The organism is Streptomyces sp. Act143 (assembly GCF_003143935.1).
GTDB lineage: Bacteria > Actinomycetota > Actinomycetes > Streptomycetales > Streptomycetaceae > Streptomyces.
Window position 1 is genome coordinate 4565278 of the sequence record NZ_QFRX01000001.1, and the last position, 55036, is coordinate 4620313.

55 protein-coding genes (2 of these 55 running past the window's edge) are annotated in these 55036 nt (G+C 71.7%); 27 read left to right on the plus strand and 28 right to left on the minus strand.

What is annotated here, in order from left to right:
* Positions 1-299, plus strand: partial view of an ABC transporter ATP-binding protein gene (locus tag DI272_RS20540; RefSeq protein ID WP_109496777.1) — the 3' end only. The gene continues 475 nt to the left of window position 1, outside the view; the window shows 299 of its 774 coding nt (coding positions 476-774); the start codon falls outside the window, past its left edge; the stop codon is at positions 297-299.
* Positions 296-1888, plus strand: coding sequence for a transporter (locus DI272_RS20545; protein ID WP_109496778.1), 1593 nt, complete (start codon positions 296-298; stop codon positions 1886-1888). Before DI272_RS20540 ends, DI272_RS20545 begins: the two co-directional genes overlap by 4 nt.
* A gap of 7 nt (positions 1889-1895) precedes the next feature.
* Here DI272_RS20545 and DI272_RS20550 read toward each other — a convergent pair whose 3' ends face one another.
* Together DI272_RS20550 and DI272_RS20555 are read right to left on the minus strand one after the other, a co-directional pair.
* Complete coding sequence (locus DI272_RS20550; RefSeq protein WP_109496779.1) at positions 1896-2849, minus strand: alpha/beta fold hydrolase; 954 nt, start codon at positions 2847-2849, stop codon at positions 1896-1898.
* A 578-nt stretch (positions 2850-3427) separates the two neighbouring features.
* On the minus strand, positions 3428-4120 hold the full coding sequence (locus DI272_RS20555) for a metal-dependent transcriptional regulator (RefSeq protein WP_109496780.1): 693 nt from the start codon (positions 4118-4120) through the stop codon (positions 3428-3430).
* 239 nt (positions 4121-4359) lie between these two features.
* Here DI272_RS20555 and DI272_RS20560 point away from each other — a divergent pair, with 239 nt between their 5' ends.
* Positions 4360-5115, plus strand: a complete 756-nt coding sequence (locus DI272_RS20560) for an SIS domain-containing protein (RefSeq protein ID WP_109496781.1) — start codon at positions 4360-4362, stop codon at positions 5113-5115.
* Positions 5116-5137: 22 nt separating this feature from the next.
* Here DI272_RS20560 and DI272_RS20565 read toward each other — a convergent pair whose 3' ends face one another.
* From DI272_RS20565 to DI272_RS20575, 3 genes are all read right to left on the minus strand, one after another.
* Positions 5138-6544, minus strand: coding sequence for a PAS domain-containing protein (locus DI272_RS20565; RefSeq protein WP_109500943.1), 1407 nt, complete (start codon positions 6542-6544; stop codon positions 5138-5140).
* Between the two features lie 153 nt (positions 6545-6697).
* Complete coding sequence (locus DI272_RS20570) at positions 6698-7138, minus strand: GNAT family N-acetyltransferase (protein ID WP_109496782.1); 441 nt, start codon at positions 7136-7138, stop codon at positions 6698-6700.
* Between the two features lie 7 nt (positions 7139-7145).
* Positions 7146-7544, minus strand: a complete 399-nt coding sequence (locus DI272_RS20575; protein ID WP_109496783.1) for a RidA family protein — start codon at positions 7542-7544, stop codon at positions 7146-7148.
* A 78-nt stretch (positions 7545-7622) separates the two neighbouring features.
* Here DI272_RS20575 and DI272_RS20580 point away from each other — a divergent pair, with 78 nt between their 5' ends.
* The gene (locus tag DI272_RS20580) at positions 7623-8507 is read left to right on the plus strand and encodes a LysR family transcriptional regulator (protein WP_109496784.1); all 885 of its coding nucleotides are present in this window, start codon (positions 7623-7625) and stop codon (positions 8505-8507) included.
* On the opposite strand, the gene DI272_RS20585 is transcribed toward DI272_RS20580, so the two are convergent.
* Positions 8491-9564, minus strand: coding sequence for a LysR family transcriptional regulator (locus DI272_RS20585; RefSeq protein WP_109496785.1), 1074 nt, complete (start codon positions 9562-9564; stop codon positions 8491-8493). The genes DI272_RS20580 and DI272_RS20585 overlap by 17 nt on opposite strands.
* A 126-nt stretch (positions 9565-9690) precedes the next feature.
* On the opposite strand from DI272_RS20585, the gene DI272_RS20590 reads away from it, so the two are divergent.
* Together DI272_RS20590 and DI272_RS20595 are read left to right on the plus strand one after the other, a co-directional pair.
* Positions 9691-10602 carry an SDR family oxidoreductase gene (locus DI272_RS20590; RefSeq protein ID WP_109496786.1) on the plus strand — a complete coding sequence of 304 codons (912 nt, stop codon included), beginning with the start codon at positions 9691-9693 and terminating at the stop codon, positions 10600-10602.
* Positions 10603-11157: 555 nt separating this feature from the next.
* Positions 11158-12186: an isopenicillin N synthase family oxygenase gene (locus DI272_RS20595; protein ID WP_109496787.1), complete on the plus strand. Its 1029-nt coding sequence runs from the start codon at positions 11158-11160 to the stop codon at positions 12184-12186.
* Between the two features lie 80 nt (positions 12187-12266).
* On the opposite strand, the gene DI272_RS20600 is transcribed toward DI272_RS20595, so the two are convergent.
* On the minus strand, positions 12267-13394 hold the full coding sequence (locus DI272_RS20600; RefSeq protein WP_109496788.1) for a citrate synthase 2: 1128 nt from the start codon (positions 13392-13394) through the stop codon (positions 12267-12269).
* A 279-nt stretch (positions 13395-13673) separates the two neighbouring features.
* Between DI272_RS20600 and pdxH the strand changes: the two genes are divergently transcribed.
* Positions 13674-14303, plus strand: coding sequence for a pyridoxamine 5'-phosphate oxidase (pdxH, locus tag DI272_RS20605; RefSeq protein WP_109500944.1), 630 nt, complete (start codon positions 13674-13676; stop codon positions 14301-14303).
* On the opposite strand, the gene DI272_RS20610 is transcribed toward pdxH, so the two are convergent.
* Genes DI272_RS20610 through DI272_RS20645 form a run of 8 tightly spaced genes read right to left on the minus strand, consistent with a single transcriptional unit; the run spans position 14293 to position 24328 of the window.
* Positions 14293-14937: a TetR/AcrR family transcriptional regulator gene (locus tag DI272_RS20610; RefSeq protein WP_181387259.1), complete on the minus strand. Its 645-nt coding sequence runs from the start codon at positions 14935-14937 to the stop codon at positions 14293-14295. The two genes, pdxH and DI272_RS20610, sit on opposite strands and share 11 nt — an antisense overlap.
* Positions 14925-15659, minus strand: a complete 735-nt coding sequence (locus tag DI272_RS20615) for an enoyl-CoA hydratase family protein (protein WP_109496789.1) — start codon at positions 15657-15659, stop codon at positions 14925-14927. Before DI272_RS20615 ends, DI272_RS20610 begins: the two co-directional genes overlap by 13 nt.
* Positions 15656-17224 carry a 4-coumarate--CoA ligase family protein gene (locus tag DI272_RS20620; protein ID WP_109496790.1) on the minus strand — a complete coding sequence of 523 codons (1569 nt, stop codon included), beginning with the start codon at positions 17222-17224 and terminating at the stop codon, positions 15656-15658. The genes DI272_RS20615 and DI272_RS20620 overlap by 4 nt, the downstream gene beginning before the upstream one ends.
* Positions 17225-17253: 29 nt before the next feature.
* On the minus strand, positions 17254-18393 hold the full coding sequence (locus DI272_RS20625; RefSeq protein WP_109496791.1) for an acyl-CoA dehydrogenase family protein: 1140 nt from the start codon (positions 18391-18393) through the stop codon (positions 17254-17256).
* The gene (locus tag DI272_RS20630) at positions 18390-20234 is read right to left on the minus strand and encodes a biotin carboxylase N-terminal domain-containing protein (protein ID WP_109496792.1); all 1845 of its coding nucleotides are present in this window, start codon (positions 20232-20234) and stop codon (positions 18390-18392) included. Before DI272_RS20630 ends, DI272_RS20625 begins: the two co-directional genes overlap by 4 nt.
* Before the next feature lie 19 nt (positions 20235-20253).
* A complete protein-coding gene (locus DI272_RS20635) occupies positions 20254-21852 on the minus strand; it encodes an acyl-CoA carboxylase subunit beta (RefSeq protein WP_109496793.1) in 1599 nt (532 codons plus the stop codon).
* On the minus strand, positions 21849-23537 hold the full coding sequence (locus DI272_RS20640) for an acyclic terpene utilization AtuA family protein (protein WP_109496794.1): 1689 nt from the start codon (positions 23535-23537) through the stop codon (positions 21849-21851). Before DI272_RS20640 ends, DI272_RS20635 begins: the two co-directional genes overlap by 4 nt.
* On the minus strand, positions 23534-24328 hold the full coding sequence (locus tag DI272_RS20645; protein ID WP_109496795.1) for a TIGR03084 family metal-binding protein: 795 nt from the start codon (positions 24326-24328) through the stop codon (positions 23534-23536). Before DI272_RS20645 ends, DI272_RS20640 begins: the two co-directional genes overlap by 4 nt.
* Before the next feature lie 136 nt (positions 24329-24464).
* On the opposite strand from DI272_RS20645, the gene DI272_RS20650 reads away from it, so the two are divergent.
* Entirely contained in the window at positions 24465-25241 is a 777-nt protein-coding gene (locus DI272_RS20650; RefSeq protein WP_109496796.1) for a hypothetical protein, read from the plus strand.
* Between the two features lie 8 nt (positions 25242-25249).
* Here the strand turns inward: DI272_RS20650 and DI272_RS20655 are convergent, their stop codons facing one another.
* Together DI272_RS20655 and DI272_RS20660 are read right to left on the minus strand one after the other, a co-directional pair.
* Positions 25250-26209 (minus strand): DMT family transporter, encoded by a 960-nt coding sequence (locus tag DI272_RS20655; RefSeq protein ID WP_109500946.1) that lies wholly within the window; start codon positions 26207-26209, stop codon positions 25250-25252.
* Positions 26210-26327: 118 nt separating this feature from the next.
* Complete coding sequence (locus DI272_RS20660; protein ID WP_109500947.1) at positions 26328-27473, minus strand: peptidoglycan bridge formation glycyltransferase FemA/FemB family protein; 1146 nt, start codon at positions 27471-27473, stop codon at positions 26328-26330.
* Between the two features lie 291 nt (positions 27474-27764).
* On the opposite strand from DI272_RS20660, the gene DI272_RS20665 reads away from it, so the two are divergent.
* Positions 27765-28328, plus strand: coding sequence for a GNAT family N-acetyltransferase (locus DI272_RS20665; protein ID WP_109496797.1), 564 nt, complete (start codon positions 27765-27767; stop codon positions 28326-28328).
* On the opposite strand, the gene DI272_RS20670 is transcribed toward DI272_RS20665, so the two are convergent.
* Positions 28312-31170: an FAD-binding and (Fe-S)-binding domain-containing protein gene (locus DI272_RS20670; RefSeq protein ID WP_109496798.1), complete on the minus strand. Its 2859-nt coding sequence runs from the start codon at positions 31168-31170 to the stop codon at positions 28312-28314. The genes DI272_RS20665 and DI272_RS20670 overlap by 17 nt on opposite strands.
* Positions 31171-31385: 215 nt before the next feature.
* On the opposite strand from DI272_RS20670, the gene DI272_RS20675 reads away from it, so the two are divergent.
* From DI272_RS20675 to serC, 7 genes are all read left to right on the plus strand, one after another.
* Positions 31386-33296 (plus strand): sensor histidine kinase KdpD, encoded by a 1911-nt coding sequence (locus tag DI272_RS20675; protein ID WP_109496799.1) that lies wholly within the window; start codon positions 31386-31388, stop codon positions 33294-33296.
* Positions 33293-33700 (plus strand): roadblock/LC7 domain-containing protein, encoded by a 408-nt coding sequence (locus DI272_RS20680; RefSeq protein WP_079306837.1) that lies wholly within the window; start codon positions 33293-33295, stop codon positions 33698-33700. The genes DI272_RS20675 and DI272_RS20680 overlap by 4 nt, the downstream gene beginning before the upstream one ends.
* A complete protein-coding gene (locus tag DI272_RS20685; protein ID WP_109496800.1) occupies positions 33697-34044 on the plus strand; it encodes a DUF742 domain-containing protein in 348 nt (115 codons plus the stop codon). The genes DI272_RS20680 and DI272_RS20685 overlap by 4 nt, the downstream gene beginning before the upstream one ends.
* On the plus strand, positions 34025-34681 hold the full coding sequence (locus DI272_RS20690; RefSeq protein WP_109496801.1) for an ATP/GTP-binding protein: 657 nt from the start codon (positions 34025-34027) through the stop codon (positions 34679-34681). The genes DI272_RS20685 and DI272_RS20690 overlap by 20 nt, the downstream gene beginning before the upstream one ends.
* Entirely contained in the window at positions 34678-35883 is a 1206-nt protein-coding gene (locus DI272_RS20695) for a cytochrome P450 (RefSeq protein WP_109496802.1), read from the plus strand. The genes DI272_RS20690 and DI272_RS20695 overlap by 4 nt, the downstream gene beginning before the upstream one ends.
* A gap of 61 nt (positions 35884-35944) precedes the next feature.
* The gene (locus tag DI272_RS20700) at positions 35945-37189 is read left to right on the plus strand and encodes a cytochrome P450 (protein WP_109500948.1); all 1245 of its coding nucleotides are present in this window, start codon (positions 35945-35947) and stop codon (positions 37187-37189) included.
* Positions 37190-37276: 87 nt separating this feature from the next.
* Positions 37277-38395, plus strand: coding sequence for a phosphoserine transaminase (gene serC / locus DI272_RS20705; RefSeq protein WP_109496803.1), 1119 nt, complete (start codon positions 37277-37279; stop codon positions 38393-38395).
* Positions 38396-38540: 145 nt separating this feature from the next.
* On the opposite strand, the gene DI272_RS20710 is transcribed toward serC, so the two are convergent.
* Positions 38541-39476: an NADP-dependent oxidoreductase gene (locus DI272_RS20710; protein ID WP_109496804.1), complete on the minus strand. Its 936-nt coding sequence runs from the start codon at positions 39474-39476 to the stop codon at positions 38541-38543.
* Between the two features lie 66 nt (positions 39477-39542).
* Between DI272_RS20710 and DI272_RS20715 the strand changes: the two genes are divergently transcribed.
* Positions 39543-39965 (plus strand): helix-turn-helix domain-containing protein, encoded by a 423-nt coding sequence (locus DI272_RS20715; RefSeq protein ID WP_109496805.1) that lies wholly within the window; start codon positions 39543-39545, stop codon positions 39963-39965.
* A 36-nt stretch (positions 39966-40001) separates the two neighbouring features.
* Here DI272_RS20715 and DI272_RS20720 read toward each other — a convergent pair whose 3' ends face one another.
* The 3 genes from DI272_RS20720 to DI272_RS20730 form a co-directional block, all read right to left on the minus strand.
* Positions 40002-41519, minus strand: coding sequence for a cellulase family glycosylhydrolase (locus DI272_RS20720; RefSeq protein ID WP_109496806.1), 1518 nt, complete (start codon positions 41517-41519; stop codon positions 40002-40004).
* 109 nt (positions 41520-41628) lie between these two features.
* The gene (locus DI272_RS20725) at positions 41629-42438 is read right to left on the minus strand and encodes an ABC transporter permease (RefSeq protein ID WP_109496807.1); all 810 of its coding nucleotides are present in this window, start codon (positions 42436-42438) and stop codon (positions 41629-41631) included.
* Positions 42435-43409, minus strand: a complete 975-nt coding sequence (locus DI272_RS20730; protein ID WP_109496808.1) for an ATP-binding cassette domain-containing protein — start codon at positions 43407-43409, stop codon at positions 42435-42437. The genes DI272_RS20725 and DI272_RS20730 overlap by 4 nt, the downstream gene beginning before the upstream one ends.
* 100 nt (positions 43410-43509) lie before the next feature.
* Between DI272_RS20730 and DI272_RS20735 the strand changes: the two genes are divergently transcribed.
* The gene (locus tag DI272_RS20735; protein ID WP_109496809.1) at positions 43510-44280 is read left to right on the plus strand and encodes a TetR/AcrR family transcriptional regulator; all 771 of its coding nucleotides are present in this window, start codon (positions 43510-43512) and stop codon (positions 44278-44280) included.
* 1 nt (position 44281) lies between these two features.
* On the opposite strand, the gene DI272_RS20740 is transcribed toward DI272_RS20735, so the two are convergent.
* Positions 44282-45274 (minus strand): WD40 repeat domain-containing protein, encoded by a 993-nt coding sequence (locus DI272_RS20740; RefSeq protein WP_109496810.1) that lies wholly within the window; start codon positions 45272-45274, stop codon positions 44282-44284.
* A 94-nt stretch (positions 45275-45368) separates the two neighbouring features.
* Between DI272_RS20740 and DI272_RS20745 the strand changes: the two genes are divergently transcribed.
* On the plus strand, positions 45369-46052 hold the full coding sequence (locus DI272_RS20745; RefSeq protein ID WP_109496811.1) for an SGNH/GDSL hydrolase family protein: 684 nt from the start codon (positions 45369-45371) through the stop codon (positions 46050-46052).
* An 88-nt stretch (positions 46053-46140) separates the two neighbouring features.
* On the plus strand, positions 46141-46725 hold the full coding sequence (locus tag DI272_RS20750) for a Uma2 family endonuclease (protein WP_109496812.1): 585 nt from the start codon (positions 46141-46143) through the stop codon (positions 46723-46725).
* Here DI272_RS20750 and DI272_RS20755 read toward each other — a convergent pair.
* Positions 46697-47125 (minus strand): hypothetical protein, encoded by a 429-nt coding sequence (locus DI272_RS20755; protein WP_109496813.1) that lies wholly within the window; start codon positions 47123-47125, stop codon positions 46697-46699. The two genes, DI272_RS20750 and DI272_RS20755, sit on opposite strands and share 29 nt — an antisense overlap.
* 83 nt (positions 47126-47208) lie before the next feature.
* Here DI272_RS20755 and DI272_RS20760 point away from each other — a divergent pair, with 83 nt between their 5' ends.
* The 3 genes from DI272_RS20760 to DI272_RS20770 are packed head-to-tail and all read left to right on the plus strand — an operon-like array spanning position 47209 to position 49214.
* Complete coding sequence (locus DI272_RS20760; protein ID WP_109496814.1) at positions 47209-48018, plus strand: helix-turn-helix transcriptional regulator; 810 nt, start codon at positions 47209-47211, stop codon at positions 48016-48018.
* Positions 48015-48194, plus strand: coding sequence for a DUF397 domain-containing protein (locus DI272_RS20765; RefSeq protein WP_109496815.1), 180 nt, complete (start codon positions 48015-48017; stop codon positions 48192-48194). Before DI272_RS20760 ends, DI272_RS20765 begins: the two co-directional genes overlap by 4 nt.
* 30 nt (positions 48195-48224) lie before the next feature.
* Positions 48225-49214 (plus strand): aldo/keto reductase, encoded by a 990-nt coding sequence (locus DI272_RS20770; RefSeq protein WP_109496816.1) that lies wholly within the window; start codon positions 48225-48227, stop codon positions 49212-49214.
* A gap of 195 nt (positions 49215-49409) precedes the next feature.
* On the opposite strand, the gene thpR is transcribed toward DI272_RS20770, so the two are convergent.
* Entirely contained in the window at positions 49410-49982 is a 573-nt protein-coding gene (gene thpR, locus DI272_RS20775; RefSeq protein WP_109500949.1) for an RNA 2',3'-cyclic phosphodiesterase, read from the minus strand.
* 34 nt (positions 49983-50016) lie between these two features.
* Here thpR and DI272_RS20780 point away from each other — a divergent pair, with 34 nt between their 5' ends.
* Positions 50017-50538, plus strand: coding sequence for a GNAT family N-acetyltransferase (locus DI272_RS20780; protein ID WP_109500950.1), 522 nt, complete (start codon positions 50017-50019; stop codon positions 50536-50538).
* Between the two features lie 24 nt (positions 50539-50562).
* Here the strand turns inward: DI272_RS20780 and DI272_RS20785 are convergent, their stop codons facing one another.
* Together DI272_RS20785 and DI272_RS20790 are read right to left on the minus strand one after the other, a co-directional pair.
* Positions 50563-51837 (minus strand): MFS transporter, encoded by a 1275-nt coding sequence (locus DI272_RS20785; protein ID WP_181387261.1) that lies wholly within the window; start codon positions 51835-51837, stop codon positions 50563-50565.
* Positions 51838-51947: 110 nt separating this feature from the next.
* Positions 51948-52385 (minus strand): MarR family winged helix-turn-helix transcriptional regulator, encoded by a 438-nt coding sequence (locus tag DI272_RS20790; RefSeq protein ID WP_109496818.1) that lies wholly within the window; start codon positions 52383-52385, stop codon positions 51948-51950.
* Positions 52386-52535: 150 nt separating this feature from the next.
* Between DI272_RS20790 and DI272_RS20795 the strand changes: the two genes are divergently transcribed.
* Positions 52536-52718, plus strand: a complete 183-nt coding sequence (locus tag DI272_RS20795; protein WP_037624226.1) for a hypothetical protein — start codon at positions 52536-52538, stop codon at positions 52716-52718.
* Here DI272_RS20795 and DI272_RS20800 read toward each other — a convergent pair.
* Positions 52711-54162: an NCS2 family permease gene (locus DI272_RS20800; RefSeq protein WP_109496819.1), complete on the minus strand. Its 1452-nt coding sequence runs from the start codon at positions 54160-54162 to the stop codon at positions 52711-52713. The two genes, DI272_RS20795 and DI272_RS20800, sit on opposite strands and share 8 nt — an antisense overlap.
* Positions 54163-54295: 133 nt before the next feature.
* Between DI272_RS20800 and DI272_RS20805 the strand changes: the two genes are divergently transcribed.
* Positions 54296-54556 (plus strand): DUF2530 domain-containing protein, encoded by a 261-nt coding sequence (locus DI272_RS20805; protein ID WP_109496820.1) that lies wholly within the window; start codon positions 54296-54298, stop codon positions 54554-54556.
* Positions 54557-54663: 107 nt separating this feature from the next.
* Positions 54664-55036, plus strand: the 5' end (the start) of a protein-coding gene (locus DI272_RS20810) for a cation-translocating P-type ATPase (protein WP_109496821.1). It continues 2027 nt past the right edge of the window; 373 of the gene's 2400 nt are visible here — the first part of the coding sequence; its start codon is at positions 54664-54666; the stop codon falls past the right edge of the window.

Sequence of the window (55036 nt, forward strand, 5' to 3'; positions counted from 1 at the left end):
TGGACGAGCCGTTCGAGGGCGTCGACCCGGTGTCCGCGCAGACCATCCGCGGGGTGCTGGAGCGCTACACCGCCTCCGGCGCCACCGTCGTCTTCTCCTCCCACGTCATGGAGCTCGTCGAGTCGCTGTGCGACTGGGTGGCGGTGATGGCCGCCGGGCGCATCCGGGCCCAGGGCACGCTCGCCGAGGTGCGCGGGGCGGCGCCCTCGCTGCAACAGGCGTTCCTGGAGCTGGTCGGGGCGAGCGCCCGGGACGCCGGGTCCGATCTGGACTGGCTGGGCGGCGGGGCGGCGCGATGAGCGCCGACGTCACCGCCGTCGTCGTACGGCTGAAGCTGTCGCTGCTGCGCAACGGGCTGCGGCAGTCCGGTGGCCGGCGGGCCGCGTACGTCGCGTCGGCCGTCATCACGCTGCTGTTCGCGGCGCTGCAACTGCTCGGTCTGATCGCGTTGCGGGGCAACGCGCACGCGATGTCCGTCGTCGTCCTGCTGGTGGCGGTGCTGGCGCTCGGCTGGGCGGTGATGCCGCTGTTCTTCCCCGGCGGCGACGAGACGCTCGATCCGACGCGGCTGGTGATGCTGCCGCTGCGGCCCCGGCCGCTGGTGCGGGCGCTGCTCGCGGCCTCGCTGGTGGGGATCGGGCCGGTGTTCACGCTGTGCCTGCTGATCGGTTCCGCGGTGTCGGTGGCGCACGGCGCGGTGGCGTACGTCGTCGCCGTCGTCGGGGTGGTGCTCGCGCTGCTGGTGTGCGTGGCGCTCGCGCGGGCCGTCGCCGTCGCCAACATCCGGTTGCTGACCAGCCGCAAAGGGCGGGACCTGGCCGTGCTCAGCGGTCTGGTGATCGCGGTCGGCGCGCAGCTCGCCAACTTCGGCGTGCAACGCCTGGGTTCGAGCGGCCTGGAGCAGCTCGACCCGGTCGGCGAGGTGCTGCGGTGGGTGCCGCCTGCGTCCGCGCTCGGGGCGGTGGACGCGGCGAGTTCGGGGGCGTACGGCGTCGCCCTCGCCCAACTCGCGATCAGCGCGGGTGCGTTGGTGGCGCTGATCGGTCTCTGGTCGCGGCATCTGACGCGGCTGATGATCTCGCCGGACGGTTCCACGCTCCAGGCCGCCACCGAGCCGGCCGCCCGCGAGCGGACCTCGACGGGGCCGGCACGGCTGCTGCCGGCCGGGCGCACGGGGACCGTGATCGAGCGCAGTCTGCGCTACATCTGGCGCGACCCGAAGACGAAGGCCGCGTGGGTGACCTCGCTCGCGATCGGCCTGATCATCCCGGTCTTCAACGCCCTTCAGGGCACCGGCTCGATCTACTTCGCGTGCTTCGCCGCGGGGATGCTCGGCATCCAGATGTACAACCAGTTCGGTCAGGACACCTCGGCGTTCTGGATGGTGGCGATGACCATCTCCTCGACCCGGGACGCGTACGTCGAACTGCGTGGCCGGGCCCTGGCGCTGCTGCTGATCACGCTGCCGTACGCGACGCTCGTGACCGTCGTGACGACCGCGATGCTGGGCGACTGGGCCAGGCTGCCCGAGGCGCTCGGTCTGTCCTTCGCCCTGCTCGGCGCGATGCTGGCGACGGGTGCCTGGACCTCGGCCCGCTTTCCGTACTCCATCCCGCAGGAGGGCTACAAGAACGTGGCCCCCGGGCAGACCGGGCTTGCCTGGATCTCCATCTTCGGCGGCATGATCGCCGCCGCCCTGCTGTGCGCCCCCGTCATCACGCTGACGATCTGGCTGAACGTGGCGCGGGACGGCGACCGGTGGAGCTGGGTGCTGCTGCCGGTGGGGGCGCTGTACGGGGCGGCGATCACGCTGGCGGGGCTGCGGCTGGCGGCTCCGCGCACGGCCGCGCGGCTGCCGGAGATCCTGGCGGCGGTCAGCAAGGGGTGAGGCATCCCTACGTCGCGTCCGGCCCCGTGAGCCGGTCGAGGAACGGCTTGATGGCCGCCCGCCACGCCTCCGGCTGGTCGTAGTGCACCAGGTGTCCGGCGTCGGCCACCTCCGCGTACTCCCCCCGTGGCAGCACCCGGACCATCTCCTGGGCCTCCGCCCGCCCGAGCTCGCCGTCGAGGCCGCGGACGACCAGGGCGGGGCACTGGACCTGGGCGAGCTCCTCCCAGTGCGCGTCGAAGACCCAGGTCTCCCGGGACTTCAGCATCTGCTCGGGTTCGAAGACGGGCCGCCAGCCGTCCGGTGACTCGGCCATCACCTCGGCGTAGAACTCGCCGCGGGCGGGGTTCGGGCGCTCGACCCAGGGATCGTCCTCGCCGAACCACTTCCGTACGTCGGCCAGGGTGGCGAAGGGGAGGGGCCAGGACTTGAACCAGTCGGCCCACTCCCGCTGCGAGGCCGCTCCGAGGGCGGAGGCCCGCATGTCGCAGATGATCACGCCCGAGACCAGGTCGGGCCGTTTCGCGGCGAGCTGCCACGCGGTCAGGGCGCCCATGGCGTGGCCGATGAGGACGGCCGGGCCGAGGCCGAGCTGTTCAAGGGCCGCTTCGGCGTCCTCGACGTAGGCCTCGCGTGTGAAGGCGGCCTGCGGGGGCTTGTCGCTGCGGCCGTGGCCGCGCTGGTCGAGGGCGACGGCCCGGTGGCGCTCGGACAGCCAGCGGGCGGTGGCTGCCCAGTGGGAGGCGCGGCCCATGAGGCCGTGCAATAACAGCACGCCGGGTGAGCGGTCGAGGGCTCCCTGGACGGTCCGCTGCCCGGCCCGTCGGCCGGCCGTGCCGCCTTGCTCCCGTACGCCGTGCTCGGTCGGCCCCGCCGCCGGGTCGGGCTTGGGAGGGTCGCCGAACTCCCAGGCGGCAAGGCGTACGCCGCCCGCCCCGGTCACGTCGATGCGCCGCGCCATTGGTCCTGGCACCCCCCTAGCTCCGCTCGGACCGGTTGCTCCCGCTCAGCCGGCCGGTCCTGTGAACCATGTCTGCCTTGCCCTGCCTGACGTGCTCGCTGTCGCGCCGCCGCCTCTCCCTGAAGCGCACGTTCCGCCCGGCGTGTCACCCGAAGGGTATCGAATGCCTATTCGAAAACGCGTCCTCCGCCGCCAACACCCCTCATTCGAGTGACCTCACTCAAGGATTGATCGTCGCTGCCGAGGGGAGATCTTCAGCGGGAGGCGGACCGCTCGGGGAAATCGGTCCGAGGGGAATGACCCTGAGAGCTCGGGGCTCCGGGTCAGCACAGGGGAGGACAGGCCCCGGCGCCACAGGGCGCCGGGGCCCTCCACCCGTCTGCGGCACATCATCCCGGCCCCCTCAGGTCATATGCCTCACGCGACAGCCTTGCACGCGGGGCGCCGGAGCGCTGCGATTCGACGCACTGAATCTTCGAATCGGCTCACCCTCGACCCCGCGGCGGCAAGATCCCCAGGTCGCCACAACTGACCCTTCAGACACGGCAGTTGGCCGCCGAAGGGGAAGGTTCCGCCGGTCAGCGCTTGGCGACGAACACGTGCGAGGCGACGTCCGCCTCCAGCTCGGCGGCCTCGCCGCCGCTGCCCACCAGCACCCCGCCGGCCGACTCCGTCACGCTCACCACCGAGCCGGGCTGCACCCCCGCGCGGCGCAGCGTGTACATCAGCTGCGCGTCGGTCTGGATGGGCTCGCCGATGCGGCGCACCACGACCGTCTTGCCGTCGACGCCCGGGTCCAGGTCGGCCAGCGACACCATGCCCTCGTCGAGGAAGGGGTCGGCGCCGTCCTTCTCGCCGAGCTCCTCCAGGCCGGGGATGGGGTTGCCGTACGGCGACTCGGTGGGGTGGCGCAGCAGCTCCAGGACGCGGCGCTCGACGGCCTCGCTCATCACGTGCTCCCAGCGGCAGGCCTCGGCGTGGACCTGCTCCCACTCCAGGCCGATCACGTCCACGAGCAGGCACTCGGCGAGGCGGTGCTTGCGCATCACGCGCGTCGCCAGCCGGCGGCCCTCGTCGGTGAGCTCCAGATGCCGGTCGCTCGCCACGGAGACCAGGCCGTCCCGCTCCATCCGCGCCACCGTCTGGGAGACGGTCGGCCCGCTCTGGTCGAGCCGCTCGGCGATCCGGGCGCGCATGGGGACCACACCTTCCTCCTCCAGCTCGAGGATGGTGCGGAGATACATCTCCGTGGTGTCGATCAGTCCGGACATTCGTGCCCCTCGATTAGCTCTGCCGGAAGCGCGACCACTCCGCGGCGCGTGCGCTGGCCCTGAGCCCAATTCTGACGCATAGCACTGACAACCGTGCCGCGCCGGTGAAACGAGCTGGTTTCGCGGACCGCCGCACCGCCGCGGGACGCCCCTCCGGGGGCGTGCGTACGGCCGTATTGACACCGCAGTGGTCCAGACCGCACGGTGATCCGCGACACAGCCATCCCGAAGGGGTTCGTATGAGCGACGGCACGCCCGCCGACCGGTTCCTCGACGCCGCCATCGGCCTGCTGCAACGGGTACGCGACGAGGAGGCCGAGGCCGTCGCCGCGGCCGGCACGCTCCTCGCCGACACCGTCGCCGCCGGCGGCCGGCTGTTCGCCTTCGGCGCCGGGCACTCCTCGCTCGCCGCGCAGGACGTCGTCTACCGGGCCGGCGGCCTCGCGCTGATGAACCTCCTCGTGGTGCCGGGCGCGGTCGGCGTCGACGTCATGCCGGCCACGCTCGGCTCCGCCCTGGAGCGCGTCGACGGCCTCGCGAGCGCCGCGCTCGACTGCTCGCCGCTGCGCGCGGGCGACGCCCTGGTGATCATCTCCCTCTCCGGCCGCAACGCGCTGCCGGTGGAGATGGCGATGAGCGCCCGCGCGCGGGGAGTGAAGGTCATCGGCGTGACGTCGGTGGCGTACGCCTCGGAGACGCGGTCCCGGCACAGCTCCGGCACGTACCTCAAGGACCACTGCGACGTCGTCCTCGACTCCAAGATCGCCATCGGGGACGCGGAACTCACCCTGGACACGGTCCCGGCCCCCTTCGCCCCCGCCTCCACGGTCGTGACCTCGGCCCTGATGCAGGCCATGGTGGCGACGGCGGCGACGTCCCTGGCCGAGCGGGGCGTGGAGCCACCGATGCTGAGGTCGGGGAACGTCGACGGCGGCCTGGAGTGGAACGAGCGGGTGTTCGAGGAGTACGGGGACCGGATCTTCTACCGGCGCTGACCGCCGGGGCCGGGGGTGCGGGTCACCCCCGCAGCGCCCCCGCCAGATCCAGCGCCGCCGCGATCCTCATCGCCACGTCCTCCGCGTACGCCGCGTCGGAGCGCTCGAACGAGCTCCGCCCGGCCCCCCGCAGAAACGTCACGGCCCCCAGCGTGCGCCCCCGGCTGCGCAGCACCGCGCACAGGGCGTGCACCGCGTCCTCGGGCCACTGCCGGGCCGTCGCCCACTCCCGGGCCCGTTCCGCCGGCACCGAACCCACGCTCGCCCGCACCGAACCGACCCGCTCCACGCACTGCAACGCCGGATGCCCCTCCGCGTACCGGACGGGCAGCCCGGCCTGCCCGGTCAGCAGGCTCGGTCCCGGCGCCCCGGAGGGGGTCGCGGCGACCCGCACCAGGCGCACCGGCACGTCCGAGTCCCCGTCGGCCAGCGCGCCGTCCCCCGCCACCCGGTCGATCAGCGCGTGGTCGGCGAAGCCGGCGAGGGCGAAGTCCAGATGGACCGTGGCCGCCTCGGCCGGGTCCTCGCACTCGGCGGCGGCACGGGCCGCGCGGTGCAGCTGGTTGCCGCGGAAGCGCAGCAAGGACGCCTCCTGCTCGGCCAGCTTGGCCGTGGTGATGTCGTTGAACAGCCAGCCCACGCCCAGCGGCACCGGCTCCTCCGCCAGCGGCGAGGCCAGCCGCACGAACCCGCACCGCCAGCACCGCCGCTGCTCGCCCTCGGGCGTGCGCACGCTGACCCAGATCTCGGCCGGAGCGGGCGGCGCGCCCTCCGCCAGCACATGCGTCAGCGCGCTCTCCAGCTCCTCCACGCCCTGCGCGAGCAGCTCACCCAGCGGTCGCCCCAGCACGGACGTACGGCCGATGCCCAGCGCCCGCGCCGCGTGCGCGTTCACCACCGCCGGCCGCAGATCCGCGTCCACCAGCACGACACCCCAGCTGGCGTCCTCGAACAGCGCCTCGCTCAGCGCGATCGACCGCTCCAGGTCGATCTGCGCGTGCACCTCGCTGAAGGCGCAGTACACCCCGGCGGGCTTGCCGTCCGGACCGCGTACGGCCGCCGACTGCGTCCGTACGAGGACCCGGCCGCCGTCCTTGGTCAGCAGCGCGAACTCGTGCACCTGCCGCCCCGGGGCCCGCATCGCGGACAGCAGCCGCCCCTCGACCTCCTCGGCGTCGGCCTCGCGCACGGCCCACCCGGCGAAGCCGTGCCGCCCCACCGCCTCGGCGGCGGTCCAGCCCAGAATCCGCTCGGCCTCGCGGTTCCAGTGCGTGACGACGCCGTCCGCGTCGAAGGCGCACAGCGCCGCGTCCATGCCGTCGAGCAGGGCGGCGAGCAGATCCGCGCCGTCCCGCTCGGGCTGGTCGGGCTGCTCGGGCTCGTCCGGCCCCAGCTCGTCGGTGGTCCCACTACGCCTGGAAGCACTCACCCGGACCCCCTGCAGGCTGCGTCCGTACGTACGGCACGTCGGTTCGCTCACTTGCAATCATCTAACTGGAACGTGACGCAGCACACACCGAGTTCCCACAAGTTGGGGGAATCGTTGTACGCCGCTCCTGTATCGGCGTGTGGCCGGCATCTTTCAGGCCAGCCGGAGATCGACCCACAGGTCGCTCTCGCCGTCGAGCACATACCGCTCGACCTCGACGAAGCCCCGTCTCCCGGCGAAGCGCAGACCGTCCTCGTTGACGGCCAGCACACAGGTCTCGATCGTCCTCGCGCCCAGCCCGCGCGCGTGGGCGAGCCCGTTCTCGTACAGCGCCGTCCCGTAGCCCCGCCGCCGGTACTCGGGCAGCACGCGCGCGATGACGGTCGCCACCGCGTCCTCGCCCTCGGGCGGGCGCACGGTCGAGCAGCCGACGAGCACGTCACCGACGTACGCGTTCTCCAGCCGGTAGCGCGTGCTGCGCTCCCGCACGGCGTCAAGGCCCAGCGGGTCGGCCGGGACGATCGCGTTGTGGACGTACCGCCACTGTTCGAGCATCGCGTCGCCGCGGGCCGGCTCCATCCGCAGGTCGGACATACGAAGATCAGACACGTCCTCCACTTCCCCGCCGCGCGTACACCTCAATCTCGATCTTCATACGAGGATCGGCAAGACCGCACATCAGCATCGTCGCCGCGGGCCGCACCTGCCCGAACGCCCGCCGCAGCACCGGCCAGCACGGCTCGAAGTCCGCGCGGTCGGGCAGGAGGTAGCGCACCCGGACGACGTCCTCGAACCCGCTCCCGGCCTCCGCCAGGGCCGCCTCGATGTTCCGCAGGCACTGCTCGGCCTGCTCGACCACGTCGTCGGAGAGGGTCATGGTCGTGTAGTCGTAGCCGGTCGTCCCCGAGACGTGCACCCAGTCACCGTCGACCACGGCGCGGGCGTACCCGATCTGCTCCTCGAACACCGAACCGCTGAGAATCGCGCGTCGCTTCGTCATGCGCGGAACGGTAGGTGAGCTGGGACTATACGTCTAATAGGGGGTGATTGATGAAGTGATATCCATGGGGATATGGAAATGGACCGGCGACCGGAACTCCCCCTCCCCCAGCTCCACGCCTTCGTCGTCCTCGCCGAGGAACTGCACTTCGGTCGGGCCGCCGCACGGCTCGGCATCGCCCAGCCGCCGCTGAGCCAGCAGATCCGGCGGCTGGAGGACAAGGTCGGCGCGCCCCTCTTCGTACGGCCGCCGGGACCCGTCGCCCTCACCCCCGCCGGACGGGAGCTCCTGCCCGCCGCCCGGCAGGCCCTCGCCACCCTCACCGACGGCCTCGCGGCGGCCCGCGCGGCGGCGGCCGGCCGGACCGGCAGCCTGCACCTCGGCTTCGCCGCCTCCCTCGCCCTGACCCTGCTGCCCGGGCTGCTGCGCGCGTACGTCGACCGGTATCCGCAAGTCCGGCTGGACATCCGGGAGATGACCAGCGCACCCCAGCTGACCGCCCTGCGCGAGGGCACCCTCGACGTCGGCCTCGTCCGCGAACCCCCGCCCGCCGACCCGGACCTGTCCTTCCGTACGGTCCTGACCGAGCCGCTCATGGCGGTGCTGCCGCGCGCCCATCCCCTGGCGGCACAACGCGCGGTGGATCCCGCCCAGTTGGCCCGGTCGCCCTTCGTGCTGCTCCCCCGGGAGGCCGGCCCCGGTCTCCACGACCGCATCACCGCCCTGTGCGCCCCGCGCATCGCCCAGCACGCCACCGAGTGGCAGACCGTCTGCGCCCTCGTCGAGGCCGGCCTCGGGGTCTCGATCGCACCGGCGAGCACCCGCCGCATCCGGCTCAAGGACGTCGCCTTCCGGCCCCTCGCCGGGACGGACGCGCGGACCGTGGTCGCGGTGGCCTGGCGCCGGGACGACGACAGCCCGCTCGTGGCGAATCTCCTGGAGACGATCACGCGTCCGGGGTGAGGTGCTCCTTCGCCGCCTTGCGGAACGCCGTCACCAGGCGGCTGCGGTCGTCCGCGCGGGTGGCCACCACGACATGGCTCGGCTCGACGCCGGTCAGCGGGACCATGGTCAGGTCGGGCCGCAGGATCCTGCCGACGGACTGCGCGGCCACGGCCAACGACTCGCCGGAGGCCACGAGTTCGAACTTGTCCTCGACCGCCTCGATGAGCGGCCCGTCCGGTGCCGGACGCCCGTCCGGACGCGGCTCGAACCGCCAGAACGCGCTGCGCACCGGGTCCGCCGTGCGGGGCAGCGGCTCGTCTGCGATGTCGTCGAGGGTGACGGACTCCTTGCCGGCCAGCCGATGGTCGAGGGGCACGATCAGCACGCGCGGCTCGTCGTAGAGGACCGTCACCCGCAGCCGCTCGGTGCGGAACGGCAGCCGGGTCACCACCGCGTCCACCCGGCGGTCGAGCAGGGCGTGGTGCACGTCGTCCCAGCTCAGATGGGTGGCCTGCACCTCGGCGTCCGGGTGCCGGTGCCGTACCGCCCGTACCGCCGGGGTGACGATGATGCCCGAGGTGTAGCCGACCGTGATCCGGTGGGGCTGCGCGGCGGCACGCGCGCGTACGGCCGCCTGCGCCGCCGCCCGCAGCAGCGCCTCGGCCTCCGGCAGGAAGGCCTCCCCCGCCTCGGTCAGCCGCGTGCCCTGCGGCGTCCGGTCCAGCAGACGCGCCCCCAGCTCCCGCTCCAGCCGCTGCACCTGACGGCTCAGCGACGGCTGGGTGATGTGCAGGGCGGTGGCGGCACGGCCGAAGTGCCGGTGCTCGGCGACGACGGTGAAGTACCGCACGAGCCGGAGATCGAGGTCCACGGGAATCGGCTGGGCGGGCTGGGTGGGTTGGGCCGGCTGGGTCGCCTGCGTGGGCCGGATCGGCTGCGTCGGCCAGGAGGGCTGGACCGGCTGGCGTGGCTGTGCGCGGGGCGCGGGCTGGACCGCCTGGGTGGGCTGGACCGGCTGCGTCGGCCGGGTGGACTGGACCGGCCGGGTGGGATGGATCGGCTGGGAGTCGGCCATCCAGTGAGTCTAGCTGCGGTGATGCCCAGATCGCATTGCCGTATACGAAACAGGCTTTGGACGCGGGGCACTTCCGGTCCGGAGGCTGGAGGCATCGCGAATCCCCTTTTCCTGGAGGTCATCGGCATGCGTGTGTTCGTCACCGGCGCCAGCGGTTTCGTCGGTTCCGCCGTCGTCCGTGAACTCATCGGCGCGGGACACGAGGTCCTCGGCCTGGCCCGCTCCGACCGCTCCGCGGCGGCACTGCGGGCGGCCGGGGCGCAGGTGCACCGGGGTGACCTGGACGACCTGGACAGCCTGCGCCGCGGCGCGGACGCGGCGGACGGGGTCATCCACACCGCCTTCAAGCACGACTTCTCGAACATCGCCGCCTCGGGCGTGATCGACCTGCACGCCATCGAGGCGATGGGCGCGGTACTCGAAGGCACCGGCAAGCCCTTCGTGACGACCTCGGCGTTCCTGGTCGAGCCCGGCATCCTCGCCACCGAGGAGGACCCGGCCCACCCGGACTCCGTGGCCCCCTTCCGCGTCCCCTCCGAGGAGGCCACCCTCGCCCTCGCCGACCACGGCGTCCGCGCCTCGGTCGTCCGGCTGCCGCCGTCCGTGCACGGTCCCGAGGACGGCGCCTTCGTACCCAAGCTCATCGACACGGCCCGCGAGAAGGGCGTCTCCGCGATGATCGACGAGGGCACCAACCACTGGCCGGCCGTCCACCGCCTGGACGCGGCCCGCCTCTACCGCCTCGCCCTGGAGGAGGCTGCCGCGGGCACCCGCGTCCACGCCGTCGACGACGAGGGCGTACCCCTGCACGACATCGCGACCGAGATCGGCCGCGGCCTGGGCGTGCCGGTGGTGCGGATACCCCGGGCCGAGGCCGCCGCCCACTTCGGCTGGATCGCCCACTTCGCCGCCCTGGACCTCCGCGCGTCCAGCGCCCTGACCCGCCGGCGCCTGGGCTGGAAGCCGGAGCAGCCGGGACTGCTCGCGGACCTGGCGGAGGGACACTACTTCGCGGCGGGGCGCAGGAGCGTCCTCTGAGCACCGCAGGATCACCGGCGACCGCGAGATCCTCTCCGCCTGCCGCGGCTCGCCTCCCTCTCCCTTTCCGAAAAAGCGGTTGATCGGGCGCCGACGGTTTCTTAGGCTGCTGCTACTTCGGAAGGGAGGTGGTTCGGCAGATGTATTCATACCGGACGGAAGAGGTGGCTGCGGGCTAGCGGCCCGTCACCACATTCAGTGCGGTGCCGGACCCGTGCGCGACAGACGCGTGCAGCCGGCCCAATCCCAAGCAGTCACCCGACCCGTGAGCTCGCCGGTACGTCCGGCCGGCTCCCCCGCTTCGGCGGAGGGAACCCGAGCTCGCGGGTCGTCTGCGTATCCAGGGGTCCGGTGGAAGATGTGCGGGAGTGATCTGCGACACCCGCGTCTTCTGCGGCGCGCAGTACCCTGACCGCATGCTTTCGCTCGTTCGACGCCGCCACGTGGACTACGTCCGCGTCACGAGCATGGGCTGTCGACGCTCGGTCTGAGCCTCCGGTCCCCGTGCAGCCGATCCGCTGCCGCTTTCCCTTTCTCACCCTTGCGGACACACCCATGACCGACGTGTCGACGAATCCGTCGTACCAGCAGCTTCCGATCATCGATCTCTCCGCCGCCGACCGCGGCCCGCAGGCCCGTGCGCTGCTCCACGCCCAGTTGCACAGTGCCGCCCATGACGTGGGGTTCTTCCAGCTCGTCGGGCATGGGGTCCCGGCAGGTGAGGTCGACGCCCTGCTCTCCGCCATGCGGAGGTTCTTCGCCCTGCCCGAGGCCGAGCGGCTCGCTCTCGACAATGTGCGCTCGCCGCATTTCCGGGGGTACACCCGGACCGGCGACGAGCGGACCGGGGGCAGCCGGGACTGGCGGGACCAGCTCGACATCGGGGCCGAACGGCCCGCCCGGGCACCCGGGGCCGGTGAGCCGGCCTACTGGTGGCTGGAGGGCCCGAACCAGTGGCCCGAGTCCCTGCCCGAGCTGCGTACCGCCGCACTCGCCTGGGTGGCGCGGCTCAGCTCGGTCGCCGAGCGGCTGCTGCACGAGCTGCTCGCCGCCATCGGGGCGCCGCCGGACTTCTACGACCCGGTCTTCGGGGAGCACGCCCATCCGCACCTCAAGCTCGTGCGGTACCCGGGGAGCGCCGGTGACGGCGCCGATCAGGGGGTCGGGGCGCACAAGGACTACGGGTTCCTGACGCTGCTGCTGCAGGACCAGGTCGGCGGGCTGCAGGTGCAGCGCGCGGACGGGCTCTTCCACGACGTGCCGCCGTTGGAGGGGGCCTTCGTCGTCAATCTCGGGGAGCTGCTGGAAGTGGCGACCAACGGGTATCTCATGGCCACCCGGCACCGGGTGGTCTCCCCGCCCGGCGCCACCGAGCGGTTCTCCGTGCCGTTCTTCTACAACCCGCGCCTGGACGCGCGGGTCGAGCCGCTGCCCTTCGCACACGCCGGCACCGCGCCGGGCGTCTCCGACGATCCCGCCAACCCGCTGTTCGCCGAGTACGGCTACAACGAGCTGAAGGGCAAGCTGCGGGCGCATCCGCTGGTGGCGGAACGGCATCACCGGCGCTTGCTGACTCCGGCTTAGTCGCGCCCCCCGGGGCGCGGGGAACCGCGCGACCGGCCACCGGCCGGTCCGCGGTCGCCCGCGCTCCTGGGGCACCCGCCTCAGTGGGCGGCGATCTCCCCGAATCCCTCGACGTCCCGCGGGCTCCGCGCCCCCGGGCCCACATAGCGAGCGGAGGGCCGCACCAGGCGCCCCGTCCGCTTCTGTTCCAGGATGTGCGCCGACCAACCGGCCGTGCGGGCGCAGGTGAACATCGACGTGAACATGTGCGCCGGAACCTCGGCGAAGTCGAGGACGATCGCCGCCCAGAACTCGACGTTGGTGGCCAGGACGCGGTCGGGGCGGCGGGCGTGGAGTTCCGCCAGGGCCGCCTTCTCCAGGGCCTCGGCGACCTCGAAGCGCGGGGCGCCCAGCTCGCGGGCCGTGCGGCGCAGGACGCGCGCGCGGGGGTCCTCGGCCCGGTAGACGCGGTGGCCGAAGCCCATCAGGCGCTCGCCCTTGTCCAGGGCCTGCTTGACGTACGCCTCGGCGTCGCCCGTGCGCTCGATCTCCTCGATCATGTACAGGACTCGGGAGGGGGCGCCGCCGTGCAGCGGGCCGGACATGGCTCCCACGGCGCCGGACAGCGCCGCCGCCACGTCCGCGCCCGTCGAGGCAATCACGCGCGCGGTGAACGTGGACGCGTTCATGCCGTGCTCGGCGGCAGAGGTCCAGTAGGCGTCGACCGCCGCCACGTGCTTGGGGTCGGGTTCGCCGCGCCAGCGGATCATGAAGCGTTCGACGACGGACTGGGCCTTGTCGATCTCGCGCTGCGGGACCATGGGGCGGCCCTGGCCGCGGGCGGACTGGGCGACGTAGGACAGGGCCATGACGGCGGCGCGGGCGAGGTCCTCGCGGGCCTGGGCCTCGTCGATGTCGAGGAGGGGTTTCAGGCCCCAGACGGGGGCCAGCATCGCCAGCGCCGACTGGACGTCCACGCGGATGTCGCCGGAGTGGACCGGGATCGGGAAGGGCTCGGCGGGCGGCAGGCCGGGGCGGAAGGCGCCGTCGACGAGCAGGCCCCAGACGTTGCCGAACGAGACATGACCGACGAGGTCCTCGATGTCGACGCCGCGGTACCGGAGGGCGCCGCCCTCCTTGTCCGGTTCGGCGATCTCCGTCTCGAATGCGACGACTCCTTCGAGGCCGGGTACGAAGGAGGGGTCAAAGCCGTGGTCGAGGTCGGACATCAGGCGGCTCCTCATGATGTGTGCGCGGATGACGCCGACGGATCCACGGCCCGTGCGGAGGCTCGCGGTCCTGGGCGGTCACCCCTGTGATGCCCCGTTCGGTCGGCGGTCACCCCACGGGGTGGCATCTGCACCATATCCCCGAGTGCCAGCCTTGGGCAGATTTTGCGGCACTCAGTGCCACCTTCCGTGGGGTGGCGTTCGATACGGCAAGATGACCACGTGACCGACGCACACGCCGTCTCCCATGGCCCCGACGCCGCCCTCGACCCCGCCTCGATGCGCAAGCAGTACCGGGCCGAGGGGCTCTCCGAGGGCGAGCTGGCCGCCACCCCGGTGGAGCAGTTCGCGCGCTGGTTCAAGCAGGCCGCGACGGAGGCCCATCTGTTCGAACCGAACGCCATGGTCGTGTCGACGGCCGATGCGGAGGGGCGGCCGAGTTCGCGGACGGTGCTGCTGAAGCAGTTCGACGAGCAGGGGTTCGTCTTCTACACCAACTACGGCTCCCGCAAGGCCCGTGACCTCGCCGAGAACCCCTACGTCTCGCTTCTCTTCCCCTGGCATCCGATGGCCCGCCAGGTGATCGTCACCGGCGTCGCGCGCCGCACCGGGCGGGACGAGACCGCCGCGTACTTCCGTACCCGGCCGCACGGCTCACAGCTGGGGGCGTGGGCCAGCGAGCAGTCCGCGGTGATCGGCACCCGGGCCGAGCTGGAGGCGTCGTACGCCGAGCTGGCGGGCCGCTATCCGGAGGGCGAGCAGGTGCCGGTGCCGCCGCACTGGGGCGGCTTCAGGGTGGCTCCGCAGACGGTGGAGTTCTGGCAGGGGCGGGAGAACCGGCTGCACGACCGGCTGCGGTACGTGGCGGAGACGGACGGGAGCTGGCGGGTGGAGCGGCTCAGTCCCTGAGGGCCGCCTCCACCAGTGCCGTCCATTGCGCGACCACCTTCTCCCGGCGGCCCTTGTCGTCCGTGAGCAGGTTGGCCAGGCCCAGGCCCCGGGCCATGTCCAGCAGGCCCTGGACGGTCTCGCGCACCCCCGGACGGGACTCGTCGGCGTCCAGCAGGTCGACCGCGATGCGGTGGGTCTCGCGGCCGACGCGGGCTTCCAGCTCCGTCACCTGGGGGCGGAGCTGCTCCTCGTTGGACGCGGCGACCCACAGGTGGAGGGCCGCCCGGAAGAGCGGTCCGGTGTAGAGGTCGACGAGGGCCGACACGACCGCTGTGCGGTCACCGGCCGCGCCCTCGGGGAACAGGGCGCGGATCGCGCCGGAGCGCTCCTCGGCGACGTACTCCACGGCCGCGGTGAACAGGTCCTCGCGGGTCGGGAAGTGGTGCTGGGCGGCGCCCCGGGAGACGCCCGCGCGTTCGGCGACGACCGAGACCGTGGAGCCCGCCCAGCCGCGTTCGGCGAGGCAGGCCACGGCGGCTTCCAGGAGCCGCTGCCGGGTGGCCCGGCTGCGGTCCTGCTTGGGGGTGCGTTCCTGGGTGCGTTCCTGGGGGGAACGGTCCATACGGTCGCCGACCGTGCTCACAGCGCCCATGTGGGGTCCCGTCGTTCTAGGAAGGCCGTCATGCCCTCGCGGGCCTGCGCGGAGGCGAACAGGCGGGCCGAGAGCGCGGTGAGGTCGGCCGCGTCCCGGTCGAAGGCTTCCAGAACCCTAACCGTGAGCAGTTGTTTCGTCTCCGCCAGGGCTTCGGGGGCGGCTTTGCGCAGTCCTTCCAGGATGGGTTCGAGTACGGCGTCCACGTCGTCGCCCGCCGCCGTGAGCAGGCCGATGCGGGCGGCCTCGGCGGCGTCGAAGCGCTCGCCGGTGAGGTAGTAGCGGGCGAGGGCGCGCGGGTCGGTGCGCGGGAGGAGGGGGAGGGAGATGACCGCGGGGGCGACCCCGATCCGGACCTCCGTGAACGCGAACGTCGACGTCGTGGACGCCGCCCCGATGTCGCAGGCGGCGAGCAGGCCGAGGCCGCCCGCGCGGACGTGGCCGGTGACGCGGGCCAGAACCGGCTTGTGCACGGCCACGATCCGGCGGAGCAGGGCCACCAGCGCGTCGGGGTGGGGCGGGTCCTTGAGGTCGGCGCCCGCGCTGAAGGTGTTGCCGGTGTGGGTGAGGACGACGGCGCGGACGTCGGCGTCCTTGGCGCAGTCGGTCAGCGCGTCCGCCAGCTCCCCCACCAGGGCGGCCGACAGGGCGTTGCGGTTGTGCGGGGAGTCGAGGGTGAGGGTCTCGACGCCCCGCGCGCGGGTGCGGTCGACGAGGGTCATGCGAGCTCCCGGAGCCGACGTCGCAGGATCTTGCCGGAGGCGGCCCGCGGGACGTCGTCGATGAAGGTGACCTGGCGGACGCGTTTGTAGGGGGCGACGCGTTCGGCGACGTACATCAGGACCTCTCCTTCGGAGAGGTCGGCGGCGGTGGGCTGGCGGACGACGTAGGCGTGCGGGACCTCGGTGCCCTCGTCGTTGTAGGCGCCGATGACGGCGGCGTCGGCGATGCCCGGGTGGGTGAGCAGCAGGGCCTCCAGCTCGGCGGGGGCGACCTGGAAGCCCTTGTACTTGATGAGCTCCTTGACGCGGTCGACGACGAACAGCCAGCCGTCGGCGTCGACATGGCCGACGTCGCCGGTGTGCAGCCAGCCGTCGGGGTCGATCATCGCGGCGGTGGCGTCGGGGCGGCCCAGGTAGCCCTTCATGACCTGGGGGCCGCGGATGAGGATCTCGCCGGCCTCGCCGACGCCGAGGTCCTTGGCGGGGTCGTCGAGGGAGACGATGCGCATCTCGGTGCCGGCGATGAGCTTGCCGACGGTTCCGGCGGGGGCCTCGCGCATGGCGTCCAGGGGGACGACGTGGGTGCCCGGCGACAGCTCGGTCATGCCGTACGCCTGGCCGACCGGCGGCAGGTTCAGGCGCCGCGAGCAGGCGTCGGCGAGCTGGGCGTCGAGGGGGGCGGCGGCGCTGAGGACGTGCCGCAGGGACGACAGGTCGTACTGCGCGACCAGGGGGTGCTTGGCGAGGGCGAGGACGATCGGCGGGGCCACGAACAGGTCGGTGATGCGGTGGTTCTGGATGGCCGCGAGGTAGGTCTCCAGGTCGAAGCGGGGCAGGACGACGACGGTGGCGCCCTTCCGGAGCGGTGCGTTCATCAGCGCGGTCAGGCCGTAGATGTGGAAGAAGGGCAGGACGGCGAGGATGCGGTCGCCCGGTTTCGCCGGGATCAGCGGTTCCAGCTGGGCGAGGTTGGTGGCGATCTGGGTGTGCGTGAGCATCACGCCTTTGGGCAGACCGGTGGTGCCGGAGGAGTACGGCAGGGCCGCCACGTCCTCGACCGGGTCGATGTCGACCTGCGGTTCGGGGGCCGTCGTGCCCAGCATGTCGAGGAGCGAGCGGTGTCCGGGGGCGCTGTCGCAGACGAAGATCTCCTGGACGCCGCCGGAGAGTTCGGCCGCCCTGCGGGCCGTGCCGAGCAGCGGGGAGACGGTGACGATCCAGCGGGCCGACGAGTCGGTGAGCTGTTTGGCGAACTCCTCCGCCGTGGCGAGGGGGTGCACGGTGGTGACGGAGGCGCCCGCGCGGGTGGCCGCGTAGAACGCCGTGGGGAAGGCGATGGTGTTCGGGCTGTGCAGGGCGAGCACGTCCCCCTTGCGCACCCCCGCCTCGGCGAGCCCGGCGGCCACGCGCCGGTGGAAGGCGTCCAGTTGGGCGTAGGTGAGGGTGGTGCCTTCGGTGCCGTCGATCAGGGCGGGGGTGTCGCCGAACTCGGCGGCCCGGCCCAGCACGGCCTCGTGGATGGGGAGTTCGACGGGCGGGACGTCTGCGTACTCGCTGCGGAACATGGTTCCTCCTCGCACAACGCTGTGCCGGGTCAGTACGACTTGGGCAGGCCCAGGGTCTGGTGGGAGACGTAGTTGAGAATCATCTCCCGGCTCACCGGGGCGATACGAGCCACGCGCGCGGCGGTTATCAGCGAGGCGAGCCCGAACTCGCGCGTGAGGCCGTTGCCGCCGAGGGTGTGCACGGCCTGGTCCACCGCCTTGACGCAGGCCTCCGCGGCTGCGTACTTGGCCATGTTCGCCGCCTCGCCCGCGCCGATGTCGTCTCCGGCGTCGTAGAGGTGGGCGGCCTTCTGCATCATCAGGCGGGCCAGTTCGAGGTCGATGTGCGCCTGGGCGAGGGGGTGGGCGATGGCCTGGTGGGCGCCGATGGGGGTGTTCCAGACGGTGCGGTCGCGGGCGTAGGCGACGGCCTTCGTGAGCGCGTGGCGCCCCATGCCGATCGCGAACGCGGCGGTCATGATGCGTTCGGGGTTGAGGCCGGCGAAGAGCTGGAGGAGGCCCGCGTCCTCGTCGCCGACGAGGGCGTCCGCGGGGAGCCGTACGTCGTCGAGGGTCAGCTCGAACTGCTTCTCCGCGGCGTGGAGTTCCATGTCGATCTGCCGGCGTCCGAAGCCCTCGGTGTCCCTGGGGACGATGAAGAGGCAGGGCTTGAGGCGGCCGGTGCGGGCGTCTTCGGTGCGGCCGACGATGAGGGTGGCGTCGGCGATGTCGACGCCGGAGACGAAGACCTTGCGGCCGGTGAGGAGCCAGTCCCCGGTGTCGGGATCGCGGCGGGCCGTGGTGGTGATGCGGTGGGAGTTGGAACCGGCGTCGGGTTCGGTGATGCCGAAGGCCATGGTCCGGGTGCCGTCGGCCAGGGCGGGGAGCCACTCCCGCTTCTGGTCCTGGGTGCCGAAGCGGGCGATGACGGTGCCGCAGATGGCCGGGGAGACGACCATCATGAGCAAGGGGCAGCCGGCGGCGCCGAGTTCCTCCAGGACGATGGAGAGCTCGGAGATGCCGCCGCCTCCGCCGCCGTACTCCTCGGGGAGGTTGACGCCGAGGTAGCCGAGTTTGGCGGCCTCGGCCCACAGGGCCTCCCGGTCGAATCCCCGGCCGTGGCGTTTGCCCAGCTGGACGACGGCGGCGCGCAGGGCGGCGTGTTCCTCTGACTCCAGGGTGAAGCTCACTGGTCCTCCTCTACGACGGCGAGCAGCGCACCGACGGCGACCTGAGCGCCGACGACGGCATGCAGAACGCTGAGCGTCCCCGCGACCGGGGCCGAAATGCGGTGTTGCATCTTCATCGCTTCGAGCCAGACGATCGGTTCGCCGGCCTCGACCTTCGCCCCCGCCGCCAGGCCGTCGGCGATCTTGACCACCGTTCCCGGCATGGGGGCCAGCAGGGAGCCGGGTGCGTGCTGTGTCCTGGGGTCGGGGAAGCGCGGCAGGGCCTTCAGCGCGGTCGGGCCGACGTACACCTCGTCGCCGTGCCTCGACACCTCGAACCTGCGCCGCACCCCGTCCGCTTCGAGGACGACGAGACCTGCGTCGGCGTGCACCACCCGCGTCCCGTCCACGGTCTCCAGGCCCTCGCGCGTGTGCCGGTAGCGGACCTCGATCTCCTCCCCCGCCAGCTCGTACCGCTTCACCTGCGGCTGGGACGGGACGTTGCGCCAGCCGCCGAAGCGGGAGCGGCCGTGGGCGTCGGCGAGGGCGGCGGCCAGCGGGGCGTACGGGTCGGGGGGTGCGGACGTCAACGACGTCAGGTGGCGGTCGTAGAACGCCGTGTCCATGGCCGCGGTCGTGAACTCCTCGTGGCGCAGGGAGTCGACCAGCAGGGACCTGTTGGTCGTGGGGCCGTGGATCGTGGCCCTTTCCAGCGCGCCCGCCAGCCTGCGGATCGCCTGCGCGCGGGTGGGGGCGTGGGCGACGGCCTTGGCGAGCATGGGGTCGTAGTGGACGCCGATCTCGTCGCCGTCCTCGTAGCCGGTGTCCAGGCGGACGCCGGGGACCGCGAGGCGGTGCAGGGTGCCGGTCTGGGGGGCCCAGTCGCGGGCCGGGTCCTCGGCGTAGAGGCGGGCCTCGACGGCGTGGCCACGCGCGTGGGGTGGTGACCCGGCGAGCGGCTGTCCCTCCGCGACGGCGATCTGGAGGGCCACCAGGTCCACGCCGAACACCGCCTCCGTCACCGGGTGCTCGACCTGGAGGCGGGTGTTCATCTCCAGGAAGTGCGCCTTGTCGCCGGCGACGAGGAACTCGACGGTGCCCGCGCCCACGTAGGAGACGGCGCGTGCGGCGCGTACCGCCAGCGTGCGCAGCTCTTCTTCGAGCCCCTGGGAGAGCCCGGGCGCCGGCGCCTCCTCGATGACCTTCTGGTGGCGGCGCTGGAGGGAGCAGTCGCGGGTGCCGAGGGTCCAGACCGTGCCGTGGGTGTCGGCGAGGACCTGCACCTCGACGTGGCGGCCGTTCTCGATGTAGGGCTCGACGAACACCTCGCCGTCCCCGAAGGCGCTCGCGGCCTCGGCGCGCGCGCCCTCCAGGGCGGCGCTCAGCTCTTCCAGGCGGCGCACGATCCGCATTCCGCGCCCCCCGCCGCCCGCCGCCGCCTTCACGAGCACCGGCAGGTCGGCCGCGCTCACCTCCCCCAGCGGTTCGAGCCCCATCAGCTCCTTCGCGCGCGTCTTGGACGCCATCGCCTCGATCGCCTCCGGGGGCGGGCCGATCCACACCAGACCCGCGTCCAGGACGGCACGCGCGAAGTCGGCGTTCTCGGAGAGGAAGCCGTAGCCGGGGTGCACGGCGTCCGCGCCGGCGGCGACGGCGGCCTTCACGATCAGGTCGCCGCGCAGATACGTCTCGGCGGGCGCGGCCCCCGGGAGACGTACCGCCGTGTCGGCCACGCGCGTGTGGAGGGCGTTCGCGTCGGCGTCCGAATGCACGGCGACCGTTCGGATTCCCAACTCGCCGCAGGTGCGGAAGATCCGGCAGGCGATCTCGCCCCGGTTGGCGACAAGGACAGAAGTGATCATGGAAGTCACGGGAGGTCCCTCACATCCGGAAGACGCCGAAGCCGCCGCGCGCACCCTCGTACGGCGCCGTGTGGATGGCCGACAGGCACATGCCGAGGACCGTGCGGGTGTCGCGCGGGTCGATGACGCCGTCGTCGTAGAGACGGCCGGACAGGAACATCGGCAGCGACTCGGACTCGATCTGCTGCTCCACCATGGCCCGCAGGGCCGCGTCCGCCTCGTCGTCGTAGGGCTGCCCCTTGGCCGCCGCGGACTGCCGGGCCACGATCGAGAGCACGCCCGCCAGCTGCTGCGGGCCCATCACGGCCGACTTGGCGCTGGGCCAGGCGAAGAGGAAGCGCGGGTCGTAGGCCCGGCCGCACATGCCGTAGTGGCCGGCCCCGTAGGAGGCGCCCATGAGCACCGACAGATGGGGCACCCTGCTGTTGCTCACGGCGTTGATCATCATCGCGCCGTGCTTGATGATGCCGCCCTGCTCGTACTCCTTGCCGACCATGTAGCCGGTGGTGTTGTGGAGGAAGAGCAGGGGGATGTCGCGCTGGTTGGCCAGCTGGATGAACTGGGCGGCCTTCTGGGACTCCGCGCTGAACAGGACGCCTTGGGCGTTGGCCAGGATGCCGACCGGATAGCCGTGCAGGGCCGCCCAGCCGGTCGTCAGGCTGGTGCCGTAGAGCGGTTTGAACTCGTCGAAGTCGGAGGCGTCGACGATCCGGGCGATGACCTCGCGCGGATCGAAGGGGATCTTCAGATCGCCGGGGACGATGCCGAGGAGTTCCTCGGCCGCGTACTTGGGCGGCTCGGCGAGGGGCGGGTCGGCGTACGCCTTGCGGTGGTTGAGGCGGGCGACCACGCGGCGCGCCTGGCGCAGGGCGTCCTGCTCGTCGACCGCGAAGTAGTCCGCGAGGCCGGACACGCGCGCGTGCATCTCCGCGCCGCCCAGCGACTCGTCGTCGCTCTCCTCGCCGGTGGCCATCTTCACCAGCGGCGGACCGCCGAGGAACACCTTGGCGCGCTCCTTGACCATGATCACGTGGTCGGACATGCCGGGGACGTAGGCCCCGCCGGCCGTGGAGTTGCCGAAGACGACCGCGACCGTGGGGATTCCGGCGGCCGACAGCCGGGTCAGGTCCCGGAAGATCGCCCCGCCGGGGATGAAGATCTCCTTCTGGGACGGCAGATCGGCGCCTCCGGACTCCACCAGGCTGATGCAGGGCAGCCGGTTGGCGAGGGCGATGTCGTTGGCGCGCAGGGCCTTCTTCAGCGACCAGGGGTTGCTGGCGCCGCCGCGCACGGTCGGGTCGTTGGCGGTGATCAGGCACTCCACGCCCTCGACGACCCCGATCCCGGTGACGAGGGAGGCCCCGACCGTGTAGTCGCTGCCCCAGGCGGCCAGCGGGGACAGTTCCAGGAAGGGCGTGTCGGGGTCGAGGAGCAGCTCGATGCGCTCGCGGGCGAGCAGCTTGCCGCGCTTGCGGTGCCGTTGGACGTACTTCTCACCGCCGCCCGCCAGCGCCTTGGCGTGCTCGGCGGTCAGCTCGTCCAGCTTGGCGAGCATCGCCTCGCGGTGGGCGCGGTAGTCGGGGCCGGTGGTGTCCAGCGCCGACGGCAGGACGGTCACAGCAGAACCTCCGGGATGTCCACGTGGCGGGAGCGCAGCCATTCGCCGAGGGCCTTGGCCTGCGGGTCGAAGCGGTGCTGGGCGGCGACGCCCTCGCCGAGAATCCCCGCCACGACGAAGTTCAGGGCGCGAAGACCGGGGAGGTCGTGCCGGGTGACCGGCAGGTCGGCGGTCTCCGGCAGGAGTTCCCGCAGACGGTCGACGGTGAGGGTGTGCGCGAGCCACCGCCAGGCCGCGTCCGTGCGGGCCCAGACCCCGACGTTGGCGTTCCCGCCCTTGTCCCCGCTGCGGGCCCCCACGACCAGCCCGAGCGGGGCCCTGACCACGGACCCGCCGGCAAGCCGCTCCGGCAGGGACGGCAGCGGGGGCCGGGGCACTTCCTCCAGTACGGCGGTCTCCTGGGGCGGCGCCACGGTGACACGGCGCCCGTCGTGGAGGACGGCCACATGGTCCACGGCGCCATGGGGGACGTACACATCCTCGAAGACCCCATAAGGCGCGCCCTTTCCCGGGGGTGCGAGCACATGGAAACCGGGGTAGCTGGCGAGGGCGAGTTCGATGGCGGCGCCGCTGAGCGCCCGTCCGACCGTCGCCTGGTCGGGGTCCCGGACGACGAGCCGCAGCAGGGCGCTGGCGGTCTCCTCGGTGGCGGCGTCCACGCGGTCGGTGCGGACCAGCTCCCAGCGGCTGACGGCTGCTTTGGTGAGCGACGGCTCCATCTGCGCGCGCACCAGCGCGGCCTTCGCCTCGATGTCGAGGCCGGTCAGGACGAAGACGACCTCGTTGCGGAAGCCGCCGAGCCGGTTCAGGCCGACCTTGAGGGCGGGGGGCGGGGCCTCGCCGCGCACGCCGGAGATCCGGACGCGGTCGGGGCCGTCCGGGGTGAGGCGGACGGTGTCGAGGCGGGCGGTGACGTCGGGGCCCGCGTACCGGGCGCCCTGGGTCTCGTACAGGAGCTGCGCGGTGACCGTGCCGACGTCGACGAAGCCGCCGGTGCCGGGGTGTTTGGTGATGACGGCGGTGCCGTCCTCGTGGAGTTCGGCGAGCGGGAAGCCGGGGCGGCGGAGGTCGTGGCCGCCCTCGGTGAAGAAGGAGTAGTTGCCGCCGGTCGCCTGGGTGCCGCACTCCAGCACATGCCCGGCGACGACCGCCCCCGCGAGCCGGTCGTGGTCGCCCGGACCCCACCCGAAGTGCGCGGCGGCGGGCCCGGTGACCAGCGCCGCGTCCGTCACCCGCCCGGTCACCACCACGTCGGCGCCCGCGCGCAGGCACTCCGCGATGCCGAAGCCGCCGAGGTAGGCGTGGGCGGCGAGGCTGCCGGGGTGGGCGGCGGTCAGGTCGTCGCCCTCCACGTGGGCGACGCGGACGGGCAGGCCGAGGCGGTCGGCCAACTCCCTGACGCGCACGGCCAGTCCGGCGGGGTTGAGGCCGCCGGCGTTGGCGACGATCCGCACCCCTCGCTCCTGGGCGAGACCGAGGCACTCCTCCAACTGCCGCAGGAACGTGCGGGCATACCCGGCGCCGGGGTCCTTCAGCCGGTCGCGGCCGAGGATGAGCATGGTCAGTTCGGCGAGGTAGTCGCCGGTCAGGACGTCCAGTTCACCGCCGGTGAGCATCTCGCGCAGGGCGTCGAACCGGTCGCCGTAGAAGCCGGAGGCGTTGCCGATGCGCAGGGGTGGCGTCACGGGGTGCCTCCCCTGGGTGCGCGCCCGTCGCCGGGTGGGCCCGCGAAGGCCTGGGCGATGTCCAGCCAGCGATCGGCGTCCTCGCCCACGGCGGTCAGGGCGAGGTCGGCGCGGTGGGCGCGCTGGGTGGCCAGGAGGCAGAAGTCGAGGGCGGGGCCGGTGACGCGCTGGGCGGCGCTCTCGGGGCCGTAGGTCCACAACTCGCCCGAGGGCGAGCGGAGTTCGATACGGAACTCCTCGGCGGGCGGGGTCAGCCCGTGCGCGCCGAAGGCGAAGTCGCGGGCCCGTACGCCGATGCGGACCACGTGCCGGAGCCGGTCGGTGGGCGGGCGGACCACGCCGAGGGCGTCCGCCACGTCCTGGCCGTGGGCCCAGGTCTCCATCAGCCGGCCCGTGGCCATGGAGGCGGCCGACATCGGCGGGCCGTACCAAGGGAAACGGGTGCCGGGCGGGGCGGCGCGCAGGGCGGTGCCGAGCGCGGCGCGGCCCTTGCGCCACCGTGCCAGCAGCTCGCCGGGCGGCAGCGCGGCGCCCTCCTCGGCGCCTTCGTCGACGAACGTCCCCGGCGCCTTCAGGGCCGCCTCCACGAGCCCCTGGAAGGCGTCCGGGTCGGTCACGGCCAGCAGGGCCGAGTGGTCGGTCCAGGCGAGGTGGGCGATCTGGTGGGCGACGGTCCAGCGGGGGGCGGGGGTGGGGGTGTCCCAGCGTTCGGGGCTCAACTCGGCTACCAGCCGGTCGAGTTCCTCACTCTCCACGCGCAGGTCTTCGAACACGGGCGTCGGGTCGGCCATGGGGGGAGCATGGCAGCGGGCCCAGAAACAAGCAAGCGTGCTTGCATTGTTTTCTTCTGAGTACGGCTACTCATGCCACGGCACGGCGACACGGGGACCATGGCCACCAGGGCGGGGACGAGGCCTGGAGGCGGGCATGGGCAGGTTTCTGGCGGGGGTCGGGGCCGTGGTCGCGGCCGGGGTGGCGCTGGTCGTCGCCTATCTGGCGGGGGCGCCCGCGGACGTGGTGTTCGGGGCCGGGGCGGGGGTGCTGAGCCTGCTGTGGCTGATGCTCCTGCTGACCGTGCCGTGGAATCTCCACTTCCGGGCGCATGCCGTGCTCGCCGAGATCGCGGTGAGCCGGGAGAAGGGCCTGGAGATCTCCCCGGCGCGGGACGCCGAGGCCAGGCGCATCGCCCGCGCGATGCTGCGGACGGCGGTCGCGGGCCATGTGGTCACGGCGGCGGCCGTCGTCGCGGTCACCTGGGCGACGGGCGCCTTCACCGGCTACTGGTTCGCCGCGTTCTTCCTGCTCAGTACGTTCTTCCGGCCGGCCGGCGCCTGGTTCGGCCAGCTCCGGCGGCGCCTGGGCGCCCTGCTCAAGGACGTCACGTATCCGCGGGACGACGTCGTCGAACTCAACGCCCGCCTGGACCGCGCCGAGGCCGGGACACGGGTGCTGGAGGAGAAGGCGGAGGAACAGTACCGGGCCCTCGCCGAGCTGCGCCGGACCGTGGACGCGCTGGCCATGAGCGCGTACGAGCGGGCGGAGGAGGCGGATCGGAAGGTCGCCGCACTGGGCCGGGAGTTCGAGGCCACGGTGGACCGGCTCACCGACAACCAGGAGATCATCGCGGGCGTGCGGGCCTTCCTGCGGCTGGTGCGCGCTCCGGAACTGCCGGGGGACGCGCGGGACGCGGCGGCCCCGGGCTGACCCGCGGTTCAGAGCTCTTGCGGCACCGCCACCGCCGCCTTCCCCCGCCCCGTCTGCGTCAGCACCACACCCATGCTGGCCGCGATGACCAGGGCGATGGCGACGGCCTCGGTGGCGGACAGGGCCTGGCTCAGGACGAGGAAGCCGGCGGTGGCGGCGATGGCCGGTTCCAGGCTCATGAGGATGGCGAAGGTGGAGGCGGGCAGCCGGCGCAGGGCGATGAGCTCCAGTGTGTAGGGCAGGACCGAGGAGAGGACGGCCACCGCCGAGCCCAGGGCGATGGTCGTGGGGTCGAGGAGCTTGCTGCCGGACTCGGCGATCCCGAGCGGCAGGAACACCAGCGCCGCGACCGCCATGGCGAGGGCGAGCCCGTCGGCCTGCGGGAAGCGTCGGCCGGTACGGGCGCTGAAGACGATGTACGCCGCCCACATGGCGCCGGCACCCAGGGCGAAGAGGACGCCCGCGACGTCGAGGCTGCCGAAGCCGCCGCCGCTGAGCAGGACGACACCGGCGAGGGCCAGCCCGGCCCACAGCAGGTTGATCGCCCGGCGGGAGGCGAGGACCGAGAGGGCCAGCGGGCCGAGCACCTCCAGGGCGACGGCGGGGCCGAGCGGGATGCGGGCGATGGACTGGTAGAAGAGGCCGTTCATCCCGGCCATCGTGAGGCCGAAGACAATCACCGTGGCCCAGTCCGCGCGGCTGTGCCCGCGCACCCGCGGCCGGCACACGACCAGCAGCACGATCGCCGCCGCCACCAGCCGCAGCGTCACCACGCCGAGCGCCCCGGCGCGCGGCATCAGGCTCGCCGCGAGGGCGCCGCCGAACTGCACGGAGATGCCCGCGGACAGCACCAGGCCGATGGAGCCGAGGGAGCGTCGGCGGTGCGGGGTGCCTGCCGGCGGCTGGGCGGCGGGGGTCTGGGCAGCCGGGGTCGCCGAGGGCGAGGCGGCAGTGCTGGGGGTGGTCACGGGGCCTTCCAGGGATTCGATGCGCGATTCGTTCATCTCGATGTACTGTCAAGTCCAGAGTAATAGACTCCGTCAGGTACGTGAACCCCTTTTGCCACTGTCACCCGTCTGGGCAGGCTCAGCGCCGCGCCATGTACAGGTCCAGCGCCTTGTGCAGCAGCCGGTTCAACGGGAAGTCCCACTCCCCCAGGTACTCGATGGCCTGGCCGCCCGTGCCGACCTTGAAGCGGAGCAGCCCGAGGAGGTGGTTGGACTCCTCCAGGGTGTCGGTGATGCCGCGCAGGTCGTAGACGGCGGCACCCAGCTCGTGGGCGTCGGTCATCATCCGCCACTGCATGGCGTTGTTGGGCTGGACCTCGCGCTTGTGGGCGGTGGAGGCGCCGTAGGAGTACCAGACGTGCTCGCCGACCGTGAGCATCGTGGCCGCGGCGAGGACGCCGCCGTCGTGGCGGGCGAGGTAGAGGCGCATACGGTCGGGGTGCTCGGCGTTCAGTACGGTCCACATGCGCTGGAAGTAGGCGAGGGGCCGCGGGATGAAGCGGTCGCGTGCGGCGGTCTCGGTGTAGAGGGCGTAGAACGCCGGAAGGTCCTCGGGGCCGCCCCGGACGACCTCCACCCCCGCCTTCTCGGCCTTCTTGATGTTGCGCCGCCACTGCTGGTTGAGGCCGCGGTGGATGTCGTCCAACGACCGCCCCGCGAAGGGCACTTGGAAGACGTACCGGGGCTGTCCGGCGGCGAAGCCGTCCTCACCGCCCGGCTCCGTCTGCTGCCAGCCCGCCCGCCGCAGCCGGTCGGCGACGTCGAAGGCACGCGGTTCGTACGAGGTCGCCTCGGCGTCCCTGAGCCGCCGGGCGGCCGGGTCGGCGATCGCGGCCTTCACGGCGTCGGCGCTCCAGCGGCGCACGACCACGGGCGGCCCCATCTTCACCGAGAACGCGCCCTGCCGTTTCAGGTGGGCGAGCATCGGCTCCAGCCAGCGCTCCGCGAGTTCGGGGTCGTACCAGTCGACGATCGGCCCCTCGGGCAGATAGGCCAGGTACTTCTTCAGCTTCGGCACCGGCCGGTACAGCACCAGCCCCGCCCCCACCAGCCGCCCCTCCTCGTCGAACCACCCCAGACTCTCCGCCCGCCAGTCCGGCTTCACCTCGCCCCAGGCGGGGATCTGGGTGTGGCTGGCGGAGGGGCGGGAGGCGATGAAGGCGAGGTGGTCGGGGCGGGAGACCGGCTGGACGCGGAGGGGGCGGCGGGAGCTTTCGTTTGTCATTTCCCCGAAGATGCGCATGCGAGTTCGCCGGTTCCCATGAGCCGGTCATGAAATGCGGGCCGACTCCCGCGTATTGCAGACGGTCCGACGGCCCGGTAATGCACATGGCCAACTCCACCCCATTCCATGGGAGTTCGGAGTACGCCGTTTTCATTTCTGCATGAGTCAGGAACATGGTCCCATCGATGAGTTCGGGCTCAGGGGCGCCCAGGTCAGGTCGTGCCGGTCGGAGCGGCTCAGGACACCACATATTCCGTCCGCCGTAAGCATCCGCCGACCTAGGATCTGCCCATGATCGAAGGCGAGTTGGTACGGCTCCGCGCGCTGCGCGCGGAGGATGCGGAGCACCATCTGCGGTGGCGCAACGACCCGGAGGTGGTGCACTGGGCCACCGGCGGCGACCCGATGTTCGGGCCGGTCACCGCGGAGGCCGTCGGTCTCGCCTTCGAGACGATGCTGCGGCTGAACCCGAGGGAGGAGGCCGTCCTCACGGTCGAGGACCTCGCCGACGGCGCAGTGATCGGCATGGCGGACTACCGCGAACTCGACCCCTACGCAGGGCTGGTCACGGTCGGCATCACCATCGGCGACCGCGACCGCTGGGGGCACGGGCACGGCTCGGACGCGCTGCGGCTGCTGGTGGGGCACCTGTTCGGCGCCTTCGGGCTGCACCGCGTCCAGCTCGACACCTGGAGCGGCAACACCCGCGCCGTACGCGCCTTCACCAAGGCGGGCTTCCGCGAGGAGGGCCGGCGTCGGGGTGCGGTGCTGGTGAGGGGCGAGCGGCACGACAGCGTGTTGTTCGGGTTGCTGCGGGAGGAGTGGGAGGCGGGGGCGCCTATTCCTGCGGAATAACCGGCCGTCCCTCCTCCACCTCCTCCACCCGCTCCGCCAGCACCTCCGCCAGATGCCGCCCCCGCACCCCCGCCAGCTGCTCCAGCTGTGTGCGGCAGGAGTAGCCGTCGGCCAGGACCACCGCGCCTTCCGGCGCCTGCCGCACCGACGGCAGCAGCTGCTCCTCCGCGCACGAACGCGACACCTCGAAGTGGCCTTTTTCAAAGCCGAAGTTGCCCGCCAGGCCGCAGCAGCCGCCGCTCAGCTCGCCGTCCAGACCCGCCGCCGCGCGCAGCCGCCGGTCGGGCGTGTCGCCCAGGACCGCGTGCTGGTGGCAGTGGGTCTGGCCGACCGCCGGGCGGTTCACCTGCGGGGGTGTCCAGTCGGGGGCCAGGCGCTCCAGGGCCTCGGCGAAGGTGAGGACGCGGGAGGCCAGGCGGGCGGCGCGCGGGTCGGTGTGGAGGAGTTCCGGCAGGTCCGTGCGGAGGGCCGCCGCACAGCTGGGTTCCAGGACGACGACCGGGAGGTCGGTCTCCAGCACCGGTGTCATCAGCTCCAGGGTGCGGCGCATGACCGTACGGGCGCGGTCGAGCTGGCCGGTCGAGACGTACGTCAGCCCGCAGCAGACCCGGCCGCGGCGGGCCGTGAGCGGGGCGAAGGAGGGGGACGGGCGGAGCGTGGGCGGCAGCAGGACGGTCAGACCGGCCGCCTCCAGGACGCGGACCGCCGCCTGACCCACCTGCGGTGACAGGTGTTCGGTGAAGGTGTCCGGCCACAGCACCACCCGCGGCCCCGTGCCGGCCGGTGCCGGCCGTCGCGCCCACCAGCGGGTCAGCGTCCGCTCCGCCAGCCGTGGAAGCCGCCGCTCAGGCGCGATGCCGCCCAGCCTTCTCGCCGCCGACGCCAACGGCCTGACGGCAGCCAGGGCGTTGACCACCTTCGCCGTGCGGGTGCGCGCCACCGCCCGCAGCCACACCGGCAGCCATCCCATCGCGTAGTGGGCGGCCGGCCGGCGTCGGCCCGCGTAGTGGTGGTGGAGGAACTCCGCCTTGTACGTCGCCATGTCCACCTCGACCGGGCAGTCCGAACGGCAGCCCTTGCAGGACAGGCACAGGTCCAGCGCCTCGCGCACCTCCTCGGAGCGCCAGCCGTCGGTCACCACCTCACCCGCCAGCATCTCGTGCAGCAGCCGGGCACGGCCGCGCGTGGAGTGCGCCTCCTCGCCGGTCGCGCGGAAGGACGGGCACATCACGCCCGCTCCCGTCACGGAGGTCGTACGGCACTTCGCCACCCCCACGCAGCGGCGGACCGCGGCCGAGAAGTCGCCGTCGTCGGCGGGGTAGCCGAAGGCCACGTCGACCGGCTCGCGCGGGAGGACGGAGAAGCGGAGGTTGGTGTCCAGGGGCGCCGGGCGGACCAGCACGCCGGGGTTGAGGAGGTCGTCGGGGTCCCAGGCCGCCTTCGCGCGCTCGAAGAGGGACACCAGCTCCGCGCCGTACATCCGGGGCAGCAGCTCGGCCCGCGCCTGCCCGTCGCCGTGCTCCCCGGACAGCGAACCGCCGTGCGCCACGACCAGGTCGGCGAGTTCCTCGGAGAAGCGGCGGAAACGGGCGATGCCCTTGTCGGTGAGCAGGTCGAAGTCGACGCGGACGTGGATGCAGCCGTCGCCGAAGTGGCCGTACGGCGTCCCGCGCAGCCCGTGATCGGTGAGGAGCCGCCTGAAGTCCCGCAGATACGCGCCCAGTCGGGGCGGCGGCACCGCGCAGTCCTCCCAGCCGGGCCAGGCCTCGGAGCCGTCCGGCATGCGGGTCGCGGTGCCGCTGGCGTCCTCCCGGATGCGCCACAGCGTCCGCTGCCCGGCCGGGTCGGTCACCACCAGCGCGTCCACGCCCTCCGCCGCCCGCACGATCGTCTCCGCACGCGCGCGTGCCTCGGCCTCGGTGTCGCCGCCCGTCTCCACGAACAGCCAGGCCGCGCCCCGCGGCAGCGCGACCGCCGACGGCACCAGGTCGGCCGCCATGCCCTCCACGGTCAGGGGGTGGTGGGGCAGCAGCCCGGCGGCGGCCTCCGCGGCGGCGCCCTCGTCCGCGTATCCCAGGACGGCCAGCGCACGCGCGCGGGGCGCCTCCACCAGCCGTACGACCGCCTCCGTCAGCACCCCGAGGGTGCCCTCGCTGCCGCAGAACGCGCGGGCGACGTCGGCGCCCTTCTCCGGGAGCAGCGCGTCCAGCGCGTACCCCGAGATGCGGCGGGGCAGTTCGGGGAAGCCGGTGCGCAGGCGGGCCAGGTCGCCGGCCACCAGGTCGCGCAGGCCGTCCGGGGCGCCGGCCCAGTCCTGCCCGAGCCGCAGCCGCTGCCCGCGCGCGGTGATCACGTCCAGTTCGCGGACGCTGTCGGCGGTCGTGCCCCAGGCCACCGAGTGCGAGCCGCACGAGTTGTTGCCGATCATTCCGCCGAGGGTGCAGCGGCTGTGCGTGGAGGGGTCGGGGCCGAAGCGCAGGCCGTGCGGGGCGGCGGCGTCCTGCAGGCGGTCCAGGACGAGGCCGGGCTGCACGACGGCCGTGCGGGACTCCGGGTCGAGGGAGACCAGGCGGTTCATGTGGCGGGTGAAGTCCAGCACCACGCCGGTGCCGGTGGCCTGCCCGGCGATCGACGTCCCGCCGCCGCGCGGCACCACGGGCACGCCGCGCTCCCGGCACACCTCCAGCACCGCCGCCACGTCGTCCGCGTCCCTGGGCGCCACCGCCCCCAGCGGAACCCGGCGGTAGTTGGACGCGTCCATGGTCATCAGCGCCCGGGACGTGACGTCGAACCCGACCTCACCCCGGACGGCCGCCCGCAGCGCCGACTCGAGATCCGTCATGGCTCAAGCATGCATCCGACCACTGACAGTGACGAAGCAACGGCCGTGACGGAGCAGTGGCCGTGACGGAGCCGTCATGCCCCACCGGAATCTGTGAACGCCTCCAGAACCTTCCCAATTTGATCACCAACTCTCATATAGTGACCGCTTATTGAGCGACAGGTGTCGCTTCTCGCCCAGGAACACACAGCGGCCCCCGACCGAGGACCCGACTCATGACCGCCCCAAGCCTGCCCGGCGAACGGCCCACCGCCCGCACCCTCCTGCCCGCCCCCCTGCTCACCGCCGTCCTCGCCGCGCTCGCGGTCGCCGTCGCGGTGGCCCGGGCGCCGGAGTCGGTGCGCGTCCCGCTCGCCCTCGGCAGCGGTGCGGGCGCCCTGCTGCTGACCGTCGCCGTCGCCGTGGCCGTCCACGCCCTGCACAGCGCCCGGATCACCCGCCGCCGCCTGGAGGCCGTCACCCTCGACGCCGGGCGGCTGCTGCAGGACCGCGCCCGGCAGAGCGCGGAGTTCGACCAGGAGCGGGTCCAGCTGACCGAGGAGCTGACCCGCGAACGAGCCCGGCACGCCGCCGAGCTCGCCGAGGAACGCGCCCGCCTCACCGCCGAGTCGGAGGCGGAGCGGGCCCGCCTCTCCACCGCGAACGCCCGCCTGACCGAGCGCGCCCGCCGGGCCGAGCAGGAGCGGGCCACCGCCCTGTCCGCCACCGCCAACGCGGCGAGCCGCATGCAGGCGCTCGCCACCGGCATGCTCGCCGACCTGCGCGCCATGGAGGAACGGCACGACGACGAGGACGTCCTCGCCGACCTCCTGCACCTCGACCACCGCACCGCCCAGGCGGGCCGCCTCGCCGACTCCGTCGCCGTCCTCACCGGCGCCCGCTCCGGCCGCCGTTGGGCCCGCCCCATCGCCATGGAGTCGATCCTGCGCGGCGCGATGGGCCGCATCAGCGGCTACCGGCGGGTGCGCGTGCACTCCGCCTGCGAGGCCGCCGTCGCCGGGCACGCCGCCGAAGGCGTGATGCACGCCCTCGCCGAACTCCTCGACAACGCCGCCAATTTCTCGCCGCCGACCGCCGAGGTCCACGTCTACGTCGAGGAGGTCCCGGCCGGTGTCATCGTCTCCGTGGAGGACAGCGGCCTGGTGATGGGCGAGGTCCAGCTCCGCCGCGCCGAGCAGGCCGTCTCCGGCGACGACGCCGAACTCGGCGGCCTCACCGGCACCCGGCTCGGCCTCGCGGTCGTGGGCCGGCTGTCCCGCAAGTACGGCCTCACGGTCTCGTTCCGTCCGTCCGCCCGCGGCGGCACCGGCGTCCTGATGCTCGTGCCCCAGGACATCCTCGTACCGGAACAGCTCGCCGCCCGCCCGCCGGAGCCGCTGCCGCCGGCGCAGACCGCCCCCTCTTCGGCGCCGCGGACGCAGACGCCGACGCCGACGGCACTGGAGCCGAAGACGGCACTGGAGACGGACATGCCGCCGGACAGGAGCACGGCCCTGGACCACGATCCGGTGCCCACCCACGAGTCCCCCGAGCACAGCGCGGCGTCCCTCCTCGGCGACCGGCCCACCGAGCGGTCCGAAAGCCTGCCCGCGGAATGGTCCAAGGACCGCCCCGGAGGCACTCCTGAAGGCGCCACCCAAGACCGCCCCGGAGACCGTGCCGGAGGCCGCTCCGAGGGTCTGCCCGACGGACTCCCCAAACGCCGCAGGGGCCGCGCCCTCGCCGCGGCCGAGCGGGAGCAGCGGGAGCGGATACGCGCGCGTGCCGCCGAAGAAGCCGGAACCGGAGCGACGGGAACCGGAGCGACCGCCGGAGCGACCGGAGCCAGAGCAACCGCGGCCGGATCCACCACAGCCGGAACCACCGGAACCGCGGGAACCACCGGAACCGCCGGAACCACGGACCCCAAGGACGACGCCCCCACCCGCGCCCTCCGCTTCAGCAGCTTCCGCCAAGCGGTTCGCGGCTCCCTCTCCGACCAGAGCAACCCCGCAACCACCGACGAGGGCACCCTCACCACCCAGGACCAGGACGCCCAGAACCCCCACGACCGTCCCACCACCCCCGACCCAGCCCCCGCCCCCTCCCACCAGCACTCCACCCCGGAAGGCGATCCCACGTCATGACCGGCACCACCACCGCCGACGAGAAGCTCACCTGGCTCATCGAGGGCCTCCTTGAGCGCACCCCGGGCGCGCGGCACGCGCTCGTCCTCTCTCGGGACGGGCTGAAGCTGTGCCGGACGCCGGAGCTCACCGTCGACCAGGCCGACCAGCTCGCCGCGATCGCCGCCGGCATCCAGGCCCTGTCGCAGGGCGCGTCCGTGGAGTTCGGGGACGGCACCGGAGGCGTGCGGTCGGCGATGACCGAGTTCTACGGTGGCGTGCTCTTCATCGTGGAGGCCGGTGAGGGCGCTCATCTGGCCGTCGTCACCACCGAGGACGCGGACGCCGGTCTCGTCGGGCACAACATGAGCGAGCTCGTCGAGCAGCTCGGCGCCCATCTGACCGCGCAGCCCCGGACGTCATGAGCCGCCCCGGCAGGGACGACTCACCCGACCGCCTCTACACCCTCACCGGTGGTCGCGCGCACGCCACCCCGGACAGCCCCTTCGACCTGGTGACCCTCGTGGTCGCCGAGTGCGATCCGGTGCCCGGTATGCAGTCGGAGCACGCGGCGATCCTCAGGCTCACGGAACTGCCCATGGCGGTGGTGGAGTTGGCCGCCGAGCTGAAGCTGCCCGTGAGCATCACCAAGATCCTGCTCGCCGACCTCCTCGCGACGGGCCGCGTCAGCGCCCGTCACCCGAGGAAAGCCGCCGTCCCCGATCCCGACGTCCTGGAACAGGTGCTCGTTGGACTCCGCAACCTCTGAGGCAAGCTCCGAGACGACCTCCGAGCCGGCCTCCGCCGCCCGCACCCCGCTGGGTGCCACCGCCGACAACGGCCTCAAGATCGTCGTCGTCGGCGGTTTCGGCGTCGGCAAGACCACCCTCGTCCGCTCGGTCAGCGAGATACGTCCCCTCAACACCGAGGAGACGATGACCCGGGCCGGCGAGCACATCGACGACATCAGTGAGATCCGGGACAAGAAGGCGACCACCGTCGCCTTCGACTTCGGCCGCATCACGCTCGACGCCCGCAATGTGCTGTACCTCTTCGGCGCCCCCGGCCAGGAGCGGTTCTGGTTCCTGTGGGACCGGTTGTTCTCCGGGACGCTCGGCGCGGTCGTCCTCGTCGACACCCGTCGTATCGACGACAGCTGGTACGCCATCGACCGTCTCGAACACCACGGCACGCCCTTCATCGTGGCCTGCAACGACTTCGGCGGCCCCACCTACGCCCCGAGCCAGATCCGCGAGGCCCTCGACCTCGATCCGCACGTCCCGCTGCTCGACTGCGACGCCCGCTCCCGGGCCTCCGGCAAGCAGGTGCTGATCACCCTGGTCGAGCACGTCAAGCACACCTACGCCCGCCAAGCCTCCACAAGAGAACAGGAGTTGACCCGGTGACCGCCCCCATACCCCTCAGCGGCCCCAGGTTCCAGACCGAACCGGCGCGGCTGTACCGGGAGATGCGGCGCGACCACGGTGCCGTGACGCCGGTCCTGCTCGACGGCGACATCCCGGCCTGGCTGGTGCTCGGCTACCGCGAGCTGCATCAAGTCACCGGTGATCCGGTGCTGTTCAGCCGGGACTCGGAGCTGTGGAACCAGTGGGACCGCATCCCCGACGACTGGCCGCTGCTGCCGATGATCGGCCGCAAGCAGCCGTCGATCCTGTACACGGTCGGCGAACGCCACCGCGAGCGGGCCGCGATGATCAGCGAGGCGCTGGAGGCGGTGAGCCCCTCCGAACTGCGCGGCTACGCCGAGCGGTTCGCCGACGAACTGATCGACGCGGTGTGCGCCGAGGGCGAGACCGACATCATCGGCAACTACGCGATGCTGCTGCCGGTGCGGGTCCTGGCCCGGCTCTACGGCTTCTCCGACGAGGAGGGCCCCGGCCTGGTCACGGCCCTCAACGACATGATCGACGGCCGGGAGCGGGCGATCGCCGGGCAGACGCACCTGGCCACTTCGATGTTCCAGCTCCTGGCCGACCGGCATGCCGAGCCCGCCGACGACGTCGTCTCCCGGATGCTCGCCCACCCCGGCGGGTTCACCGACGAGGAGATCGCCCAGGACCTGATGGTGATGATGGCGGCCGGGCACCAGCCCACCGCCGACTGGATCGGCAACTCGCTGCGCCTGATGCTGACCGACAGCAGGTTCGCGGCCTCCCTGTTCGGCGGCCGCAACAGCGTCGCCGACGCCATGAACGAGGTGCTGTGGGAGGACACCCCCACCCAGAACGTGGCCGGCCGCTGGGCGTCCCGCGACACCCAGCTCGGCGGGCGCCGGGTCCGGGCCGGCGACCTGCTGCTGCTCGGCCTCCAGGGCGCCAACTCCGATCCGCAGGTCCGCACCGACGGCTCCACCCTCACCGGCGGCAACAGCGCGCACTTCTCCTTCGGGCACGGCGAGCACCGCTGCCCGTTCCCCGCGCAGGAGGTCGCCGAGGTCATCGCGCGCACCGGGATCGAGGTCGTCCTGGACCGGCTCCCCGACATCGACCTGGCCGTCCCCGCCGACTCCCTGACGCGCCGCCCCTCGCCGTGGCTGCGCGGGCTGACCGCGCTGCCGGTCCGCTTCACGCCGGTCCCGGCGCTCTGAGCCCCCACACGTCTGCCCTCACTCACGCCGCCCCTCTGGAGGCACCCGTATGACCACTGAGATGACGACCGACGCGGAACAGACCCGTATAGCCCTCGACCCCTTCGTCAAGGACCTGGACGGTGAGAGCGCGCGCCTGCGTGCCGCCGGTCCGCTGGCCGCCGTGGAGCTGCCCGGCGGGGTCCCCGTGTGGGCGGTCACGCACCACGCCGAGGCCAAGGCGCTGCTCACCGACCCCCGGCTGGTGAAGGACATCAACGTTTGGGGTGCCTGGCAGCGCGGCGAGATCCCCCCGGACTGGCCGCTGATCGGGCTGGCCAACCCCGGCCGCTCCATGCTCACCGTCGACGGCGCCGACCACCGCCGGATGCGCACCCTGGTCGCCCAGGCGCTCACCCCGCGCCGGGTGGAGGCGATGCGGGAGCGGATCACGGCGCTGACCGAGAAGCTGCTCGACGACCTGGAGGGCGCCGCCGAGGACGGGGTGGTCGACCTCAAGGCGGCCTTCGCCTACCCGCTCCCGATGTACGTCATCGCCGACCTCATGGGCCTGGCCGAGGCGAAGCTCCCCCGGCTGAAGGAGCTGTTCGAGAAGTTCTTCTCCACCCAGACCCCGCCGGCGGAGGTCATCGCGACGCTCACCGAGCTCGCGGGCATCATGGCGGAGACGGTGGCCGCCAAGCGCGCCGAGCCCGGTGACGACCTCACCTCGGCGCTCATCCAGGCGTCCGAGAACGGTGACCACCTCACCGACGAGGAGATCGTCTCCACCCTCCAGCTGATGGTCGCGGCCGGCCACGAGACGACGATCTCCCTCATCGTCAACGCCGTGCTCCAGCTGTCACTCCACCCGGTGCAGCGTGCCCTGGTGCTGGCGGGCGAGGTCGACTGGTCCTCGGTCGTCGAGGAGACGCTCCGGCACTCCACCCCCACCTCCCACGTCCTGATCCGCTTCGCGACGGAGGACGTCCAGGTGGGCGACAAGGTCCTGCCCGCGGGCGACGCGCTGATCGTGTCGTACGCCGCCATCGGCCGCGACGAGCAGGCGCACGGCCCCACGGCGGGCGAGTTCGACATCACCCGCACCTCGCCGAACCGCCACATCAGCTTCGGCCACGGCCCGCACGTCTGCCCCGGCGCCGCCCTCTCCCGCCTGGAGGCGGGCGTCGCCCTCCCGGCCCTGTACGCCCGCTTCCCGGACCTCGACCTGGCGATCCCGCCGACGAACCTGCGCAACAAGCCGGTGGTGACCCAGAACGACCTGTTCGAACTGCCGGTTCGGCTGACGGCGCCGCAGGATTCGTAGATCACGACAAGTCCACGGGCCGGAGAAGTCGTCTCATCGAACGGACACGTTTCCGTCCGGTTTCACCGAGGAGATACCCTCCGGCTCGTGGCTGAGATCCAGATTCCCGCTGACATCAAGCCCGCCGACGGTCGTTTCGGCGCGGGCCCCTCCAAGGTGCGGACGGAAGCGCTGGACGCGCTGGCCGCGACCGGTACCTCTCTGCTCGGCACCTCCCACCGCCAGGCCCCGGTGAAGAACCTGGTCGGCAAGGTGCGCGAGGGCATCAGTGAGCTGTTCTCCCTGCCCGAGGGCTACGAGGTGATCCTCGGCAACGGCGGCTCCACCGCGTTCTGGGACGTCGCGACCCACGGCCTGATCGAGAACAAGTCGCAGCACCTGAACTTCGGCGAGTTCAGCTCGAAGTTCGCCAAGGCCGCGAAGCTCGCCCCGTGGCTGGCCGAGCCGACCGTCATCGCCTCCGACCCGGGCACCCACCCGGAGCCGCAGGCCGAGGCGGGCGTCGACGTCTACGCCTTCACCCACAACGAGACGTCGACGGGTGTCGCGGCCCCGATCAAGCGCGTGTCCGGCGCCGACGAGGGTGCGCTGGTCCTGGTCGACGCCACCTCCGGCGCCGGCGGCCTCCCGGTCGACATCGCCGAGACCGACGTCTACTACTTCGCCCCGCAGAAGTCCTTCGCCTCCGACGGCGGCCTGTGGATCGGTGTCTTCTCCCCGGCCGCGATCGAGCGCGCCGAGCGCGTCCACGCCTCCGGCCGCCACGTGCCCGAGTTCTTCTCGCTCCCCACGGCGATCGACAACTCCCGCAAGAACCAGACGTACAACACCCCGGCGCTGGCCACCCTCTTCCTCCTGAACCAGCAGCTGGAGTGGATCAACGGCCAGGGCGGTCTCGCCTGGTCCACGGCCCGTACGAAGGACTCCTCGACCCGCCTGTACAGCTGGGCGGAGGAGTCGAAGCACGCGACCCCGTTCGTCTCCGACCCGGCCAAGCGCTCCCAGGTCATCGGCACGATCGACTTCTCCGACGAGATCGACGCCGCCGCGATCGCCAAGGTCCTGCGCGCCAACGGCATCGTCGACACCGAGCCCTACCGCAAGCTCGGCCGCAACCAGCTCCGCGTGGCGATGTTCCCGGCGATCGACCCGGCGGACGTCGAGGCGCTGACGAAGTGCATCGACTACGTGATCGAGAAGCTCTGATCGCTCTCGTACGACGATGAAGGGCGCCCGGCTCGTCGCTGGGCGCCCTTCGTCGTCCGGCCGGCACGGCACCGGCCGGGCACCCGGCACCCCTCGTCGTCCGGCGGTCACGGCACCGACCGGGCGCCCCCTCTTCGTCCGGCCGTCACGGCACCAGCACGAGCTTGCCCGTCGTCCGCTTCTCCTCGATCGCCCGGTGGGCCGCGGCGGCCTCCGCCAGCGGGTAGGTGCGCTCCACCACGACCGTCAGCCGCCCGTCCTCGATGCGCCGCGTGACCGGCTCCAGCGCCTCCCCCGAGGGCTCCGCCGTGACCCACACGTACCGCAGCCCCCGCTCGGCCGCCCGCGCCTCGTCGACGCCGGGGTCGATCGCCGCCCCGATGAGCAGGCCGCCCGGCCTGAGCACGTCCAGTGAGCGCGTCCCGTACTCGCCGCCCACCAGGTCCAGCACGACGTCGACCGGCGCCACGGCCGTCCGGAAGTCCCCGGCGGTGTAGTCGACCAGCTCGTCGGCGCCGAGCCCGCGCAGCCAGTCGTGCTTGCCCGGCCGTGCCGTGCCGATGACATGGGCCCCCAGTTCCTTGGCGAGCTGCACCGCGACGTGCCCCACCCCGCCGGCCGCCGCGTGGATCAGCACCCGGTCGCCGGGCCCGGCCTCCGCCAGGCCGAACAGCGCCCGCCACGCGGTGATCGCGACCAGCGGCACCGCCGCGGCCTGCGCGAGGCCGAGGTTCTTCGGCTTGGGGGCGAGCGCGGCGACAGGTGCGACGACGTACTCGGCGTACGCACCCCGCGCCGACAGCGGCAGCATGCCGTACACCTCGTCCCCCGCCCCGAACCGCGTCACGCCCTCGCCCACCCGCGCCACGACCCCGGCCACGTCGTTCCCCGGGGTCCACGGCAGGGTCACCAGCTCCGGCACCCGCCCGGACCGCAACACCGTGTCCCCGGGGTTCACCCCGGCGCCCCCGACCCGCACCAGCACCTGGCCGGGCCCGGGCTCGGGCACATCGGTCTCGGCACAGGTGAGCACCTCGGGACCGCCGAAGGAGGACTGGACGATGGCATGCATACGGTTCATGCGGTCATCCTCGGCCGCGGCAATCCCCGCACGGAAGACGGCACTTGTCTGATATCGAGGTTCCTCATGGATACCGGCTTCGACCTCAGGAAACACGGCGGCGTGGAGATCTTCCTGCGCGACTGCCCCACCCGCGCCGTGCTGGAGGTCATCGCGAGCAAGTGGACCATGCTGGTGCTGGTGGCCCTGGAGGACGGCCGGCCCATGCGCTTCACCGAACTGCGCCGCCGCCTCGACGGCGTGACCCAGAAAGTGCTGACCTCGACCCTGCGCGCCCTGGAACGCGAGGGCCTGCTGGCCCGCGAGGTGTACCCGACCGTGCCTCCGCGCGTGGAGTACCGGCTCACCGGCCTGGGGCGGGAGATGGGCGGTCTGATCCAGGGCATCACGGACTGGTCGCAGGCGAACATCGACGCCATCCGCACGGCCCGCGAGGAGTTCGACGCGCGCACCGCCGAAGCCGCGGACCCCGCTCCCGTACGACGGTGAGGGCGCCCGGCGCGTACCGGGCCGGGCGCCCGGCGCTCAGGCCGCCGTACAGCTCACGCTCGGCACACCCCCGCCCCCCGGTGTCCCGCCGAACCCGAAGGTCGCCGAACCGCCCACCGCGACCGTCCCGTTGTGCGCGGCGTTGGTCGCGGTCACGGTAGCCCCTGACTGGGTGTACGAGGCGTTCCACATGCTGGTGATCTGCTGCGAGCCGCCGAACGTCCAGGTCACCTTCCACGAACTGAGCGCCGTGGTACCGGTGTTGGTGACCTTCACCTCGGCATTGAAGCCGCCGCCCCAGTCGCTGCTGACGGTGTAGGCGGCCGAGCAGCTCGCCGTGGAGCCGCCGCCGCCCCCGCCACCGCCGCCGCCACCGCCGCCGTTCGAGGGGAAGCCCGGTGCCTTGATGCTCGCCAGGTACCCGTCCTTCACCGTGTCGACCGTCTGCCAGTCGTCCTTCAGGATGCCGCCGGTGTCACCGGAGTTGGGGTTCCACGACCAGAAGGTCCAGTGGAAGGAGTCCGAGCCGTACGTCGACGTCGGCCGCAGGTAGTCCACGAGCGCGGCCAGCCACTTCTGGTCCACGGTCGAGCTGAGGGTCGTGCCGAACTCCCCCACCCACACGGGCGCGATGTTCTGCTTGAAGATGTACCCCCAGTACTTGTCCCAGATCCCGGGCATGTTGGCCGGGAAGGACGGATCGCTGAACCAGCTCTGCTGGGCGACGCTCGTGGCGTAGTCGTGGGCGGAGTAGACGACCCGGTTGGCGACGTTCAGGTTCACCGGGTACTGCGCGACGCCCATCAGGTTGCCGCCCCACCAGCCGGAGACGCCGTTGAAGGTCTGCACGCCCTCGACGAAGATCAGCAGGTCGGGGTTGACGGAGAGGACCGCGTTGCCGGCCCGCTGGGCGGCCAGCCGCCAGTCCGTCGCCGTGTCACCGCAGCCCCAGCAGGCGGGGTCGTGGGGCTCGTTGTGCAGGTCGATGCCGACGACCGTGTTCTGGCCGAGGTAACGGGTCGCCAGGGCCTTCAGGTTGGCGATCCACGTCGACTCGGGCACCGCGGCGGTGTACCAGAGCGCCGACTGGCCGCCGGAGTCCGGGCGGTGCCGGTCGAGGATGACCTTGAGGCCGTCCTGACCGGCGTACGCCACGATCTTGTCCAGCACGCCGAGGGAGTCGAGCCCCTGCAGGTCGGCGTTCTTTCCGCTGCTGAAGTCGATGCTGTTGGGGACGGTCCCGGGCTTGAGGATGTCGTCGCTGAACGGGATACGGATGGTGTTGTAGCCCAGCGATCTCATCTGGTCGATCATGGACTTGTAGTCGCGGGACCAGAGGCCGTGGACGACGTGGTTGCTGGTCTCGAAGCCGAACCAGTTGATCCCGGCGACCCGGACCGCCTGGCCGTTCGCGTCCAGGATCTGGCGCCCGCTGGTGTGCCAGTAGCCGGCACCGGCGGCAGCCTCGGCCGCCTGCGCCGAGGGGCTGACGCCGGCCAGGAGCGGCAACAGAAGCGCCGCCGCGCACAACGCTCTTCGCAAGGTGCGGAACATGTCGCTGCCTTCTCTCGGGGAGCGCGGGCCCGGAACGTGATGGGAGCGCTCCCATCACCCGCTCCCCCCATGGAAGTCAGGTCACATGGACACGTCAAGACACGCGACACTACCGACTGAGCTTCTGGAACCTGCGTACCGCGAGAGGCAGGAAGACCGCCGTCAGGATCACCGGCCACGCGTACGCCATGAGCAGGGCGTGCTCCTCGACCCACGAGCCCCCGCCGCCCACCGGCGTGCCGAACAGGTCGCGGGTCGCGGCGGCCGTGGAGGAGATCGGGTTCCAGGCGGCCACATGGCCCAGCCAGTCGGGCATGAGCTGGGGCGCGACGAAGATGCTGGAGATCATCGTGAGCGGGAACGCCACCGCGAACAGGCCGCCCGCCGCCTCCGGGTTGGGCACGATGAGCCCCAGCCACACCCCGATCCAGATCAGCGCGAACCGCAGCCACAGCAGCAGTCCGAAGGCCGCGAGGAAGCCGAGCCCGCCGTCCGGCCGCCAGCCCATGGCGAGCGCGGTCAGCATCATGATGGCCAACTCGGCGCAGGCGACGAGCAGATCGGTGACCCCGCGTCCGGCGACGACGGCCGCGGAGGTCATCGGCATGGAACGGAACCGGTCGATCACGCCCTTCGTGGCGTCGTACACCACCAGGGTCGCGGTGTTGATGAAGCCGAAGGCCATGGTCATCACGAACATCCCGGGCATCAGGAAGTCCTTGTAGTCCCCGCCGCCGGGCACCTGCATGGCGCTGCCGAAGACATAGCCGTAGAGCAGGACGGAGAGGATCGGGAAGCCCAGCTGCCAGGCGATGTTGACCGGTTGGCGCCGGTAGTGGGTGAGGCCGCGGCGGACGATGTTCCAGACGTCGGCGAGGACCCAGAAGGTCCGGCCACGGGTCGCTTCCAGGGTGCTCATGCGGCGGCCTCCTCGGTCTCCGTCTCGGTGCGGTGTCCGGTCAGGCGCAGGAACACGTCGTCGAGGCTGGGCCTGCGCAGCCCGATGTCCTCCACCCGGACACCCTCGTCCTGGAGGGTGCGGGCGACCTCGGTGAGGGCGGAGACCCGGTCGACGACGGGGGCGTGGACCCGCAACTCACCCTCCTCCGCCTCGGGTTCGCCGTCCGAGACCCGGGCGACGACCTTCACCACCTGCGGGATGTCGGCCCGTTCGGCGACGACGACCTCGATACGGTCGCCGCCGACCCGGCTCTTCAGCCCGTCGGGGGTGTCGTCGGCGATGGCCCGCCCCTGGTCGATGACGGTGATGCGGGAGGCCAGCCGGTCGGCCTCCTCCAGGTACTGCGTGGTCAGCAGCACGGTGGCGCCGTCCGCCACCAACGCCCGCACGGAGTCCCAGACTTCACCGCGGCTGCGCGGGTCGAGCCCGGTCGTCGGCTCGTCCAGGAAGAGCACGGCCGGGGCGAGGATCATGGAGGCGGCGAGGTCGAGGCGGCGCCGCATGCCGCCGCTGTACTTGCCGACGCCCTTGTCCGCGGCGTCGGTGAGGTCGAACTGCTCCAGCAGCTCGGCGGCCCGCGCCTTGGCCCGCCGTCCGCCGAGGTGGAAGAGACGGCCGAACATCTCCAGGTTCTGCCGCCCGGTGAGCACCTCGTCCACGGCCGCGTACTGCCCGGTGAGCCCGATGCGCGCCCGCACCTCACGCGCCCGCGAGGCGACGTCCAGCCCGGCGACCTGCGCCCGCCCGCCGTCGAGCCGGACGAGCGTGGACAGGATGCGCACGGCGGTGGTCTTGCCGGCGCCGTTGGGCCCGAGCAGTCCGTGCACGGTGCCCTGGCGGACGGCCAGGTCGAAGCCGTCCAGGGCGCGTTTCTCGCCGTACCGCTTCTCCAGCGCCTCGGCGCGGACGGCGTATCCGTCGGTGGTCATGGGTCCCCCTTGCTCTCCCTGATGACGATTAACTGAGTACACCGTACCCGATTACGCGTACACCGTACCCAGTTATTCGGCACGGAACTAAGCTGCACCCATGACAAGCAGTTCGGAGACCAGCGGCAGCGGCGACATCGTCCGCACCCTTGAGCTGCTGTGGGACACCGCCAAGCGCCCCAGCCGCGGGCCGAGGCCCACCCTGACCCTGGACCGGATCGTGGCGGCGGCCGTCCGGCTCGCGGACGCGGAGGGGCTGGAGGCGGTGTCGATGCGGCGCCTCGCCACCGAGCTCGGCACCGGCACGATGTCCCTGTACCGGTACGTCCCCGGCAAGGGCGAACTGCTCGACCTGATGCTGGACCGGGTGCAGCGCCCGTCGGAGAACCCGGCGGACCTCGGCGACGGAGGCTGGCGCTCAGCCCTGGAGGCCCTGGGCCGGGCCACCCTCGCCCTCTACCGCCGCCACCCCTGGCTGCTCCAGGTCAACCAGTCCCGCCCGATCCTCGGCCCGAGCGCCCTCGACGGCATGGAGAAGATCCTCAGCCGCATCAAGCCGATGGGCCTGACCGACCCCGAGCTGGTCTCGGCGATCGTCATGGTCGACGGTTACGTCGTCGGCGCCGCCCGCACCCAGCTGTACCAGCAGGACGTGGAACGCCGGACCGGCCTGACGGACGCGGAGTTCTGGCAGGCGCAGGTGCCGGTGCTGGAGAAGGTCATGGCCTCCGGCCGCTACCCGCTCCTCGCCGGACTCTCCGACGACGCCTTCGGCTCCGACTTCGACCACTTCGAGTTCGGGCTGCAACGGATTCTCGACGGCCTGGAGGTGCTCGTCGCGCACCGCCGGTCGGCGGTCCAGGAGCAGTAGGTCAGCGCCGGGGCCGCAACAGCCGCCGGAACCCGAACACGACGGCCACGACGGCCGCGACGGCGAGGGCACCGACCTTGACGGTGCCGTTGCCCCCGCCGCCGTCCCCGCTGCCGCCCTGGGCCGAACTCCCGCCCCCGGAGGACGAACCGGAGGACCCGCCACCCCCCGGCGCGTCCTGCGCGACCACCTCGCTGCCCTCACCCTCGCTGCCGAGCATGAGCTTGGTGCCGTCGGCGGAGTAGCTGACGGACTCCCCCTGCCCGAGGGGCACGCTCAGCCGCCCCTCCTTCTTCAGGTCACCGCCGTTCCAGTCGTACCAGATACCCCCGAAGTACCCGCGTACGGCGAGGTGTTGACCGTCCGGCGAGAAGGCGGCGTCGGTGGCCCAGAGGTCGACGGCGGTGGTGGGCTTGAAAACATTGGTGCCGGAGGTGGAGAGCTTGGCGGGCCCTTCGTAGAGATGTCCGCCGTCCTCCTGCTTGTCGATGATGTAGACGCGCCCGGTTTTGGGATGGACGATCATCGACTCGGCGTCGCGGGAGCCGTCGGTGTACTTCACGACGTACTGCTTGGCGCGGATCGTCTGGTCGACGAGCTTCTTCGGCTCGGGAAGCTGATAGATCCAGACGTACGGCCAGCTGACCCCGTCGTTGTCGCCGATGTCCCCGACGTAGATCTGGTTGTCGGGCCCGATGGAGATGGCCTCGACGTCCCGCTGCTGACCGACCCCGGCGAGGGTGATGCGGGCGACGGTCTTCCCGGTGCCGCTGTCGACGGCGTAGAGGTAGCTGCCGGTGTCCTGGTCGTTGTGGGTCCAGTAGATGCCGGGGTGCTGGTGGGAGGCGGCGAGGCCGCTGGACTCGGTGATACGGGAGTCCTCGATGGTGAAGTCCTGGTCACCCTTGCCGTCCCCGTCGGCGGCGACGGCGGGGGCCGCGCCCGTGAGAACGAGCAGGGCACAGGCTCCGACGACACCCAGTAGCGCACGCATGCGGTCAAGCTTGCCATCCCCAGATGGGGAGGGATGGTGATCACGTGGTGACTGTCACACCCCACCTCTCGCCGTGATCGTTCATCATGAGCGGATGCTCAGGTTCATGCCCGTCGGCGACTCCATGACGATCGGAAGCGCGGGCGAACACACATGGCGTTACCGGATGTGGCAGCACCTGCGCGACACGTACGGCGGCCCGTTCGCCGTCGTGGGCCCGCGCGAGACCCTGCACGACAAGGCGACGGACGCGCCGACGTCGTACGAGTACGCCGACCCGGACTTCCCCACCGCCCACCTGGCCGGCTGGGGCGAGGGCTGGCTGCACATGGCGCCGCTGATCGGCGAGGCGGTCCGCTCGTGCCGTGCGAACGTCCTCCTGGTCTCCCTGGGCCTGATCGACCTGGGCTTCTACACGAACGCCGAGCAGACGGCGGAGAACGCGCGGGCCTTCATCGCGGCGGCGAGGGAAGCGAACCCGCGCGTCCGGATGGCCGTCCTCCCGGTGCTCACGAACGTCCGCGTCGAGGAGGACGCCGACTTCGCAGCCCAGGTCACCCTCTTCAACGAGCTGCTCGCGAAGGCGGTGGCCGACCTCGACGAGCCGCGCTCGCCGCTGCTGCTGGCGTCGCCGCCGGAGTCGTACGACTTCACCGTCGACACGTACGACGGGACGCATCCCAACGCGAGCGGTGAGCACAAGATCGCGGGAGCGTTCGCCGAGGCGATGTACCAGGCGTGGGGATGGGGACAGACGTACGAGGCCGGAACAGGCTGACTGGATATCGGCGCACCTCGGTCACCCTGCGTATCGTTGTACTGCGCGGCTGCACCTGCCCGTGGGGCAGCCGGGGAGGAGCGCCACGATGACCGTCCTTGAAGACAGGATCGAGATGGCCGACGCAGACGGCGAGCTGACTCTGGACGAGCTGTTCGAGTCGCTGGAGCGGAACACCCCCGAGGGCTACAAGGTCGAGATCGTCGAGGGGGCCATCTACATGTCACCGCAGCGGGACACGCACTGGGAGATCATCGCCGACATCTACGAGCAACTGCGCACCAAGTACCCGCGCAAGCGCGTGAAGTCGGACGTGCGTGTCGACTACCCCGGCCACCTGAACGGCTTCGCCTCCGACGTCACGCTGGTGGCCGAGAACGCCGAGAAGAACTCCAAGGGACTCTGGCGCTTCGAGGACATCGAGTTCGTCGCCGAGGTCATCTCGAAGGGCACCGCCGCGAACGACTACGGGCCGAAGAAAACCGCCTACGCGATCGCGGAGGTGCCCGTTCTCCTCATCGCCGACCCCTACCAGGGCAAGTGCCACCTCTACACCCAGCCGAAGGGCGGCGAGTACCGCACCGAGCTGTCGGTCGCCTTCGGAGTGGACATCGACATGACCACAACTCCCCTCGGCCTGACCCTCAAGACCGAGGAATTCCCCCGGGACTGAGTCGGCACCCCACCTCCCACAGCACCTCCCCGTCCACGAACGGCACCCCGGCCGACGGCACCGACCGCCACCCCAGTGGCCAGGTGATCCCGGTCAGGGCGGGCACCCCCACGTAGGCCATGCCGCCGTGACTGCGCGTCAGCACCCGTACGCCCGGCGGCCATGCATAGGCGCCGCCGGTTTGCGGAGGCAACAGGAAGTACATGTTCCGGTCGCCCGTGGACTCGGTGACGATCGGCCCCGCGTCGAAGTCGGTACAGCGCAGCAGCTCCGAGGCGACGCGCTCGGCCAGCGGTTCCCTCATGCGCACGGCATCGAAGTGCACGCCGGCGAGGCGCAGGGCGTGACCGGCGGCGGGAATCCAGCGCGGGATCCAGGGGGCGTCGATTCTCTCGTTCATGCCGCAAATCGTTGCGGGCGCTCACATACTGTGACCAGGGGTACTCAAGGGTGGTGCAGGGCTGTGCACTTGGGGAGGCGGTTGTGCACTCCGGTGATCGCGGGTCGGAGACGTTCGGGGCGCTGTTGAGGTTCTTCCGTGAACGTACGGGGATGACGCAGGAGGCCCTCGGCAGGCACGTCGGATACTCCAAGTCGCAGGTGGCGATGGTGGAGCGGGGAGAGCGGTCGCCCAAGGGACAGTTGGTGGAGATCGCCGATGAGGTGCTCGGTGCACAAGGTGCACTGGCGGTGCTGGCGGAGAAGGAATTCGGCAAGGGCGGGCTCCGCCCGTGGACCGAGGACTATCTGGCGGAGGAGAAGAAGGCCGCCGCGCTGCACGTGTACCAGACCCACCTAATTCCGGGTTCGCTTCAGACGGAGGCATACGCGCGGGCGGTCATCACCTGCAACTGCTACCCGACCCTGGAAGACGAGGAGATCGAGAAGCAGGTGGCCACCCGGCTCCGGCGGCAGCAACTCTTCGCCCGGAAGCCCCCGCCCAACGTCAGCTACGTGCTCGAAGAAAGCACGCTGACACGCCCGTTGGGCGGCCCAGCGGCCCTCAAGGAGCAGCTCCACCACATCCTCGCCATCGGCGAACTCCGCCACGTCGAGATCCAGGTGATGCCACACGACCGGCAAGTGCACGCCGGTCTGAACGGCAGCATGATCCTCCTGGAGACCGAGGAACGCCGCCAACTCGCCTACGTCGAGGGACATCGGGGCGGCTACTTCGTCAGCGAACAACCTGACCTGGGAGACCTGCTCGGGAAATATGGCACGCTGCGGGCGCAGGCTCTCAACCCCGAGGAGTCGGCAACGCTGATCGAAGAGGTGGCAGGGAAGCTATGAGCACGCAGCTCGCCTGGTTCAAGAGCAGCTACAGCGGCAGCGAAGGCGAATGCCTCGAAATAGCCGTCACCCCCACCACCATCCACATCCGCGACTCAAAAACCCCCGAAACCCACACCCCCCACCTCCACCTCACCCCCGCCACCTGGACCGCCTTCCTCAAGATGCTTGCCTAGAGCACACTCCACGTCGTTGGCTAAGAACCCATGAAGTACACGCAGCTCGGACGCACGGGACTCAAGGTCAGCCGGCTCGTTCTCGGGACCATGAACTTCGGTCCGCAGACCGACGAAGCCGACAGTCACGCGATCATGGACGCCGCGCTGGACGCGGGCATCAACTTCTTCGACACCGCCAACGTCTACGGCTGGGGCGAGAACAAGGGCCGCACCGAGGAGATCATCGGCACCTGGTTCGCGAAGAGCCCGGCCCACCGCGACAAGGTCGTCCTCGCCACCAAGGTCTACGGCAACATGGGCGCCGACGGCGAGGCCTGGCCCAACCACGACAAGCTCTCCGCGGTGAACATCCGCCGTGCCGTCGACGCGTCGCTCAAGCGGCTCCAGACCGACCACATCGACCTCTACCAGTTCCACCACATCGACCGCGCCACCCCGTTCGAGGAGATCTGGCAGGCGATCGACGTCCTGGTCCAGCAGGGCAAGATCCTGTACGCCGGTTCCTCCAACTTCCCCGGCTACAAGATCGCCCAGGCCAACGAGAGCGCCGCCCGGCACGGCCGCATGGGCCTGGTCAGCGAGCAGTGCCTCTACAACCTCTACGAGCGCCGCGCCGAGATGGAGGTCATCCCGGCCGCCCAGGACTACGGCCTCGGCGTGATCCCGTGGTCGCCGCTGCACGGCGGCATGCTGGGCGGGGTCATCAAGAAGGAGGTCGAGGGCGGTCGCCGCGCTTCGGGCCGGACGGCGGAGACGCTCACCAACCCGGCCGTGCGCGCGCAGATCCAGTCGTACGAGGATCTCCTCGACAAGCACGGCCTGGAACCCGGCGAGACGGCCCTGGCGTGGCTGCTGACCCGTCCCGGGGTCACGGGTCCGATCGTCGGCCCGCGCACCGCGGAGCAGCTCGCCTCGGCGATCCGTGCCACGGAACTGGAACTGGGCGAGGAACTCCTGACTGGCCTGGACGAGATCTTCCCGGGTCCTGGCCCGTCCCCGGAGGCCTTCGCCTGGTGATCACCGGCAGGGGCAGACGCCTTTAGGGGCGCGGGGAACTGCGCGACCGGCCACGTACGGCCCGCGGCGAGAAACCGGCCCGCGGTTCCCCCGCCCTCACTTCCCGAGGGCTGCCGCCAACGCGACGACGCCAAACATCAGCACCAGCACTACGGCCATAATCCGGTTCCGGGTCTTCGGGTCCACGCCCCGAGCCTAACCGGCCCCTGTGAAGCCCCACCGCCCGACCACCTCATACCGGGGCTGCTCCCCCGGCACCCCCGACCGCGGCAGGCTGCTCCGCACGAGCACCAGCTCACCCACGGTCCACCGCCGCCCCGCAAACCCGTCCAGCGCCTTCACATACGGCCGCACATCCACCTCCGACCGGCTTCGCGCCACGGTCAGATGCGCCTTGTACCGCCGGTGCTCCCCCATCTCGACGCCCGCCTTGCGCCCCGCCGCCTCCGCCCGGTCGGCCAGCAGCCGCAGAGCCGCCATGTCGCCGTCCGCCCCGATCCACAGGGCCCGCCCCCGCCCGAACTGCCCGCCGCGGTGCAGGGCCATCTCAAAAGCCCCCGTACGCCCCGCCGCGCGCTCCAGCCTGGCCGACAGTCCGGGTACGACGTCGTCGCCGACCTCCCCGTAGAACGCCAGCGTGAAGTGCCACCCCTGCCGCCCGGTCCAGCGCAGCTCATCCGCCCCCGGGAGCCGCTTCAACGCGTCCAGCTCGGCCGCGAGTTCCCCGGCGACGTCCTGCGGCGGCAGCACCGCGGCGAAAAGTCTCATGTCCGTCACCCTGGCAAAGATCTACGCTGCCGTCATGGCGATCACCATCAGGAACGGCGACCACGACGACATCCCGGCGATACTCGGCATGCTGGACAGCTGTGTGGAGTGGCTGGTCTCACAGGGGCGGACCGGGCAGTGGGGGTCGAAGCCGCTGTCGGAGAGCCCGAAGACCGTCGAGTCCGTGACCCGTTACATGGACGAGGGCGTCACCTACATCGCCGAGGTCGACGGTGTACCGGCCGCCACCCTCAGCCTCACCGACGCGCCCGGCGCCTACCTCGCCCACCTCCCCGCGCCCGGCGAACCCGAGCGTTACATCCACTGGCTGGCCTCCGAGCGCCGCTTCAAGGGCCGGGGCGTCGGCAGTGCCCTGCTGGCGCACGCGGCCGACGAGACCCGCCGCGCGGGGGTCGGACTGCTGCGGGTGGACTGCTACGCGGGCGACGACGGCAAGCTCGTCCGCTACTACGAGAACAACGGCTTCAGCCGCGTCGAGGCCTTCACGGTCGGCGAGCAGAAGTGGCCGGGGCAGTTGCTGGCCCGGCGGGTCTGACGCCCGCCAGGCCCCTGCGACGGCTCACGCCGCCGCAGCCAGCTGCTCCTGCGCCTCGCGCGGGACGAAGCGGACGTGCGGGTGGCCGTGGTTCCAGCCGACCGACAGCCGCAGGTTGCCGACCTTGGCGAGGACCAGGCCGATGACGACCGCCGCGCCCGCGGCGATCGCGCCGCCGGCGGCCATGCCCGCGCGCACCCCGTAGGCGTCCGTGATCCAGCCCGCGATCGGGGCGCCCAGCGGGGCGCCGCCCATGAACACCATCATGTAGAGGGACATCACCCGGCCGCGCATGGCCGGGTCGGTGCTCATCTGGACGCTGCTGTTGGCGGTGACGTTGACCGTCATGCCGAACATGCCGATCGGCATCATCAGCAGGGCGAACAGCCACAGGGACGGGGCGACGGACGCCACCATCTCCAGGGTGCCGAAGGCGACCGCGCCCACCACCAGCACCCGCATCCGGGCGGTGCCGCGGCGGGCGGCGAGCAGGGCGCCCGCGAGGGAGCCGACCGCCATGACGGTGTTGAAGAGGCTGTAGGAGCCGGCGCCCGCGTGGAAGACGTCGTCGGCGAAGGCCGACAGGTACACCGGGAAGTTGAAGCCGAAGGTCGACACGAAGCCGACCAGCACGATCGTCCAGATCAGGTCCGGGCGGCCGGCCACGTAGTGCAGGCCCTCCCGCAGCTGGCCCTTGCCGCGCGGGGCGCGCCGCACGACGTGCAGCTCCCGGGCGCGCATCAGCAGCAGGCCGGTGATGGGGGCGATGAAGCTCAGGCCGTTGGCGAGGAACGCCCAGCCGGTGCCGACGCCGGTGATCATCAGGCCCGCGACCGCCGGGCCGATGAGGCGGGCCGACTGGAAGTTCGCGGAGTTGAGGCTGACGGCGTTCTGGAGCTGGTCGGGGCCGACCATCTCGGAGACGAAGGTCTGCCGGGCCGGGTTGTCGACGACCGTGGCGAGGCCGACGGCGAAGGCGGCGAGGTAGACGTGCCAGACCTCGACGTGGCCGGTGAGGGTGAGGAAGGCGAGCGCCAGGCCGGTCAGGGCCATCGCCGACTGGGTGACCAGGAGGGTGGGGCGCTTGGGGAGGCGGTCGACGAGGACGCCGCCGTAGAGGCCGAAGAGCAGCATCGGCAGGAACTGCAGGGCGGTCGTGACACCGACGGCGGTCGCGGAGCCGGTGAGGCTGAGGACCAGCCAGTCCTGGGCGATGCGCTGCATCCAGGTGCCGGTGTTGGAGACGACCTGGCCCAGGAAGAACAGGCGGTAGTTGCGGTTCCTGAGCGAGCTGAACATCGAGGACCGGCCAGGGGCCCCGGTGGTGGTAGGGACGGTCGGTGCGGGGGCGGAAGCTGCTCCGGATCCCGTACTCAAAGTGGGTTCGCCTCCTTGCGACTGCGGCTGCTTTACAGGTGTGCGAGCTTCTCCAGCACGGGGGCGGCGGCGCGCAGTTTCGCCCACTCGTCCTCGTCGAGTCCGTCGACCAGGGTGGCCAGGAAGGCGTTGCGCTTGGCGCGGCTCTCGGCGAGCATCGCCTCGGCCTGTTCCGTCTTCGTGACGACCTTCTGGCGCCGGTCCTCGGGGTGCGGCTCCAGGCGGACCAGTCCCTTGGCCTCCAGCAGTGCCACGATGCGGGTCATCGACGGCGGCTGTACGTGCTCCTTGCGGGCGAGCTCACCGGGGGTGGCCTTGCCGCAGATGGAGAGGGTGCCCAGAACCGACATCTCGGTGGGGCTCAGCGACTCGTCGACCCGCTGGTGCTTCAGGCGGCGCGACAGTCGCATCACGGCGGAGCGTAGGGAGTTCACGGCGGCAGCGTCGTCGCCATGGGTGAGGTCCGGCATCTCTTTAGGATAACTCATTACTCTCGCTAAACAAGCTGGCGCGCGCGACGATTCCCGTGAGCCTGGACACTAAACCGGACCTTCACCCGTACGAGTGAGACGGCAGCGGAAAGTGAACAGCACCCGGTACCGGCCGCGACCCTCGTACTCATGGGGACCAGCGTGCTCAGCCTGCGGATAGACGGGGAGCTGCTCGACCGGCTCCGGGACCATGCGGCCAAAAGGGGAATGAGCGTCCAGGACTATGTGGTCCGGACGCTCATTCGGGACGACTTCGACGAGCGGTTCCAGACCGCCGTCGAGGAGACAGAGAAGTTCTACGGCGTCACGTGAGGCCGAGGGCCGGCATCAGGTAGTAGAAGGCGAAGACGGCGGAGACGACGTACATCGCGGCGGGGACGTCCTTGCCCCGCCCGGCCGCCAGGCGCAGCACCACGAAGGTGATGAAGCCCATGCCGATGCCGTTGGTGATGGAGTAGGTGAACGGCATCATCACCATCGTGACGAAGGCCGGGATCGCGATCGTGTAGTCGGCCCAGTCGATCTCCTTGACGGAGTTCGCCAGGATCATGAAGCCGACCGCGAGCAGCGCCGGGGTGGCCGCCTGGGACGGGACCATCGTGGCGACCGGTGTCAGGAACAGGGCCACGGCGAAGAGGCCGCCGGTGACGAGGTTCGCGAAGCCGGTGCGGGCGCCTTCACCGACGCCGGCCGTCGACTCGACGAAGGCGGTGGTGGCGGACGAGGAGCTGGCGCCGCCCGCCGCGACCGCGAGGCCGTCGACGAAGAGGACCTTGTTGATGCCGGGCATCTGGCCCTGCGCGTCGGTCAGCTTGGCCTCGTCGCTGACGCCCATGATCGTGCCCATCGCGTCGAAGAAGCACGACAGCAGGACGGTGAAGACGAAGAGGATGCCGGTCAGCACGCCGACCTTGTCGAAGCCGCCGAACAGGCTGACGTCGCCGATCAGGCCGAAGTCGGGGCTGGCGACCGGGTTGCCGGGCCACTTGGGCGTGGTCAGACCCCAGGACGGGACCTTGGCGACCGCCTCGATGATCATCGCCACGACCGTCATGGCGACGATCGAGATCAGGATCGCGCCGGAGACCTTGCGGACGATCAGCGCGAGGGTCAGCAGCGCGCCCAGGACGAAGACCAGGACCGGCCAGCCGTTGAGGTGACCGTCGCCGCCGAGCTGGAGCGGGACGGTGGTCTGGGCGACGTCGGGGATGCGGGAGACGAAGCCGGAGTCGACGAGCCCGATCAGCATGATGAACAGGCCGATACCGATGCTGATCGCCTTGCGCAGGCCGAACGGCACCGCGTTCATCACGCGCTCGCGCAGGCCCGTGGCGACGAGCAGCATCACGATGAAGCCCGCGAGCACGACCATGCCCATGGCGTCCGGCCACGACATCCGGGGTGCCAGCTGGAGGGCGACGACCGAGTTCACGCCGAGACCGGCGGCCAGCGCGATCGGCACATTGCCGATGACGCCCATGAGGAGCGTGGTGAAGGCCGCGGTGACGCAGGTGGCGGTGACGAGCTGGCCGTTGTCGAGCTGGTGCCCGTACATGTCCTTCGCGCTGCCCAGGATGATCGGGTTCAGCACGATGATGTAGGCCATCGCGAAGAAGGTGGCGAAACCGCCGCGGACCTCGCGGGCGAGGGTGCTGCCGCGCTCGGAGATCTTGAAGTAGCGGTCGAGAGCGCCGTACGCGGGCGTGCCGCCCGGCTGTTCGGGCGCGGGTGCCTTGGCGGTGGCCGAGGTGGACATTGGATGTTCCTACGAGCAGAAGTGGACAGACGTAAACCGTTTCAGTATGAACATATGAACCGGGACTTAGCTATCTCCGCGCGTAGACCTGATCGCCCGCGAAGGGCGGCGGACCGCCTCGTAAGCTGTGCCCATGGCGAAGTGGACCCCCAAGCACGAGGCACCGGAGCCCCTGGAGGGCCCCGTCGTGCCCACCATCATTGGCGGCACGATCCTCTGGTTCGTCCTCTTCCTCGTCCAGCTCCCCTTCTACGGCTGGTTCGACGACCGCGGACACGCCTGGTGGGTGTGGACCTGCCTGGCCGGGGCGGGCCTCGGCCTGATCGGCATCTACTACGTCCACCGGCGCGACGCCGCCATCAAGCGGGCCCAGGCCCTACGGGAAGCCCCGTAGTCCCGTACTACCAGGGCACCACTCGACCCCGCAGCCTCTCCTCCCCAGGTCGGAACTTCCGCCCACTCGGCGGGTGAAGCCGCAAATCCGCACGTACCGTCGAAGGCATGACGCACATCGACGCGGGCGCCGAACTCGATCCTGTGCATCCCGGACCCGCCCCCGCCCCCGGCGGGACCGGCGGGCTGACCGCCGCCGAGGTCGCCGAGCGGGTGGCGCGCGGGGCGGTCAACGACGTGCCGGTGCGCAGCAGCCGGTCGCTCGCCGAGATCGTCCGCGCGAACGTCTTCACCCGGTTCAACGCCATCATCGGCGTGCTCTGGCTGATCATGCTGTTCGTCGCACCCTTCCAGGACAGCCTGTTCGGGTACGTGATCATCGCCAACACCGGCATCGGCATCATCCAGGAGTGGCGGGCGAAGAAGACCCTGGACTCGCTGGCCGTGATCGGCGAGGCGAGGCCGACGGTACGGCGGGACG

What these genes read in the sequence shown, in the direction of transcription:
- DI272_RS20740 (WP_109496810.1), bottom strand. Translation starts at nt 45,274, where the DNA reads ATGCGTGCGCTACTGGGTGTCGTCGGAGCCTGTGCCCTGCTCGTTCTC.
- DI272_RS20670 (WP_109496798.1), bottom strand. Translation starts at nt 31,170, where the DNA reads ATGACGGATCTCGAGTCGGCGCTGCGGGCGGCCGTCCGGGGTGAGGTC.
- DI272_RS20735 (WP_109496809.1), top strand. Translation starts at nt 43,510, where the DNA reads ATGACAAGCAGTTCGGAGACCAGCGGCAGCGGCGACATCGTCCGCACC.
- DI272_RS20550 (WP_109496779.1), bottom strand. Translation starts at nt 2,849, where the DNA reads ATGGCGCGGCGCATCGACGTGACCGGGGCGGGCGGCGTACGCCTTGCC.
- DI272_RS20770 (WP_109496816.1), top strand. Translation starts at nt 48,225, where the DNA reads ATGAAGTACACGCAGCTCGGACGCACGGGACTCAAGGTCAGCCGGCTC.
- DI272_RS20785 (WP_181387261.1), bottom strand. Translation starts at nt 51,837, where the DNA reads ATGTTCAGCTCGCTCAGGAACCGCAACTACCGCCTGTTCTTCCTGGGC.
- DI272_RS20630 (WP_109496792.1), bottom strand. Translation starts at nt 20,234, where the DNA reads ATGATCACTTCTGTCCTTGTCGCCAACCGGGGCGAGATCGCCTGCCGG.
- DI272_RS20575 (WP_109496783.1), bottom strand. Translation starts at nt 7,544, where the DNA reads ATGACGAAGCGACGCGCGATTCTCAGCGGTTCGGTGTTCGAGGAGCAG.
- DI272_RS20580 (WP_109496784.1), top strand. Translation starts at nt 7,623, where the DNA reads ATGGACCGGCGACCGGAACTCCCCCTCCCCCAGCTCCACGCCTTCGTC.
- DI272_RS20610 (WP_181387259.1), bottom strand. Translation starts at nt 14,937, where the DNA reads ATGGGCGCTGTGAGCACGGTCGGCGACCGTATGGACCGTTCCCCCCAG.
- DI272_RS20795 (WP_037624226.1), top strand. Translation starts at nt 52,536, where the DNA reads ATGGGGACCAGCGTGCTCAGCCTGCGGATAGACGGGGAGCTGCTCGAC.
- DI272_RS20750 (WP_109496812.1), top strand. Translation starts at nt 46,141, where the DNA reads ATGACCGTCCTTGAAGACAGGATCGAGATGGCCGACGCAGACGGCGAG.
- DI272_RS20780 (WP_109500950.1), top strand. Translation starts at nt 50,017, where the DNA reads ATGGCGATCACCATCAGGAACGGCGACCACGACGACATCCCGGCGATA.
- DI272_RS20585 (WP_109496785.1), bottom strand. Translation starts at nt 9,564, where the DNA reads ATGGCCGACTCCCAGCCGATCCATCCCACCCGGCCGGTCCAGTCCACC.
- DI272_RS20755 (WP_109496813.1), bottom strand. Translation starts at nt 47,125, where the DNA reads ATGAACGAGAGAATCGACGCCCCCTGGATCCCGCGCTGGATTCCCGCC.
- DI272_RS20645 (WP_109496795.1), bottom strand. Translation starts at nt 24,328, where the DNA reads ATGGCCGACCCGACGCCCGTGTTCGAAGACCTGCGCGTGGAGAGTGAG.
- DI272_RS20745 (WP_109496811.1), top strand. Translation starts at nt 45,369, where the DNA reads ATGCTCAGGTTCATGCCCGTCGGCGACTCCATGACGATCGGAAGCGCG.
- DI272_RS20720 (WP_109496806.1), bottom strand. Translation starts at nt 41,519, where the DNA reads ATGTTCCGCACCTTGCGAAGAGCGTTGTGCGCGGCGGCGCTTCTGTTG.
- DI272_RS20590 (WP_109496786.1), top strand. Translation starts at nt 9,691, where the DNA reads ATGCGTGTGTTCGTCACCGGCGCCAGCGGTTTCGTCGGTTCCGCCGTC.
- DI272_RS20600 (WP_109496788.1), bottom strand. Translation starts at nt 13,394, where the DNA reads ATGTCCGACCTCGACCACGGCTTTGACCCCTCCTTCGTACCCGGCCTC.
- thpR (WP_109500949.1), bottom strand. Translation starts at nt 49,982, where the DNA reads ATGAGACTTTTCGCCGCGGTGCTGCCGCCGCAGGACGTCGCCGGGGAA.
- DI272_RS20680 (WP_079306837.1), top strand. Translation starts at nt 33,293, where the DNA reads ATGACCGGCACCACCACCGCCGACGAGAAGCTCACCTGGCTCATCGAG.
- DI272_RS20570 (WP_109496782.1), bottom strand. Translation starts at nt 7,138, where the DNA reads ATGTCCGACCTGCGGATGGAGCCGGCCCGCGGCGACGCGATGCTCGAA.
- DI272_RS20615 (WP_109496789.1), bottom strand. Translation starts at nt 15,659, where the DNA reads ATGACCCTCGTCGACCGCACCCGCGCGCGGGGCGTCGAGACCCTCACC.
- DI272_RS20620 (WP_109496790.1), bottom strand. Translation starts at nt 17,224, where the DNA reads ATGTTCCGCAGCGAGTACGCAGACGTCCCGCCCGTCGAACTCCCCATC.
- DI272_RS20730 (WP_109496808.1), bottom strand. Translation starts at nt 43,409, where the DNA reads ATGACCACCGACGGATACGCCGTCCGCGCCGAGGCGCTGGAGAAGCGG.
- DI272_RS20560 (WP_109496781.1), top strand. Translation starts at nt 4,360, where the DNA reads ATGAGCGACGGCACGCCCGCCGACCGGTTCCTCGACGCCGCCATCGGC.
- DI272_RS20545 (WP_109496778.1), top strand. Translation starts at nt 296, where the DNA reads ATGAGCGCCGACGTCACCGCCGTCGTCGTACGGCTGAAGCTGTCGCTG.
- DI272_RS20725 (WP_109496807.1), bottom strand. Translation starts at nt 42,438, where the DNA reads ATGAGCACCCTGGAAGCGACCCGTGGCCGGACCTTCTGGGTCCTCGCC.
- DI272_RS20675 (WP_109496799.1), top strand. Translation starts at nt 31,386, where the DNA reads ATGACCGCCCCAAGCCTGCCCGGCGAACGGCCCACCGCCCGCACCCTC.
- DI272_RS20595 (WP_109496787.1), top strand. Translation starts at nt 11,158, where the DNA reads ATGACCGACGTGTCGACGAATCCGTCGTACCAGCAGCTTCCGATCATC.
- DI272_RS20765 (WP_109496815.1), top strand. Translation starts at nt 48,015, where the DNA reads ATGAGCACGCAGCTCGCCTGGTTCAAGAGCAGCTACAGCGGCAGCGAA.
- DI272_RS20800 (WP_109496819.1), bottom strand. Translation starts at nt 54,162, where the DNA reads ATGTCCACCTCGGCCACCGCCAAGGCACCCGCGCCCGAACAGCCGGGC.
- DI272_RS20790 (WP_109496818.1), bottom strand. Translation starts at nt 52,385, where the DNA reads ATGCCGGACCTCACCCATGGCGACGACGCTGCCGCCGTGAACTCCCTA.
- DI272_RS20685 (WP_109496800.1), top strand. Translation starts at nt 33,697, where the DNA reads ATGAGCCGCCCCGGCAGGGACGACTCACCCGACCGCCTCTACACCCTC.
- DI272_RS20710 (WP_109496804.1), bottom strand. Translation starts at nt 39,476, where the DNA reads ATGAACCGTATGCATGCCATCGTCCAGTCCTCCTTCGGCGGTCCCGAG.
- pdxH (WP_109500944.1), top strand. Translation starts at nt 13,674, where the DNA reads ATGCGCAAGCAGTACCGGGCCGAGGGGCTCTCCGAGGGCGAGCTGGCC.
- DI272_RS20665 (WP_109496797.1), top strand. Translation starts at nt 27,765, where the DNA reads ATGATCGAAGGCGAGTTGGTACGGCTCCGCGCGCTGCGCGCGGAGGAT.
- DI272_RS20700 (WP_109500948.1), top strand. Translation starts at nt 35,945, where the DNA reads ATGACGACCGACGCGGAACAGACCCGTATAGCCCTCGACCCCTTCGTC.
- DI272_RS20660 (WP_109500947.1), bottom strand. Translation starts at nt 27,473, where the DNA reads ATGACAAACGAAAGCTCCCGCCGCCCCCTCCGCGTCCAGCCGGTCTCC.
- DI272_RS20805 (WP_109496820.1), top strand. Translation starts at nt 54,296, where the DNA reads ATGGCGAAGTGGACCCCCAAGCACGAGGCACCGGAGCCCCTGGAGGGC.
- DI272_RS20555 (WP_109496780.1), bottom strand. Translation starts at nt 4,120, where the DNA reads ATGTCCGGACTGATCGACACCACGGAGATGTATCTCCGCACCATCCTC.
- DI272_RS20650 (WP_109496796.1), top strand. Translation starts at nt 24,465, where the DNA reads ATGGGCAGGTTTCTGGCGGGGGTCGGGGCCGTGGTCGCGGCCGGGGTG.
- DI272_RS20715 (WP_109496805.1), top strand. Translation starts at nt 39,543, where the DNA reads ATGGATACCGGCTTCGACCTCAGGAAACACGGCGGCGTGGAGATCTTC.